The organism is Pseudomonas sp. MG-9 (genome assembly GCF_018729515.1).
Taxonomy (GTDB): domain Bacteria; phylum Pseudomonadota; class Gammaproteobacteria; order Pseudomonadales; family Pseudomonadaceae; genus Aquipseudomonas; species Aquipseudomonas serboccidentalis.
The window spans coordinates 247,563-303,842 of sequence record NZ_JAHHZH010000009.1; the positions used below are offsets into that span (position 1 = coordinate 247,563).

At 60.4% G+C, this 56,280-nt stretch carries 56 protein-coding genes, 1 tRNA gene, 1 pseudogene and 1 riboswitch (1 of these 59 cut by a window edge); of the genes and pseudogenes, 34 read left to right on the plus strand and 24 right to left on the minus strand.

Features of this window, described 5'->3' with window-relative positions:
* Positions 1–726 (plus strand): type I secretion C-terminal target domain-containing protein (locus KKQ10_RS23160; RefSeq protein WP_215502359.1); only part of this gene is annotated, 726 nt, incomplete at its 5' end.
* 96 nt (positions 727–822) lie between these two features.
* On the opposite strand, the gene KKQ10_RS23165 is transcribed toward KKQ10_RS23160, so the two are convergent.
* From KKQ10_RS23165 to KKQ10_RS23185, 5 genes are all read right to left on the minus strand, one after another.
* Entirely contained in the window at positions 823–3,558 is a 2,736-nt protein-coding gene (locus tag KKQ10_RS23165) for a winged helix-turn-helix domain-containing protein (RefSeq protein ID WP_215502360.1), read from the minus strand.
* Between the two features lie 268 nt (positions 3,559–3,826).
* The gene (locus KKQ10_RS23170) at positions 3,827–5,191 is read right to left on the minus strand and encodes a DUF1329 domain-containing protein (RefSeq protein ID WP_127652361.1); all 1,365 of its coding nucleotides are present in this window, start codon (positions 5,189–5,191) and stop codon (positions 3,827–3,829) included.
* 28 nt (positions 5,192–5,219) lie between these two features.
* Complete coding sequence (locus tag KKQ10_RS23175) at positions 5,220–7,109, minus strand: DUF1302 domain-containing protein (RefSeq protein ID WP_127652362.1); 1,890 nt, start codon at positions 7,107–7,109, stop codon at positions 5,220–5,222.
* 337 nt (positions 7,110–7,446) lie between these two features.
* The gene (locus KKQ10_RS23180; protein WP_127652363.1) at positions 7,447–9,129 is read right to left on the minus strand and encodes a fatty acid--CoA ligase; all 1,683 of its coding nucleotides are present in this window, start codon (positions 9,127–9,129) and stop codon (positions 7,447–7,449) included.
* Positions 9,130–9,275: 146 nt separating this feature from the next.
* Positions 9,276–10,460, minus strand: a complete 1,185-nt coding sequence (locus KKQ10_RS23185; protein ID WP_127652364.1) for an MFS transporter — start codon at positions 10,458–10,460, stop codon at positions 9,276–9,278.
* A gap of 100 nt (positions 10,461–10,560) precedes the next feature.
* Between KKQ10_RS23185 and KKQ10_RS23190 the strand changes: the two genes are divergently transcribed.
* Positions 10,561–11,325 (plus strand): AraC family transcriptional regulator, encoded by a 765-nt coding sequence (locus KKQ10_RS23190; protein ID WP_215502361.1) that lies wholly within the window; start codon positions 10,561–10,563, stop codon positions 11,323–11,325.
* Between the two features lie 94 nt (positions 11,326–11,419).
* Here KKQ10_RS23190 and KKQ10_RS23195 read toward each other — a convergent pair whose 3' ends face one another.
* Positions 11,420–12,049 (minus strand): LysE family translocator, encoded by a 630-nt coding sequence (locus KKQ10_RS23195; RefSeq protein ID WP_127652366.1) that lies wholly within the window; start codon positions 12,047–12,049, stop codon positions 11,420–11,422.
* 266 nt (positions 12,050–12,315) lie between these two features.
* On the opposite strand from KKQ10_RS23195, the gene KKQ10_RS23200 reads away from it, so the two are divergent.
* The 3 genes from KKQ10_RS23200 to KKQ10_RS23210 all read left to right on the plus strand — a co-directional run bounded on the left by KKQ10_RS23200 (position 12,316) and on the right by KKQ10_RS23210 (position 15,149).
* Positions 12,316–13,281: a 2-hydroxyacid dehydrogenase gene (locus KKQ10_RS23200; RefSeq protein WP_215502362.1), complete on the plus strand. Its 966-nt coding sequence runs from the start codon at positions 12,316–12,318 to the stop codon at positions 13,279–13,281.
* Between the two features lie 32 nt (positions 13,282–13,313).
* A complete protein-coding gene (locus KKQ10_RS23205; protein WP_003228088.1) occupies positions 13,314–14,312 on the plus strand; it encodes a methyltransferase in 999 nt (332 codons plus the stop codon).
* A 39-nt stretch (positions 14,313–14,351) separates the two neighbouring features.
* A riboswitch (yybP-ykoY riboswitch) is annotated at positions 14,352–14,476 on the plus strand.
* An 88-nt stretch (positions 14,477–14,564) separates the two neighbouring features.
* Entirely contained in the window at positions 14,565–15,149 is a 585-nt protein-coding gene (locus KKQ10_RS23210) for a TMEM165/GDT1 family protein (protein WP_134787312.1), read from the plus strand.
* 74 nt (positions 15,150–15,223) lie between these two features.
* Here KKQ10_RS23210 and KKQ10_RS23215 read toward each other — a convergent pair whose 3' ends face one another.
* Positions 15,224–16,039, minus strand: coding sequence for a M48 family metallopeptidase (locus tag KKQ10_RS23215; protein ID WP_215502363.1), 816 nt, complete (start codon positions 16,037–16,039; stop codon positions 15,224–15,226).
* Positions 16,040–17,391: 1,352 nt separating this feature from the next.
* Between KKQ10_RS23215 and KKQ10_RS28845 the strand changes: the two are divergent.
* Together KKQ10_RS28845 and KKQ10_RS28850 are read left to right on the plus strand one after the other, a co-directional pair.
* Positions 17,392–17,589, plus strand: a pseudogene (locus KKQ10_RS28845) (HAMP domain-containing protein); the annotation flags it as partial.
* 111 nt (positions 17,590–17,700) lie between these two features.
* Positions 17,701–18,444 (plus strand): methyl-accepting chemotaxis protein, encoded by a 744-nt coding sequence (locus tag KKQ10_RS28850; protein ID WP_425518817.1) that lies wholly within the window; start codon positions 17,701–17,703, stop codon positions 18,442–18,444.
* Between the two features lie 99 nt (positions 18,445–18,543).
* Here KKQ10_RS28850 and KKQ10_RS23225 read toward each other — a convergent pair whose 3' ends face one another.
* From KKQ10_RS23225 to KKQ10_RS23235, 3 genes are read right to left on the minus strand one after another with little or no spacing between them, the layout of a single operon-like run.
* Positions 18,544–19,167: an SOS response-associated peptidase gene (locus KKQ10_RS23225; RefSeq protein ID WP_215502365.1), complete on the minus strand. Its 624-nt coding sequence runs from the start codon at positions 19,165–19,167 to the stop codon at positions 18,544–18,546.
* A 36-nt stretch (positions 19,168–19,203) separates the two neighbouring features.
* Positions 19,204–19,464 (minus strand): putative signal transducing protein, encoded by a 261-nt coding sequence (locus tag KKQ10_RS23230; RefSeq protein WP_215502366.1) that lies wholly within the window; start codon positions 19,462–19,464, stop codon positions 19,204–19,206.
* Between the two features lie 9 nt (positions 19,465–19,473).
* Positions 19,474–19,656, minus strand: a complete 183-nt coding sequence (locus KKQ10_RS23235) for a CPXCG motif-containing cysteine-rich protein (protein ID WP_215502367.1) — start codon at positions 19,654–19,656, stop codon at positions 19,474–19,476.
* A gap of 143 nt (positions 19,657–19,799) precedes the next feature.
* On the opposite strand from KKQ10_RS23235, the gene KKQ10_RS23240 reads away from it, so the two are divergent.
* The gene (locus KKQ10_RS23240; RefSeq protein WP_174823809.1) at positions 19,800–20,963 is read left to right on the plus strand and encodes a 1-acyl-sn-glycerol-3-phosphate acyltransferase; all 1,164 of its coding nucleotides are present in this window, start codon (positions 19,800–19,802) and stop codon (positions 20,961–20,963) included.
* An 88-nt stretch (positions 20,964–21,051) separates the two neighbouring features.
* Here KKQ10_RS23240 and KKQ10_RS23245 read toward each other — a convergent pair whose 3' ends face one another.
* On the minus strand, positions 21,052–21,330 hold the full coding sequence (locus tag KKQ10_RS23245; protein ID WP_007967709.1) for a hypothetical protein: 279 nt from the start codon (positions 21,328–21,330) through the stop codon (positions 21,052–21,054).
* A gap of 194 nt (positions 21,331–21,524) precedes the next feature.
* Here KKQ10_RS23245 and KKQ10_RS23250 point away from each other — a divergent pair, with 194 nt between their 5' ends.
* A complete protein-coding gene (locus KKQ10_RS23250) occupies positions 21,525–21,731 on the plus strand; it encodes a hypothetical protein (RefSeq protein WP_215502368.1) in 207 nt (68 codons plus the stop codon).
* A gap of 179 nt (positions 21,732–21,910) precedes the next feature.
* Here the strand turns inward: KKQ10_RS23250 and KKQ10_RS23255 are convergent, their stop codons facing one another.
* The gene (locus KKQ10_RS23255) at positions 21,911–22,495 is read right to left on the minus strand and encodes a YajG family lipoprotein (RefSeq protein ID WP_025109324.1); all 585 of its coding nucleotides are present in this window, start codon (positions 22,493–22,495) and stop codon (positions 21,911–21,913) included.
* Positions 22,496–22,700: 205 nt separating this feature from the next.
* Here KKQ10_RS23255 and KKQ10_RS23260 point away from each other — a divergent pair, with 205 nt between their 5' ends.
* Positions 22,701–22,934, plus strand: coding sequence for a hypothetical protein (locus KKQ10_RS23260; protein ID WP_215502369.1), 234 nt, complete (start codon positions 22,701–22,703; stop codon positions 22,932–22,934).
* Between the two features lie 707 nt (positions 22,935–23,641).
* Positions 23,642–25,150 (plus strand): malate dehydrogenase (quinone), encoded by a 1,509-nt coding sequence (gene mqo, locus KKQ10_RS23265; protein ID WP_215502370.1) that lies wholly within the window; start codon positions 23,642–23,644, stop codon positions 25,148–25,150.
* 148 nt (positions 25,151–25,298) lie between these two features.
* Here the strand turns inward: mqo and KKQ10_RS23270 are convergent, their stop codons facing one another.
* From KKQ10_RS23270 to KKQ10_RS23280, 3 genes are all read right to left on the minus strand, one after another.
* Positions 25,299–25,586 carry a PA4642 family protein gene (locus KKQ10_RS23270; RefSeq protein WP_215502371.1) on the minus strand — a complete coding sequence of 96 codons (288 nt, stop codon included), beginning with the start codon at positions 25,584–25,586 and terminating at the stop codon, positions 25,299–25,301.
* A 63-nt stretch (positions 25,587–25,649) separates the two neighbouring features.
* The gene (locus KKQ10_RS23275) at positions 25,650–26,135 is read right to left on the minus strand and encodes a hypothetical protein (protein ID WP_215502372.1); all 486 of its coding nucleotides are present in this window, start codon (positions 26,133–26,135) and stop codon (positions 25,650–25,652) included.
* A gap of 133 nt (positions 26,136–26,268) precedes the next feature.
* Positions 26,269–26,826 (minus strand): hypoxanthine-guanine phosphoribosyltransferase, encoded by a 558-nt coding sequence (locus KKQ10_RS23280; RefSeq protein ID WP_127652380.1) that lies wholly within the window; start codon positions 26,824–26,826, stop codon positions 26,269–26,271.
* 175 nt (positions 26,827–27,001) lie between these two features.
* On the opposite strand from KKQ10_RS23280, the gene upp reads away from it, so the two are divergent.
* Positions 27,002–27,640 carry a uracil phosphoribosyltransferase gene (gene upp / locus KKQ10_RS23285; protein WP_064589149.1) on the plus strand — a complete coding sequence of 213 codons (639 nt, stop codon included), beginning with the start codon at positions 27,002–27,004 and terminating at the stop codon, positions 27,638–27,640.
* 2 nt (positions 27,641–27,642) lie between these two features.
* Positions 27,643–28,917: a uracil-xanthine permease family protein gene (locus KKQ10_RS23290; RefSeq protein ID WP_215502373.1), complete on the plus strand. Its 1,275-nt coding sequence runs from the start codon at positions 27,643–27,645 to the stop codon at positions 28,915–28,917.
* A 103-nt stretch (positions 28,918–29,020) separates the two neighbouring features.
* Here KKQ10_RS23290 and hemH read toward each other — a convergent pair whose 3' ends face one another.
* On the minus strand, positions 29,021–30,046 hold the full coding sequence (gene hemH / locus KKQ10_RS23295) for a ferrochelatase (protein WP_215502374.1): 1,026 nt from the start codon (positions 30,044–30,046) through the stop codon (positions 29,021–29,023).
* Between the two features lie 13 nt (positions 30,047–30,059).
* Positions 30,060–30,962 (minus strand): TIGR01777 family oxidoreductase, encoded by a 903-nt coding sequence (locus KKQ10_RS23300; RefSeq protein ID WP_127652383.1) that lies wholly within the window; start codon positions 30,960–30,962, stop codon positions 30,060–30,062.
* A 197-nt stretch (positions 30,963–31,159) separates the two neighbouring features.
* On the opposite strand from KKQ10_RS23300, the gene KKQ10_RS23305 reads away from it, so the two are divergent.
* The 12 genes from KKQ10_RS23305 (at position 31,160) to KKQ10_RS23360 (ending at position 41,278) form a co-directional block, all read left to right on the plus strand.
* Positions 31,160–32,146: an NAD(P)/FAD-dependent oxidoreductase gene (locus KKQ10_RS23305; RefSeq protein ID WP_215502375.1), complete on the plus strand. Its 987-nt coding sequence runs from the start codon at positions 31,160–31,162 to the stop codon at positions 32,144–32,146.
* Positions 32,143–32,358, plus strand: a complete 216-nt coding sequence (locus KKQ10_RS23310) for a TIGR02450 family Trp-rich protein (RefSeq protein ID WP_215502376.1) — start codon at positions 32,143–32,145, stop codon at positions 32,356–32,358. Before KKQ10_RS23305 ends, KKQ10_RS23310 begins: the two co-directional genes overlap by 4 nt.
* Positions 32,359–32,573: 215 nt before the next feature.
* The gene (locus tag KKQ10_RS23315; protein WP_215502377.1) at positions 32,574–33,536 is read left to right on the plus strand and encodes a YbgA family protein; all 963 of its coding nucleotides are present in this window, start codon (positions 32,574–32,576) and stop codon (positions 33,534–33,536) included.
* Positions 33,536–34,477, plus strand: a complete 942-nt coding sequence (locus KKQ10_RS23320; RefSeq protein WP_215502378.1) for a MerR family transcriptional regulator — start codon at positions 33,536–33,538, stop codon at positions 34,475–34,477. Before KKQ10_RS23315 ends, KKQ10_RS23320 begins: the two co-directional genes overlap by 1 nt.
* Before the next feature lie 11 nt (positions 34,478–34,488).
* Positions 34,489–35,934, plus strand: a complete 1,446-nt coding sequence (gene phrB, locus KKQ10_RS23325; RefSeq protein ID WP_215502379.1) for a deoxyribodipyrimidine photo-lyase — start codon at positions 34,489–34,491, stop codon at positions 35,932–35,934.
* Entirely contained in the window at positions 35,927–36,349 is a 423-nt protein-coding gene (locus KKQ10_RS23330; RefSeq protein ID WP_003228136.1) for a nuclear transport factor 2 family protein, read from the plus strand. Before phrB ends, KKQ10_RS23330 begins: the two co-directional genes overlap by 8 nt.
* On the plus strand, positions 36,346–37,128 hold the full coding sequence (locus tag KKQ10_RS23335; RefSeq protein ID WP_215502380.1) for an SDR family NAD(P)-dependent oxidoreductase: 783 nt from the start codon (positions 36,346–36,348) through the stop codon (positions 37,126–37,128). Before KKQ10_RS23330 ends, KKQ10_RS23335 begins: the two co-directional genes overlap by 4 nt.
* A complete protein-coding gene (locus KKQ10_RS23340; RefSeq protein ID WP_127652390.1) occupies positions 37,125–38,372 on the plus strand; it encodes an NAD(P)/FAD-dependent oxidoreductase in 1,248 nt (415 codons plus the stop codon). The genes KKQ10_RS23335 and KKQ10_RS23340 overlap by 4 nt, the downstream gene beginning before the upstream one ends.
* The gene (locus tag KKQ10_RS23345) at positions 38,369–39,184 is read left to right on the plus strand and encodes a DUF1365 domain-containing protein (RefSeq protein ID WP_215502381.1); all 816 of its coding nucleotides are present in this window, start codon (positions 38,369–38,371) and stop codon (positions 39,182–39,184) included. The genes KKQ10_RS23340 and KKQ10_RS23345 overlap by 4 nt, the downstream gene beginning before the upstream one ends.
* A complete protein-coding gene (locus KKQ10_RS23350) occupies positions 39,171–40,436 on the plus strand; it encodes an SAM-dependent methyltransferase (protein ID WP_127652392.1) in 1,266 nt (421 codons plus the stop codon). Before KKQ10_RS23345 ends, KKQ10_RS23350 begins: the two co-directional genes overlap by 14 nt.
* Positions 40,429–40,920, plus strand: a complete 492-nt coding sequence (locus tag KKQ10_RS23355; RefSeq protein WP_215502382.1) for a DUF2878 domain-containing protein — start codon at positions 40,429–40,431, stop codon at positions 40,918–40,920. Before KKQ10_RS23350 ends, KKQ10_RS23355 begins: the two co-directional genes overlap by 8 nt.
* Before the next feature lie 52 nt (positions 40,921–40,972).
* Positions 40,973–41,278, plus strand: coding sequence for a YkgJ family cysteine cluster protein (locus KKQ10_RS23360; protein WP_127652394.1), 306 nt, complete (start codon positions 40,973–40,975; stop codon positions 41,276–41,278).
* 92 nt (positions 41,279–41,370) lie between these two features.
* Here the strand turns inward: KKQ10_RS23360 and KKQ10_RS23365 are convergent, their stop codons facing one another.
* The 6 genes from KKQ10_RS23365 to hemA form a co-directional block, all read right to left on the minus strand.
* Positions 41,371–41,889: an acyloxyacyl hydrolase gene (locus KKQ10_RS23365; protein ID WP_127652395.1), complete on the minus strand. Its 519-nt coding sequence runs from the start codon at positions 41,887–41,889 to the stop codon at positions 41,371–41,373.
* A 112-nt stretch (positions 41,890–42,001) separates the two neighbouring features.
* The gene (murI, locus tag KKQ10_RS23370; protein ID WP_215502383.1) at positions 42,002–42,793 is read right to left on the minus strand and encodes a glutamate racemase; all 792 of its coding nucleotides are present in this window, start codon (positions 42,791–42,793) and stop codon (positions 42,002–42,004) included.
* On the minus strand, positions 42,786–43,541 hold the full coding sequence (locus tag KKQ10_RS23375; protein WP_215502384.1) for a molybdopterin-synthase adenylyltransferase MoeB: 756 nt from the start codon (positions 43,539–43,541) through the stop codon (positions 42,786–42,788). The genes murI and KKQ10_RS23375 overlap by 8 nt, the downstream gene beginning before the upstream one ends.
* Positions 43,535–44,365: a peptide chain release factor N(5)-glutamine methyltransferase gene (prmC, locus tag KKQ10_RS23380; protein ID WP_215502385.1), complete on the minus strand. Its 831-nt coding sequence runs from the start codon at positions 44,363–44,365 to the stop codon at positions 43,535–43,537. The genes KKQ10_RS23375 and prmC overlap by 7 nt, the downstream gene beginning before the upstream one ends.
* Positions 44,366–45,448 (minus strand): peptide chain release factor 1, encoded by a 1,083-nt coding sequence (gene prfA / locus KKQ10_RS23385; RefSeq protein ID WP_127652399.1) that lies wholly within the window; start codon positions 45,446–45,448, stop codon positions 44,366–44,368. It lies immediately after the preceding gene.
* Complete coding sequence (hemA, locus tag KKQ10_RS23390) at positions 45,445–46,731, minus strand: glutamyl-tRNA reductase (protein WP_127652400.1); 1,287 nt, start codon at positions 46,729–46,731, stop codon at positions 45,445–45,447. Before hemA ends, prfA begins: the two co-directional genes overlap by 4 nt.
* A gap of 317 nt (positions 46,732–47,048) precedes the next feature.
* On the opposite strand from hemA, the gene KKQ10_RS23395 reads away from it, so the two are divergent.
* The 8 genes from KKQ10_RS23395 to ychF all read left to right on the plus strand — a co-directional run bounded on the left by KKQ10_RS23395 (position 47,049) and on the right by ychF (position 53,970).
* Positions 47,049–48,773: a tetratricopeptide repeat protein gene (locus KKQ10_RS23395; protein ID WP_127652401.1), complete on the plus strand. Its 1,725-nt coding sequence runs from the start codon at positions 47,049–47,051 to the stop codon at positions 48,771–48,773.
* 3 nt (positions 48,774–48,776) lie between these two features.
* On the plus strand, positions 48,777–49,394 hold the full coding sequence (gene lolB / locus KKQ10_RS23400; RefSeq protein WP_215502386.1) for a lipoprotein insertase outer membrane protein LolB: 618 nt from the start codon (positions 48,777–48,779) through the stop codon (positions 49,392–49,394).
* Positions 49,395–49,396: 2 nt separating this feature from the next.
* Positions 49,397–50,248, plus strand: a complete 852-nt coding sequence (gene ispE / locus KKQ10_RS23405) for a 4-(cytidine 5'-diphospho)-2-C-methyl-D-erythritol kinase (RefSeq protein ID WP_127652403.1) — start codon at positions 49,397–49,399, stop codon at positions 50,246–50,248.
* 37 nt (positions 50,249–50,285) lie between these two features.
* Positions 50,286–50,360: transfer RNA gene (locus KKQ10_RS23410), tRNA-Gln, on the plus strand.
* 45 nt (positions 50,361–50,405) lie between these two features.
* Positions 50,406–51,347, plus strand: coding sequence for a ribose-phosphate pyrophosphokinase (locus KKQ10_RS23415; protein ID WP_003171603.1), 942 nt, complete (start codon positions 50,406–50,408; stop codon positions 51,345–51,347).
* Positions 51,348–51,488: 141 nt separating this feature from the next.
* Positions 51,489–52,091: a 50S ribosomal protein L25/general stress protein Ctc gene (locus KKQ10_RS23420; RefSeq protein WP_215502387.1), complete on the plus strand. Its 603-nt coding sequence runs from the start codon at positions 51,489–51,491 to the stop codon at positions 52,089–52,091.
* Between the two features lie 171 nt (positions 52,092–52,262).
* Positions 52,263–52,847, plus strand: coding sequence for an aminoacyl-tRNA hydrolase (gene pth, locus KKQ10_RS23425; RefSeq protein ID WP_003228164.1), 585 nt, complete (start codon positions 52,263–52,265; stop codon positions 52,845–52,847).
* Between the two features lie 22 nt (positions 52,848–52,869).
* Positions 52,870–53,970, plus strand: coding sequence for a redox-regulated ATPase YchF (ychF, locus tag KKQ10_RS23430; RefSeq protein ID WP_127652405.1), 1,101 nt, complete (start codon positions 52,870–52,872; stop codon positions 53,968–53,970).
* Between the two features lie 183 nt (positions 53,971–54,153).
* Here ychF and KKQ10_RS23435 read toward each other — a convergent pair whose 3' ends face one another.
* The gene (locus KKQ10_RS23435; RefSeq protein WP_215502388.1) at positions 54,154–55,371 is read right to left on the minus strand and encodes an MFS transporter; all 1,218 of its coding nucleotides are present in this window, start codon (positions 55,369–55,371) and stop codon (positions 54,154–54,156) included.
* Between the two features lie 443 nt (positions 55,372–55,814).
* Between KKQ10_RS23435 and KKQ10_RS23440 the strand changes: the two genes are divergently transcribed.
* Positions 55,815–56,280: the 5' portion of a methyl-accepting chemotaxis protein gene (locus KKQ10_RS23440; RefSeq protein WP_215502389.1), read on the plus strand. The gene runs 1,592 nt beyond the window's last position; only the first 466 of its 2,058 coding nucleotides appear in the window; it begins with the start codon at positions 55,815–55,817; its stop codon lies beyond the right edge, outside the window.

The following is a 56,280-nucleotide window of genomic DNA, read 5'->3' on the forward strand; positions in this document are numbered from 1 at the left end:
CTGACCGGCAACGACGTGATCAACGGCACCGGCAACAACCTCAACAACACCCTGACCGGTAATGACCAGGCCAACACCCTGGACGGCGGCCTGGGTGCCGATACCATGATCGGCGGCGGTGGTTTCGATACTTACTACGTCGATAACGTCGGTGATGTGGTGATCGAAACCGACGCGACCCCAAGTGCGACCGACCGGGTGTTCGCATCCATCGACTACACCCTGACTGCCAATGTCGAAAATCTGCTCCTGACTGGCAGCGCCAACCTCACAGGCACAGGCAACGATAGCAACAACCGCCTGGTGGGCAACGATGGCGCGAACATCCTCGACGGCGGCCTGGGGAACGATACCCTTGAAGGCGGCCTGGGGAACGACACATTGATCGGCGGCCTGGGCACCGACTCTCTGACGGGCGGAAGTGGCGCGGACCGGTTCGTGTTCAATGACTGGAACGAGTCCGGAATCGGTAACCTGCGCGACGTCATCACCGACTTCAACAGCGCGCAAGGCGACAAGATCGATCTGACGAAGTTTGATGCCAATCTGTTGAGCGAAGGCATCAACGGTTTCAACTTCATCGGTGCAAATGACTTCACCGGTGCAGGTCAAATTCGCTTCGTTGACCACGTACTCTCGGGTAACGTCAGCGGGAATTCCGGTGCCGACTTTGAAATCCAGTTGGTGGGTGTGAACAGCTTCAGCGCCAACGACTTGGTGGCCTGATACAGCACGACACCCGATCTGCTTGCGGATCGGGTGCAAACCAAAACGCCCTGATTGATTCAGGGCGTTTTGGTTTGTGTGAGTGTCACATCAAAACTACGTCAGAACCCCCAGGGCTTTCGCCCTCGCCACTGCTTGCGTCCGCCGCTCAACGCCCAGTTTGCTGTTGATATGACTGGCGTGGGTTTTCACGGTATGCAACGAAATGAACAACTGCTCGCTGATTTCCTGATTCGAGCACCCCTGAGCGATCAGATGCAGAACCGCCAGCTCTCGAGTACTGAGTTGTTCCGTTGACCCGGGTTCCATAATGGTCCGGGTGACCGGTTGCGGAAAATGCGCGAGCAGTTGCTGGCTGACAGCTGTCGAAGCGATCGATACCAATTGCCCGCGTAACCAGTCGCCATGCTCTTTCACCAGTAAATCGAACGGCTGCACCACGCCACCGCCAGCCGCCTCCAGCGCATGGCTCAGTGCTTTTCTGGCCTCCGGCTCACGTCCGCCCGCCAGCATCAGCGCCACTGTCTGCGTCAACGCCATCACACTGAGCAACTGCCGGCCGGTTTGCTGGCCGTTTTCATGCAATGCGTTCAAACGCCCTTCGGCGAGCATGGCGTTCCCTTGAATCGTGTCAAGCAACGCCTGTTGCAGTTCAACATGCAAAGGCAGTTGTGGATGAAACTCTGGCGGCGCGGCAGCACGCTCGCCCGTGTAAGTCTGTCCAAGACGCGCCAGCCACGCCTCGGCCAGATCGGTACGGCCCTGCGCCAGCCACAGTTCGCATTTGACCAGGGTGATCATCGCCAGATAGTAGATCGGTGGCACATCCCAGATGTGCATCAGGCGCTCGGCTTCGGCGAGCTCGGCAAAGGCCTTGGCAAACTCGCCGGCGCTGCCGTCCAGACGGGCGATCACGCAGTGGCCGATCAACACACTGATATCGCGGCAGGCCCGCGCCTCGCTCAGGCCACTCAGCAATCGAGCCCGGGCCTTCTGTGGCTGCAAGCGCATCGACAGCAGAAAACCTTCATACAACGTCAGCCGCGCACGCACCGCGTACAGACGTTGCGCCGACAGCCCGCGCAGACGCTCAAGGCCTTGGTGGACCTCATCCAGTGCGCGCAGAATCTCGCCACGGGCCTGTAATACCCGCGCCCGATCATAATGCGCCAGGGCCTCGAACAACGGGTTGCCGACCCGCTGCGCCAGCTCGAGGGATTCGCGATTCAAGCCCCTGGCCCGCCACAGGTCACCGTCGGCAATCGCCAGATTGGATAACGTAGACAGGCACATCAGGCGTTGCCCGTAACGCTTGACCGGCAGGCTGTCCAGCGCCTCGCTGCAATAGCGTTGGGTCAGCTCACGATGCCCGCGCCCACGGGCAATGATGCCGCTGAGCGCCAGCCACTGCGCGAGCATCGACTTCTGCGCAGAGGCCGAGGGCGCCGGCAGAAACCGGCTCAGATGACTCGACAACTCTTCGGCAGCATCGAGCTGACAGGCCAGCCCCAGCGCCCAGCTGTACAGCACGATCAAGCGTGGCGTGCTGATCAGAAGGCTGTCGGGCAAGTCCATTTTCCAGCGCAGCAGCATGCCGACGTTCTGCTCGGCGAGTAGTTGTTCCTCGGACAGGTTCTGCACCAGATTGGCCGCGACATCCAGATGACCGGCGCGCAAGGCCTGCTCCACCGCTTCATCCAGCAAGCCTTGGGCATTGAACCAGCGGCAGGCGCGCAGATGTAACGTCGCCGCCGGCACCAGGGTCTGAGTGATCGGTCGGCTGCGCAGCAGATCGGAAAACAGATGGTGGTAGCGATACCAGTGACCGTGTTCGTCCAGCGGCACCAGGAACACTTGATGCGCCAACAGAAACCGCAGGATTTCAGCGCTGTCGTGGGCTTCGCGCACCGCATCGCACAGCTCGCTGCAAAAGCGCTCTTGAGGGGCGGTGTCGTAGAGAAACGCCTGCACCTCGGCCGGCAGACAATCGATGACTTCTTCCAGCAGGTAATCGCGGATCAGCCCCTCCCCGCCGTTCAGCGCAGGTGGCAACGCCGCCTCGCTGCCGGCTTCGGAGACCGCCAGCAACCAGAAACGCAACCCGGCCACCCAGCCTTCACTGCGCTGGATCAGGTTTTCCAGAGCCTCGCCACGCAAGGAACTGCTGTGCCGGTCGAGCAGCGTCAGGGCTTCATCGTGGGTCAGGCGCAGATCCTGTTCATGCAGTTCGAGCAACTGGCGCGACAGGCGCAAACGCGCCAGATGCCAATCCGGACGCTGACGGCTGGTGACCATGACCAGCAAGCCGTCGGGCAGGTGATTGAGGAAAAATTGCAGGCAGCGGTCGAGCACCGGCCCTTGGGCGAGATGGTAATCGTCGAGCACCAGCAACAGCGGCGCGGTCGGTTGCAGTTGCAGCGCCAGTTCATCGAGCAAGCCGTCGAGCCACTCTTCAAAGGCGAACGGCTGGTGGCGCTGGCGCATCTTCAACAGGCCGAGCGCGCGGCTGCCCAGGTCCGGAAAGTAATCCTGCAAGCCTTCCAGCAATCGCTCGAGAAACCGCCCCGGATCGTTGTCCCGCGGGCTGAGGCCCAGCCAGAGGCTTTGCCAGTGCGCCGGCAGGCTTTGGCAGAACTCCACCGCCAGCGAGCTCTTGCCGAAACCTGCCGGGGCGCAGACCAGCAACAGACGTCCACCGAGCCCGGCGCTCAGGCGTTCACACAGACGCGGTCGCAATACGTAACCATCGGGCAACGGCGGGCGAAAAAAACGCCCGTCCAGTGTCGCAATGGTGACGCTTGCAGGACCCGGTAGCGGGGACAGATCAGTCATGGCCGGCTCTTGTTTGAATGGCGGTTGGCGGCGTAGCGGATGTCCGCAGACTAGCGGTAAACGTAGAGGGTTTGAAGGTTATTGCTACAAATGGCTACAAAAAGACTACAGGCCAGCAGGCGCACCCCTGCAGAAGCTGCCGAAGGCTGCGATCTTTCAGGATCAAAAGATCGCAGCCTGCGACAGCGCCTACACAAAATCGAAACGAAAAAAAAACGCCCCGAACCAGTCGGGGCGTTTTTTCGAGGATGCGGCCTCGGGTCAAAGCTTAGCGGATACCGTCCTGGCCCAGGTTGCCCGGCTGGAATTCGCTCTTGGTGGCAGAGAAGCCGAAGTCATACGCCGATTTCTCTTCGTTCTTCATGCCCAGCGCCAGGTAGCGGCCCGATTGCAGGTCGTACAGGGCCTCCAGCGCGTACCATGGCACTTGCTTGTCGTAGTAGTCCTCGGCATGCGCCTCGGCAACGCGCCACAGCTGACCGCGACCGTCGTAATGATCGATGACCGCTGCCTGCCAGGTGTCTTCGTCGATGTAGAAGTCACGTTTGGCGTAGATGTGGCGCTGACCTTCCTTCAGTGTTGCCACCACATGCCAGACGCGGCGCAGCTCGTAACGGGTCAGGTCCTGGTTGATGTGACCGGCCTTGATGATGTCGGCGTACTTGAGGGTCGGCGAATCGATCTTGTAGCTGTTGGAGGCGATGTACATCTCTTTCTTGCCTTCAAGCTTCCAGTCGTAACGATCCGGCGCACCGTTGTACATGTCCAGGTTGTCGGAGGTCCGCAGACCGTCCGCGGCAGTGCCCGGACCGTCATAGGACACTTGCGGTGCCTGACGTACGCGGCGCTGCCCGGTGGCGTAGACCCACGCCTTGCGCGGTTCCTTCACCTGGTCGAGGGTTTCGTGCACCAGCAGCACGGTACCGGCCAGACGTGCCGGCGCGGTCACTTTTTGCTTGAAGTAGAACAGGATGTTGCCCGGATTGGCCGGATCGTAGTCCTTCATCTTGTCGCGGAACACGAACTGGTCCTGGAAATACACCAGGCTGAACGAGCCGTTGGTTTGTGGCGTCGCCTGGGTCACCAGACGGGTCACGCTGCCACCGCGATAACGGGTGATGTGGTTCCAGATCACTTCCAGGCCGCTTTTCGGAATCGGGAACGGCACGGCGGTGTCGAAGTTTTCCAGACCGTTGCCACCGGCCACCAGATTGGTGGTGGTGGCGTTTTTCTTGATGGCGGCGAACACGGCATCCGGCACGGTCGAGCCGCGATGGGACGGGTAGACCGGCATCTTGAAGGTCTCCGGGTAGCGCTTGAACATCGCGTACTGACCCGGCGCAAGCTTGTCCTTGTACTGGTCGACGTTCTGCGCGGTGATGGTGAACAGCGGCTTTTCACTGCCGAACGGATCGGACAGGAAGCCCTTGCTGTCGACCGTGCCGGCATTTTTCGGCAGCGGTTTCCAGGCCGGGATCGAACCGTCGGCGTTGCCGGCCATTTCAGCGCCCATCGGGGTCAGGCTCTTGCCCAGCTTGTCGGCTTCGGCAGCTGGAACGGCCGCCATGACGCTGGTCGCCAGCAACGACAATCCCAGAACACCGGCGTGGAACAGACTCTTTGTTATTTTCATATGTATGTTCGTCCTGAAAAAACTCTGCTTAGAAGTTCACGCCAACACTGAGGGCAACGAAGTCACGATCATCCACGGTCGTGTAATCGCCACCAAAGAAGTTGGTGTAGGCCACACTCGCCGTGTAGGTGTTCTGGTATTCGGCATCCAGCCCGAGGCTGATGGCCTTGCGACCTTCCTCGAAGTTGCCGCCTGGGCCTGGCGAGTAACCTTTCACGTCATGCGACCAGGCCACGTTCGGCTTGAGGTTCACACCGGCAAACACATCGCTGTAATCCCAGATCGCGCGAGCGCGATAGCCCCACGAGGTAGAGGTGGTGAAACCGTCGTTGTTGCAGTTGCTGGAAACGTTATCGCGCGAAGCACCCGGACCGGCACCGTTGATGGTCGAGGTGTTGAGGATCTGCGAGCAGGTGTTGAGGCCACCGGTCGCCGGCAATTCACCCGGCCCGAACACCGGGTCGCGGCCGTAGCGCGCTTCGGACTTGCTCTCCAGACCACCGACGTGAGTCACGCCGACCTCACCCACCAGGGTCAGACGGTTGGCGCCCATCACCTGATCGAAGAAGTGCGTCAGGGTGGTTTGCAGTTGAGTGATCTCTTTACGGTTGTAACCGTGCAGGTCCTGGCCCGGTACACCGTTGAGGACCGACGCATTGGTCAACGCGCCACCGATCGGACGCACGCCGGCGAACAGGATGTCGGTGGAGTTCAACTGCACCGGCGCATTCGGCCGGTAGCTGACCTCACCGCTCCACGCCGTACCGGTAGGCAGGGTGGTGGAGAAACTCAGACCGTAGAGGCGAATGTCTTCAGGGTATTCGATGAAGTATTGCGAGTTGCCCGCGACCACCAGTGGCCCCAGCGCCCGGAACGGGCCAGGCAATGCTGCCACGCCGTTATAGATCGACTGTGGCGCACCGGTGGCGCTGAAGATCGGCGCACGGCTGTGGTAGTTCATGAAGTAGGCACCGAACTCGGTGGCCAGCGGGTCGAACATGTACTTGGCGGAAACGCCCCACTGCCCGCTGTCTCGCGCGTTGCGGTTAGGCGCACGACGTACCAGCACACCCTCGTCGTTGACGTCGACGCCGGCGTTGGCCAAAGGACCGAGCGCAATGCCCGGAATGGTCGAACGCTTGTTCAGTACCCGCAGGTTGTCGTCGCAACCGGTGGTCACGATGTCCGGCTGCGAGAAGAACGTGCCGCAGTTGTCGGTCACGGTCTTCTGCCAGTCGATCTGATAGAAACCTTCGGCCGAGAGGTTTTCGGTGATGCTCTGCGACACGTAGAACATATTGACCGGGATCAGACCTTCCTTGATCTCGGCACCCGGACGGCGGAACGCGGAAACGTCGATCGGGTTGATCGAGTTGATGCCGCCACCGATGAAAGTACTTTCACCCCAGTTCACCACCTGCTTGCCCAGACGCACCGAACCCGGCTCATCGGCAATCGAGTAGTTGTGGTAAACGAAGGCGTCGAGGATCTGCCCACCCGAAGAACGCGCCGCGACATCGCGGTTGTGGTTGCTGACGTCCTTGTATTCCAGATCCTGGTTCTGCAGCGCGAAGTCGTACCAGTATTTGCCCCGGACGAAGACCCCGGTGTCGCCGTATTTCAGTTCGAGATCATGGATGCCCTTGAAGATCTTCGAGAAGGCTTGCCCGCTCTTGAAGTTCAGGTGGCCGTTATCGGAGGTCTGGGACAGGCCCTTGCCGCCGTTGTTGACACCAATAAGATCCTTGTTCGGCTGCTGAGTCGAAATACTCATGCCCAGGGAGAGCGAGGAATCGAACTGACCTTCGATCTCACCGACGTTGAAACTGACGCCGAATGCGGGCCCGGCGAGCGTAGAGGCAAGACTGACGGCCAGAGGCAGTTTAGCCCGGCGCCAGAACTGGTTTACTGAGGTCATCGACGCTACTCCATGTGCATTATTGTTATGGCAGTGAGTACTTTTAAAAACGTCTGGAAGACCGGGAGCCAATAGCCGCCCGACGTCACTCCAAAGTTGCATCGCCCCTGTTCGTGCGTGTGCCCCGTTCTTAAAAATCCTTGAGTGGACTATAGCCAGCAGGTGGTACTGCTTGATCCCTCTAAAGTGTGATTTGCAGCTGCCGGCCACTCTGGAACAGTCCTTTCGCCAGTCCGACGCATGTCGGCACCGCAAGGATGGCTGAAAATTCGGATTTAACAAGCCAAGCGCTTGCTTGGAAGGTCTGGCGCGCCGGTTTCGGCGCGCCAGCAGGCACTCAAAGTGTCGAGAGAAAGGTGCTGTTGTTGGCCTGCCATTCGGTGATGTCGAGGCGGATGCGCTTCTTGTCGAGTTTGCCGACACTGGTCTTGGGAATTTCCGTAACAAGGGCGATCTGGCTCGGAATCGCCCACTTGCTCAGGTGCCCCAACTCCACGAATGGCTTGAGGTGTTCCTTGAGCTCGCGCGCACCGATCTCGTGCCCTTCGCGGATCACCAGCAGCGCAAACGGCCGCTCGCCCCACTGCGGATCGGCGATGCCGACCACTGCTACTTCACGTACCGCCGCGTGACGACTGATCAGGTCTTCAAGGTCCAGAGAGGAGATCCATTCGCCACCGGTCTTGATCACGTCCTTGATCCGGTCGCGGATGTCGATCACGCCCATGCTGTCGAGCGTTGCCACATCGCCGGTGTGCAGCCAGCCGCCGGCCCACAGCTCGGCGCCCTTCTGCGGTTCATTGAAATAGCCTTCGGTGAGCCATGGCGCACGCAACACCAGTTCGCCCTGGGTTTCGCCGTCGGCGGGCAGAAAGTTGCCTTCGGCGTCGACGATCGCGGCCTCCACCAGCGGCCCCGGCACACCGGCCTTGATCCGGTAAGTGGTGCGCTCGTCTTCGGTGCCGGCCATCAGTTCGTCGTTCAGATGCGCACACGAGACCAGTGGCCCGGTCTCCGACATGCCGTACGCCGCCGTCAGCTGAATGCCCCGGGCCTTGGCGGTTTCATACAGCGTGCGGTTGAGCGCACTGCCGCCGATGACAATTTTCCAGCCGCCGAAATCGGTGCCCTGCGCGCCTTTGGCGTTGAGCAGCATTTGCAGGATGGTCGGCACGCAGTGGGAGAACGTGACCTTCTCCTTGCGCCACAGCTCGACGAGGAATTCCGGGTCGTAACGTCCCGGATAAACCTGCTTGAGCCCGAGCATGGTCGCCACGTACGGCAAACCCCAGGCGTGCACGTGGAACATCGGGGTGATCGGCATGTACACGTCGTTGGTGCCGAGCAGGCGCACGCTGTCGATCGCGCCCATGATGGTCGACACGCCCATGGTGTGCAGCACCAACTGCCTATGAGTGAAGTACACGCCCTTCGGGTTGCCGGTGGTGCCGGTGGTGTAGAACGTGGTGGCGACCGAGTTTTCGTCGAAGTCCTGGAAGTCGTACTGCGCACTCGCGGCGGCCAGCAATTGCTCGTACTCGCCGACCAGGTTCGGCAGCTCGGCAGTCTTCTCCGGCAGATCGGTCAGCAGCAGGGTTTTCTCCACCGTGGTCAGGTGCGGCGCGATGGCCTGGTACAGCCCGACAAACTCGCTGTTGACCAGCACGAAGCGATCCTCGGCGTGGTTCATGGTGTAGAGGATCTGCTCCGGCGACAGGCGTACGTTGATGGTGTGGATCACCGCGCCGATCATCGGAATGGCGAACATGCATTCCAGGTAGCGATGGCTGTCCCAGTCCATCACTGCCACGGTGTCCCCCGCCTTCACCCCGGCCGCCGTCAACACGTTGGCCAGCCGTGCCACCCGCTCGATCAGGGTCGGATAGCTGTAGCGCAACTGGTCTCGGTAGATGATCTCGCGGGTTTTCTCGTAACGGGCGCCGGACATCAGCAGCCGTTTGATCAGCAATGGATACTGGTAGGCCCCATCGGCCGGGGGAATGACGCGAGTCTGCAACATATGAATCCCTTTTCTGGCTGCACGGTGTTGGCGTAGAGAGCATTACTCTAGAGCCGTTATACCCCAGCCAAATCAGCCAAAGGAATGATTTGCAGAGCCGTACAAATGCTAGCTTTGCGCCAGCATTTGCCGGTATTCAGCGCCGATCAGGCCGTTTGCCCTACAGCCGCTTCGGAAGGTGTGCGTGGGAAAACCACGGCAGCGAGGAAGGTCAACGCGCCAAATCCCGCCAGAATCAAGTAAAGCCCGACAAAACCATGGCGCGGTTCGACATAGGCAATCAGCGGAATCGCTGTCGCACTGGCGCCGAACGACAGGCAATAACGCAGGGCGAATACCCGTGACTGCCACTGCGGCGCAACGAAATTGGCGACCATCGAGTCGTTCACTGTCACCTGACCGAACACCACGAACATGAACGCCGCACCGAGCACGATCACCGCCCAGCCATCGACATACGCCATGGCGTACAACAGCGGCGCCTGAAACAGCGTCAACACGATAAACGGCCATTTCAGGCTGACTCGGTGCAACACCTGGCCGATGCTCAACTGCGCCACCGCACCGAAGGCGTACGCCAGGCTGACCACCACGCCAAGGGTTTGCGGCGAGGCGAACACATCATGCAGACGTTCCTGAAACAGCTTCGGGTAAGTCATGGTCGTGGCGTTGAACACCACGCCACCCGTGGCCGTCGCCAGCGCCAGCACCGTGAACACCATGACCATCGAAATGCGCCGCCCGGCAGCGCCCTTCAGTGCGGTGTGTGGACGCTGCGGGATCGGTTCTTCACGTACCTGCAAGGCAAAGCCGATCCCCAGCACGATCGCCACCACCCCCGGTAACACAAAGGCCGAACGCCAGCCGAATTGCGCCACCAGCAACCCGGTGATCAGCGCCGAAAACGCCACGCCGAGGTTGCCCCACATGCCATTGATACCAATCTCCCGCCCGCGATTCTGCGCGTAGGCCACCAGCATCGCGGTGCCCACCGGGTGATAGATCGCGGCGAAAATGCCGATCAGGGTCAGCCCGATCACCAGCATCGTCGGACTGGTGCTCAGCCCGGTGAAGATCGCCGAAGCGCCAATACCGAAGAAAAATACCAGCATCATCTGCCGCCGGCTCCAGTGATCACCCAGCCAGCCGGCCGGTAGCGAACACGCGCCAAAGGCAATGAAGCCGCCCAGCGACAGGCCGATCAGCGCGGCATAGTCGAGGCCGAAGGCTTGGGTCATGCCGAGCACGGCGGCGGGAAAAATCAGCATGAACATGTGATCGATCACATGGGCAGCGTTGACGTAGCGTATGACGTTTCGAGATTGATTCATGGCGGCACGCTTGTGTTTGTTATGGGCGGAAGGTTGTCAGCGGCTTTATGCTAAGTTGGCGAAAAAGCGCATACCTGCCAACCAAGTCATCGAATCCGACATGTTGATCAGCCATTTCGAACACGGCCCGGTGAGTGCCTACCCCCGGGATTATCTGGACGGCGCGCACCAGCCGCTGCACCTGCACCGCGAGGCGCAGTTGCTGTATGCCGTCAGAGGGATCATGCGGGTGGTCACCGACCTCGGTGCCTGGGTGATTCCGCCGAGTCGTGCGGTGTGGATTCCGCCGCAAGTCGCACACGAGATTTTCATGTCCGGCGACGTGCAGATGCGCTCGCTGTTCATCGCTCCCGAACTGTCCCCGGCGAGCCTGCAACAGTGCTGCGTGCTGGCGGTGACGCCGCTGCTGCGCGAGTTGATCCTGCGCGCCGTGCAGGGCCCGCCGCATGCGGACAATCCGCTGATCCAGCAATTGATGCTGGAAGAACTCGCCAGCCTGGAAAACCTGCCGCTGCACATTCCGATGCCCACTGACCGACGCCTGCAGAACATCTGTCTGGCGTTGCTGCACACACCGGATCACCCCAACACCCTGGAAGACTGGGCGCAGCAGGTCGGCGCCAGCTCACGTACCCTGGCGCGGCTGTTCCAGCGACAACTGAAGATGAGTTTCAACGCCTGGCGCCAACAACTGCGCCTGATGGAAGCCCTGCCGCGCCTGCTCGCCGGGGACAGCGTGCAGAGCGTGGCGCGGGACTTGGGTTACGGCAGCGCGCGGGCGTTCAGCGCGATGTTTCGCCGTTTGCTCGGGGACAATCCCCGGGATTATCTGCATACCCTGAGCAAGCTGAGCGAACTCGTGTAGGAGCTGTCGAGTGAAACGAGGCTGCGATCTTTTAATCCTCAAAGACAAGATCAAAAGATCGCAGCCTGCGGCAGCTCCTACAAGTGAGTGTTGGTCAATGCATCTCGGTGAACGCGAGTTTCACACCGATGGCGACCAGCACCGCGCCCATGGTGCGGTCGAACCAGTGGCCCATGCGGGCGAAACCGGCGCGCACGCGTTGCTGGCTGAACAGCATCGCCACCAGGCAAAACCAGATCGCTGTTGCAACGGCGAGGTACACCCCGTACCCGGCCTGCACCGCCAGCGGGGTGTGCGGGTTGATCACCACGGTGAACAGCGAGAGGAAGAACAGCGTGGCTTTCGGGTTCAGACCATTGGTGACGAAGCCCGAAGTGAAGGCACCGCGCGCGGTACGCACACCGGTTTCCTTGTGCAGATCGTCAGTGACGGTTTTCGCCGGTTGCGCGCGCAAGGCCTTGAAGCCGATGTACAGCAGGTAAGCCGCGGCGGCCCATTTCAAGGCGTTGAACAGCACGATCGATTGCGACACGATCAGGCCGATACCCAGCAGCGAATAACCCACGTGCAGAAAAATCGCCGAGCCCACGCCCAGTGCCGTCCAGGTGCCGGCGCGGCGACCATGGGTCACGCTCTCGCGCACCACCACGGCAAAGTCCGGGCCGGGGCTGGCCACGGCCAACAGATGGATCAGTGCAACGGTCAAGAACTCGGTCCAGTACATGGGGGCTCCTTTGGGGCGGCTTGGTCAGGAAATCTGTAGGAAACACAGTCCTGTGGTGAGGGGGCTTGCCCCCGTTCGGCTGCGCAGCAGTCGTAAGTTCAGCCGGTTTCAGGACCGCTTCGCGACCCGACGGGGGCAAGCCCCCTCTCCACAGGCGATGCCAGCAAGCATTAGGCATGAGACTTCAGCGCTCTGCGTAACCAATTGTTTCATCTGGTAGGCTCGGCAGATTACGCCTTCCGTTCACCGCACAAAAGGTACAGTTGATGACGAACCCGCGCCGCGCCGTATTCCTCGATCACCCGTCTCTGGATCTTGGCGATCTCGACCTCAGCCCGTTGCGTGCCTGCTTCAGTGATCTGCAACTGTTCGCCCAGACCTTGCCCGAACAAGTCAGCGAACGCCTGCACGGTGCCACCGTGGCGATCACCAACAAGATCCGCATTGACGCCGCCGCAATGGCCGCCACCCCTGATCTGAAGCTGATCCTGATCACCGCCACCGGCACCAACAACGTCGACCTGGAAGCGGCCCGCTCCCACGGCATCACCGTGTGCAACTGTCAGGGTTACGGCACACCGTCGGTGGCGCAGCACACGATCATGTTGCTGCTCAACCTCGCCACCCGCCTCGCTGACTACCAGAAAGCCGTCGGCGAAGGTCGCTGGCAGCAAGCGCAACAGTTCTGCCTGCTGGACTACCCGATCGTCGAGCTGGAAGGCAAAACCCTCGGCCTGCTCGGTCACGGCGAACTCGGCGGCGCGGTCGCGCGGCTGGCCGAAGCGTTTGGCATGCGCGTGCTGCTCGGGCAGATTCCCGGCCGCCCCGCCCGCCCGGATCGTCTGCCGCTGAACGAATTACTGCCGCAGATCGACGCCCTGACCCTGCACTGCCCGCTGAACGAACACACCCGCCATTTCATCGGCGCCCGCGAACTGGCGGCGATGAAGCCCGGCGCATTTGTAGTCAACACGGCCCGTGGCGGTTTGATCGACGAACAAGCCCTGGCTGACGCATTGCGCAATGGCCATCTCGGCGGCGCGGCCACCGATGTGCTCAGCGTCGAACCACCGGTCAATGGCAATCCATTGCTGGCCGCCGACATTCCGCGACTGATCGTCACCCCGCACAACGCCTGGGGCAGTCGCGAGGCGCGGCAGCGCATCGTCGGCCAATTGACCGAAAACGCGCAGGCGTTCTTCAGCGGTAAAGCGCTGCGGGTCGTCAGTTGATAAACTGCGGCACTTTTTTCCAAGGAGCAGTTATGGATCCGCGCAGTGAAGTACTGCTTCGTCAGGCCGAGTTATTCCAGGGTTCGCTGTTGTTGGCCGGGTTGCCCGCCGACGATTTGCTCGGGCGCCTGCCCAATGCCTTCGGCTGGTGCTGGCACGCCGGCGATCAGGCCGCACTCGATGCGCGCTTCGAAGGTCGCAGCCATTTCGGCGTGAACGTGCCGGAGCGTGAGTTCGACAGCGCCGTGGTGTTTTTGCCCAAGTCCAAGGACTTGACCGACTACATCCTCAACGCCGTGGCTGCGCGTTTACCGGGGCGTGAGGTGTTTCTGGTCGGGGAAAAGCGCAGCGGCATCGAGGGCGCATCGAAACAGCTCAACCCGTTCGGCAAGCCACGCAAACTCGACAGCGCACGCCATTGCCAGCTGTGGCAGGTCACCGTGGCCAATGCGCCTGAAGCCAAATCGCTGGAAAGCCTGGCGCAGACTTATGAGCTGCCACTGGCCGAAGGCCCGTTGAAAGTCATCAGCCTGCCGGGCGTGTTCAGCCACGGTCGGCTGGATCGCGGCAGCGCCCTGCTGCTGGAGCATCTGGACAAACTGCCAAGCGGTCATCTGCTCGATTTCGGTTGTGGCGCCGGGGTCCTGGGCGCGGCGGTCAAGCGTCGTTATCCGCACAATCAGGTAACCCTGCTCGACGTCGATGCCTTCGCCGCCGCCAGCAGTCGCCTGACATTGGCGGCCAACGGTCTGGAAGCCGAGGTGCTGACCGGTGACGGCATCGATGCCGCGCCGATGGGTTTGAACGCGATTCTGAGCAACCCGCCGTTCCATGTCGGGGTCCACACCGATTATTTCGCCACCGAGAACTTGCTGCGAAAAGCGGCCAAACATCTGAAAAACGGCGGCGAACTGCGGCTGGTGGCGAACAGTTTCCTGAAGTACCAGCCGCTGATCGAGGAGCATCTGGGCGTGTGTGCGATCAAGGCCGAAGGCAATGGCTTCCGGATCTATCGGGCCAAGCGCGGCTGAAAATTAGCACTTGCCGAATGGATTCTGCCTAGGCAGAATCCGCTCCGTCCTAGGGGAGTAGTCTCCCACGAGCGCCAAGCTCGTCCGGCATACGTCAACATACTTGATCCTCAGATCATGGCGTATGCGACCCAAGCGTCCGCACCAGACGGATCGCAGGGTTTGACAAGACCTATGACACGCACACCTTACCCGGGGCGGGAAGGCTGTACGTGTCATAGCCGTGTCGACCCGCCCCTTAGGAAAATCCTGATGCTGGACTCGTTACTCGTTCCCACCGCAATCGTTGCCTTGGCCGAAATCGGCGACAAGACGCAACTGCTCGCGCTGATTCTCGCCGCTCGCTTTCGCAAACCCTGGCCGATCATCGCCGGTATCGTCGCCGCGACCCTGGCCAACCACGCGGCAGCCGGTGCGGTAGGCGCCTGGTTCGGCAGCTTCTTCTCCGATTCGGTGCTGCACTGGATTCTCGCCGCGAGCTTCACCGCCACCGCACTGTGGACGTTGGTCCCGGACAAAATGGACGACGATGAAGCCAGTACCGCACGCAAATTCGGCCCCTTCCTGACCACGCTGATCGCGTTCTTCCTCGCGGAAATCGGTGACAAGACGCAGATCGCCACCGTGATGCTGGCGGCGCAATACCCTGAGCTGTGGCTGGTAATTATCGGCACCACCCTGGGCATGTTGATTGCCAACGTGCCGGTGGTACTGGCGGGTAACTTTGCCGCGGAGAAATTGCCACTGACCTTGATCCGTCGCCTGGCGGCTTCGGCGTTCTTCATTCTGGCGATCGTTGCGGTGTACAAGGCGATGCAGAGCAGTGGCTGGATTTAAAGCAGCTTCAAGCTTCAAGCAACGAGCTGCAAGCCAAGCGCGTCTGCTTTGACTTGCAGCTTGCAGCTTGCAGCTTACTGCTTGCTACTGTTGTAAAGCGGCATGACCTTCGGAATCGCCGCCTGCAACGAGGCGATCCGGCTGGACGAGGCCGGGTGGGTGCTCATGAATTCCGGCGGTGCGCCTTCCGAAGCCTTGCTCATCTTGTTCCACAAGGTGATCGCCGCATTCGGGTTGTACCCGGCGCGGGCGGCCAGTTCGAGGCCAATCAGGTCGGCTTCGTTTTCGTTGGCGCGGCTGTTGGGCAAGGTCATGCCGTAGTTGGCGACGGTGTCGGCCAGCGCCAGGCTGTCCTGACCCAGACCCAACAACGCGCCAGCACCCTGCTTGGCCATCTCGATCCCGTAGGCCTTGGACATCGCTTCACGACCGTGCTCGCGCAGGGCGTGGGCGATTTCATGGCCCATGACCGCGGCGATTTCATCGTCGGTCAGCTTCAGGCTGTCGATCAGCCCGGTGTAGAAAATGATCTTGCCGCCAGGGCCGCAGTTGGCGTTGAGCTCATCGCTCTTGATCAGGTTGACCTCCCACTGCCATTGCGCCGCATCGGGACGGAAGTTCGGTGCCTGGGCGATCAGCCGGTTGGCAATCGCCTGAACCCGCCTGGCCTCCGGGCTGGTCTTGTCCAGCACACCTTTGCTCGACGCTTCGCCAACGGTCTTCTGATAGGACTGGGCATACATCTGGTCGACCTCTTGCGAGGACAGCATGCTGAACATGTACTGCTTGCGCTCCACCCCCACGGCTCCGCCGCTGGTGGTGTTGACCGACTGACAACCGGCCAGCAACAGCGCTGCGCTCAGTGCACTTACAACCAATGTCTTGTTCATTCAAAAGCTCCCTGAAAACATGCCGCGTATCCTAGGCGGGTAATTGTATCGACGCCAGATACAACAGACGTGTTGCACCGTCTTTCGGACGTTTCCCACCCCTGCTGTCGTAAAAAATTCACTGAGCCCGGCAAGCCTGCTGTCACTGCGTCGCGCACCGATCCATTTGCGACATCCCCCGCCCTTTGTTCCGCTCAACGCTCATGGCGCAATGCCTGCTGCCGATACAACAGCGCAGACGTCCTCTTGCGTGCGGAGCTCCCATGAAGTTCAAGTCGATCCAGTTTTCCGTCGCCGCCCTGGCCGGCGCCATCGTCCTCAGCGTGGTCGCTGCGCTGGTGCTGTACGCGCTGTTTTCCGGCGCTCGTACGCAAGAGATGGTGCAACAGCGCACCCAGGCGCAATTCGAGCAAGTCATCGAACAACGCCTGACTTCGCTGGCGCAGACCCAGGTCAGCCAGATTCAGCGCGAACTCGAAGCGCCGCTGCTGATTGCCGGCGGCCTGGTGCGGGTCAACGCCTTGCTCGGCACACCGGACGCCGATGGTCAGCCGAAACTGACCGTCAGCCGCGAGCAACTGATCAATCTGATCAAGGAAAACGTCGAGAAGAACCCGAAGATTCTCGGCACTTACATCGGTTGGGAAAAAAACGCCCTTGATCACAACGACGCCGCCTACGTCGGCACCCGCGTGGTCGGCATCGACGCGACCAACGGGCGCTTCCTGCCATGGTGGTTCCGCAATGACGACGGCACCTTGGGCCTGGACAAACTGGTGGACGTCGACGACCAGAAAGTCCTGTCCACCGGCGTGCGCGCCAGCGAGTACTACCTGTGCTCGAAAGAGAGCAAAAAAGCCTGCGTGATCGATCCGGCACCGTACAAGGTCGGCGACAAAGTCGTCATGCTCGCCTCCTTTATTGAACCGATCATGCTCAACGGCGCGTTCCAAGGCATCGTCGGCGCTGACCTGTCGGTGAACTTCATCCAGGAAATGCTCCTCGCTGCCAACCAGAAGCTTTACAGCGGCGCCGGGCAAATGGCCCTGATCGGCGGCAATGGCCGGATCGTTGCCTACACCAAGGACCCGAGCAAATTCGGTGAGAAGGTCAGCGACATACTCGACGCCGAGCAGATCGCCAACCTGACCAATCTCAAGCGCGGCGAAGTCACTTATTCCGTCAACAAGGACAAGGGCCGCATCGAGTTGTACCTGCCGTTCGGCATCGGCCAGACCGATGCGCGCTGGACCTTGATGCTGCAACTGCCACTGAACGCGGTGATGGCGGATCTGCAGAAGCTGCAGGGTGACCTCGATGCCCAGCGCAAATCCGATACCTTCGGCATGGCCATGGTCGGCCTGATCATCGCCGGCGTCGGTCTGCTGGTGATCTGGCTGGTGGGCCACGGCATCGCACGTCCGCTCAAGCAAATGGTCGCCATGCTGGATGACATTGCCAAAGGTGAAGGCGATCTGACCCGCCGTTTAAGCAGTGATCGCAGCGATGAACTGGGCTCGATTGCCAAGGGCTTCAACACCTTCCTTGCCAAGTTGCAGGCAATGATCACGCAAGTGGTGACGTCGGTGCAGAGCGTCAGCGATTCCTCGGAACACACCGCCGACATCGCAATTCGTACCAACATCGGCATTCAGAAACAAATGGCCGAGATCGACCAGGTCGCCACCGCGGTGCAGGAAATGACCGCGACTGCGCAGGACGTGGCACGCAACGCCACCCAGGCCGCGCAAGCCGCCAGCCATGCGGATCAGGCCGCCGGCCAAGGTATGCAGATTGTTCGCGACACGTCGGATTCGATTGGCGTGCTGGCGGTGGAAATCGGCAAGGCCGTGGAAGTGGTGCAGACCCTGGCCAAGGACAGCGAGAACATCAACGCGATCCTCACCGCGATACGCGGGATCGCCGAGCAGACCAACCTGCTGGCGCTGAACGCGGCGATCGAAGCGGCGCGAGCCGGCGAGCAGGGGCGCGGCTTTGCGGTGGTGGCGGACGAGGTGCGCAATCTGGCACAGAAAACCCAGAAGGCCACCGAAGAAATCCAGAGCATGATCCAGCAACTGCAACAGGGCACCCGCGACGTGGTGCGGGTCATGGAAGACAGCCAGCACCGCACCGACGAAAGCGTGCAGCATGCAGCGAAAGCTGCTGAAGCGCTGGAGACGATTACCCAGGCGGTGTCGGTGATCAACGACATGAACACGCAGATCGCCAGTGCGGCGGAAGAGCAAAGCGCGGTGGCTGATGACATCAACCGCAACGTGATCAATATCGGTCAGGTGGCCAATGAAGTGGCGGGCGGTGCGGATGAGTCGAGTTCGGCGAGTGCCGGCCTGACCAAACTGGCGGAACAGCAGCGACGGTTGATCAATCAGTTCAAGGTTTAAGGGCAAGATCAAAAGATCGCAGCCTGCGGCAGCTCCTACATGGGGATGTGCGTTTCCCTGTAGGAGCTGCCGCAGGCTGCGATCTTTTGGCTTTTTGCATCAACCCGGAGTCAGGCACTCCGGCCCATTGAGCTTCGGATCATTGATCAAGTTCGCCAGCACCCGCTCGCGCAACGCTGCGGGTTCACTGGCGAGCAAGCCCTGCAGCACATGCAGCGGCGTCTCGGGATCAAGCCAGGCCGCCTGCCCCGTCTCATCGAGAATCAGCGGCCGGCGCTGACTGGCTGCCGGCTGGGTGATCACCGCCGTGCTCAGCCACACCTGCTCCTGCACCGGATACGCTTCCCAGATCGCCGCGAAAAACAGCGAGGAGCCCTCCCCCGGCGTCAGCCAGTACGGGCGCTTGCGCACGGTGCCGCGCCATTCGTAGAAACCGTTGGCCGGCAACAGGCAGCGACGCAGACGTAGCGCTTCGCGAAACATCGGTTGCTCGGCCACGGTTTCGGCCCGGGCGTGGGCCGGGGTGCGCGACAGGTCGGTCAGCCACGGCGGCGTCAGGCCCCAACGGGCGCGGGCCAGCGAGCGCTGGCCGTCGGCCTCGGCGCGCAGCATCAACACCGAATCATTGGGGGAAATGTTCCACTGCGCCTGTTGATCGGCGGGAAAACCAGGCAGGGCCGCGAAATCGCGGTTCCAGCGAAACAGGGCATAACGTCCACACATGGGGCAACACGACTCAGAAGTAAAACGAACGCCAGCCTAACAGACCAGCGTCCCGGGGAAGCTCTCCGGTTCATCGCCGGGCAGCGGCAGCGCGGCATTGTACGCGGTGATCAGTTCGCGGGCGTATTCGGCCTGATCGTTATCGACCGACAGGCCGAGCAGGCCAAAAATCGGCAACTCCCCCGTGCCGCCGAGCAGATCCCGGCCCACCAGATGCGCTTCGATGCCCTCGCTGGCGAGCATGCCCTTGAGCATCTCGCCTTCCATCAGGCTTTCCGGCTCGTAGATTCGCTGCATGGGTGGCCCTCACTCGTTTTCGCTAAACACTTCCAGGTGCCACTCACCTTCGTGAACCTGCAAAACAAACTTGATCGGTCGACAACACACCTGGCAGTCCTCGATATAGGTCTGATCGCCACCGGACAGGTCCAGCGTCGTCTCGACCTCTTCACCACAATACGGACATTCATACAGTGCGCTTTCCAGCATCGCGGTCTCCCAGGTGACTTGTGCGTATAATCGCCGGTCTATTTGCAGGGCTATTTTTGTCTGGCTACTTTTTCAGACCGTGCCCCGTGGGTTTTCGATCAAAACCTTTACTTACCCTAGCCGTTTCCCAACAAGAGAGCATGATGGGCGAATTCGATGCCATCCGACCTTACGACGACAGCGAAGTACCTGTGGTACTGGCAAGACTGCTCGGCGACAAGGCGTTTCTAGATATCCTCACCCACTTCCGCTTCCCGCGTTTTGCCGGTGCCTTCGGCTGGATGCTCAAACCACTTATAGCCCATCGGCTGCGTCGTGAGTTCGCCGACGTGACATCGGTGGCGACTTTGCAGGACAAGGTCGAGTCCTACGTCGACCACACCATCGAGCGCGCCACCGACGGCGTGACCTACACCGGTGTCGAGCAATTCAAGTCCGGCAGCGCTTATCTGTTCATCGCCAACCACCGCGACATCGTGATGGACCCGGCCTTCGTCAACTACGCCGTGTACCACGCCGGCCTGCCGACCCCGCGTATCGCGATCGGCGACAACCTGCTGCAAAAGCCCTTCGTCAGCGACCTGATGCGCCTGAACAAGAGCTTTATCGTGCACCGCTCGATCACCGGGCGCCGCGAGAAGATGGCCGCGTATCAGTTGCTGTCGGCGTACATCAACCACTCGATCCGCAACGATTGCGCCTCGATCTGGATCGCGCAGGCCGAAGGCCGGGCCAAGGACGGCGACGACCGTACCGAGTCGGCGATCCTCAAGATGTTCCACATGAGCCGCAAGGACGAGCCCTTCGGCGAGGTTATCCAGTCGCTGAACCTGACCCCGGTGTCGATCAGCTACGAATACGACCCGTGCGATCAGGCCAAGGCCCGCGAGCTGTACATCCGCGCCACCACCGGCACCTACGCCAAGGCGCCGGGCGAGGATGACGTGAGCATTGCCAAGGGCATCACCGGCTACAAGGGCCGGGTGCACGTGAACTTCGCCGCGCCGATCACCGAACTGTTCGAAGACACCAAGCAATTGGCGGTCGAAATGGACAAGCAGATTCTCGGTGGTTATCGCCTGTTCCCGGTACATTACCTGGCGTACGCACAGTGGGCCGATGCCGATCCGCAACTGAACGTGCCGAAAGCGGCCGAGTTGTTCCCGGCCGATGAACTGGCCAAGGCGCAGGAAGAATGGCAGAGCCGACTGGACGCCTGCCCTGAGGAGCACCGTCCGTATCTGGTGCTGCAATATGCGACGCCGGTGCGCAATCAGTACCGGGTCAAGGCTGGGCTGCCGTTGTAAAGCAACAGCAAGATCAAAAGATCGCAGCCTGCGGCAGCTCCTACATGAATCCCCTGTAGGAGCTGCCGCAGGCTGCGATCTTTTGCTTTTAGAAGCGGGTGCTGATCCAGGAGACGATCAGGGCCAGGCCAAGGCAGGCAAAACCAAAACGGTAGAAAAACCGGTTCATGCGCAACGTCGCCCAATCCAGAATCGGTTCGGCGTTCGGTTGGGCCTGGCGCTGAGCGGCGATGCTGGCCATGGCACGTTGTTCACGACGGCGGGTCGCGTGCAGCAGCCAACTGCCCGGGAAGGCCAGTGCCAGCGCCAGCAGGTTGATCAATTTGGCGGGATGGGCGGTAAACAGCGTCATCAAATGCAACGACATCACAGACCTCGAAACTGAATCGGTGTGGCAGACGCCCGATCGACGGCTGCGGCGCGGATTCTACCGAAACGCTCCTGCACTGCCCTAGCCTTTGCGACAAATAACATGACAATCGACCGATGGCTGTCCTGTGTCACGGCTTCGTCATTTGGATCGGCCACCATGCGCGCCTCGAAACACACATGGAACGCGACATGCTTCACGCAGAAAATCAGGATCGTCTGTACCTCATCATCCCGACCGACGAACAACAGAGCCTCGTCGGCAGCCTCGCCTTCAATGTCCAGGACCGCCACTGGCTGGTGTATTGCGCCCTTGGCGGGCATCAGCACGCGGATTTGCCGGAGACTGATCTGCTGACGGGCGTGAGTGTTCTCGACTTCTATTCACAGGCAGCCTGAACAACACTGCCACAGTAGGAGCTGCCGAAGGCTGCGATCTTTTGACTTTGATTGTTAAAAACAAGATCAAAAGATCGCAGCCTTCGGCAGCTCCTACAGGGGATTAGCGGGGAATCAGTGGCCATGAAAAAGCCCGAGGCCATCGCTGGCCCCGGGCTTTTTTACAGCCGCCGAAAAGCTTACTCGGCGAGGATCTGACCCACGGTCGGGTCCTTGAACAAACGGGTCAAGGCGTCGCTCAACACGTCGCTGACCAGTTTGGTGTTGGTTTCCTGGTTCGGCGCCATGCCGAAACGCTGGTCCAGCGAAGCGCCGTAGCGGCCGCTGTAGCGACGGTTGCCGCTCTGCACGTCGGAACGGAAGGTCGCGCCGATGGTGGCCTCGGTCACGTACATGCCTTCTTTCGGCGACTGGTACTTCAGCTCGGTCAGGGTCACGGTCAACTGCGGCGCGTTCATCGCGTTGCTGGTCGGGGTGAAGCCGAGCAGACGCACGGCAGCTTCGGCCTGAGCCTGCAACTTCGGCAGGATCTGCTCGCGCTGTACGGTGATGGCGCTGGTTTCCGGGTACAGGCCACCACGGGTGCCGAGGGTTGGCGACGGACGACCGTCAACCACGCGCACCACCACTTGCTGGCCATGGCCGACCGGCGCCAGCTGCGTGGTCAGCTTCGGTTCCGGGCTCAGTTGTTGCGGGCTGTGGGCGCAGCCAACCAGGGTCAAACTGGTCACAGTGATCAAACCGAACAACAGGCGTTGCAACATGCTCTTTTCTCCAGAATCAGGCACAAACAGGCCGGCAGTATAGCGGTGGGCCACTGTGGGTAACCAGCACTCGACAGTGAATACTGAAATGTCTGACAAACCCTTGGCAAAGCGGTTCCTGTCACAGATTGTTCACCGCCCATACACCTCGGCGTCACGGCCGCTTGGCAAGCTTCAAACCAGTCCTCCCACAAGGTACTCGGCCATGCGCTATCTGATCTCGTTGTTTGCCCCACGCCCGCTGCACCGCAGCTTTGCCCTGCTCGATCGCAACGGTCACTGCCAGGCCTTCAAACAGTGCAGCCTCAAGCCAATGGGCGACGGTTGGGTGGAAATCGAAGAAATCCGCCTCAACTGGCTGCACCAGCCGCTGCCGGCCAGCGCCCGGGTCATCGAGCCACAGCCTCGCGCACGTGCCCAGGCGATGTTGAGCATCTGACCGGATGCTTAATAAAAGTCATTAAACTCGACCAACTGCCCGCATTTCTTCGATACAATCTCCCCCCGATTATAAGGACGTCTCCTGATCGGGCCCCGCAACATCGTCAATGCCCCGGCATTGGCACTCAAAATCGCCCACAGAGAGCCGCCCACACAGATCGAGTGAAGTTGGCGCGCTTGCCTGTTCTTCCGGCAAAACCCCGCTTTTCGCGAATCTGCAGAGCTGTCATACGCTCGGCCACCGCGTTGTTTTGCCCTTGCGGGCACGGTGCCAGGCTGGGACAGCCCTTTTTTGAGGTTCACGTCTTCAAAAGAGCGTGAAAAAAACGGGTTTTCACAACTTCACAAGAGTGTGGCGAGCAAATGAATAGTTTTGCGTCTGAACATGCACCATTAGCGTCTGAAACAGCCCAACGACACAGGACCGGGGATACCTCGAACATCGGAGCCTGAAGCCTGTCCGCTACGGATTTGGTTGCACAAAACGGATGTCTCGACCATAAGTCGAATTGCCAGCCGCGTGCTGAAATGAGTTCATGTGACTCTTGAAGCCAGGCCGCATGCATCCGTCGAAGTTGCGAAAAATTGCGAAGATTCGGACATGGCGAACCTGGCCATGGGTATCTGGGGCGCAACTGACCTGCCCCGTCACTCCCTGGCAGCCATGCCGACAATTTGGTGCTGCAGATTTTGGAGACGCGTTAAATGGCGCATAACGAAGCAGTCGACGTAGTTCTGGTTGGGGCCGGCATCATGAGTGCCACCCTGGCAGTACTGCTCAAAGAGCTCGACCCGGCGATCAAGCTGGAAGTCGTCGAGCTGATGGATTCCGGTGCGGCGGAGAGTTCCAACCCGTGGAACAACGCCGGTACCGGCCACGCCGGCCTGTGCGAGCTGAACTACACGCCGCAGGCGGCCGACGGCAGCGTCGACATCAAGAAAGCCGTGCACATCAACACCCAGTTCGAAGTGTCCAAGCAGTTCTGGTCGTACCTGACCAAAAAAGGCACCTTCGGCTCGTGCAAATCCTTCATCAGCCCGGTGCCCCACCTGAGCTTCGTCCAGGGCGACAGCGGCGTATCCTTCCTCAAGTCACGCTTCAACGTACTGAGCAAGCACCACGCCTTCGCCGACATGGAATACACCGAAGACAAGGCCAAGATGGCCGAGTGGATGCCGCTGATGATGCCGGGCCGCTCGCCGGATGAAGTGTTGGCCGCCACCCGCGTGATGAACGGCACCGACGTCAACTTCGGCGCCCTGACCAATCAGTTGCTCAAGCACCTGACCAGCGCTCCCGACACCCAGGTCAAATACTGCAAGCGCGTGACCGGCCTCAAGCGTAACGGCAGCGGCTGGACCGTCAGTATCAAGGACGTCAACAGCGGCAACAGCCGTGAAGTCGACGCCAAGTTCGTCTTCCTCGGCGCCGGTGGCGCGGCCCTGCCGCTCCTGCAGGCTTCGGGCATCGAAGAAAGCAAAGGCTTCGGCGGCTTCCCGATCAGCGGCCAGTGGCTGCGTTGCGACAACCCGGAAGTGGTCAAACAGCACCAGGCCAAGGTCTACAGCCAGGCTGCCGTGGGTTCGCCGCCAATGTCCGTGCCGCACCTGGACACCCGCGTGGTCGACGGCAAGAAATCCCTGCTGTTCGGGCCATACGCCGGTTTCACCACCAAGTTCCTCAAGCACGGCTCCTTCATGGACCTGCCGCTGTCGGTTCGCGCCGGTAACATCGGGCCGATGCTGGCGGTGGCAAAGAACAACATGGACCTGACCAAGTATCTGGTCAGCGAAGTGATGCAATCGATGGAGCAGCGCCTGGATTCCCTGCGCCGCTTCTACCCGGAGGCGAAAGCCGAAGACTGGCGCCTGGAAGTGGCCGGCCAGCGGGTACAGATCATCAAGAAAGACCCGAAAAAGGGCGGCGTCCTGCAATTCGGTACCGAACTGGTCGCGGCGAAAGACGGCTCCCTCGCCGCCCTGCTCGGCGCTTCGCCGGGTGCTTCGGTGACCGTTTCGATCATGCTGGAACTGATCGAGAAATGCTTCCCGGCCAAGGCCAAGGGTGAGTGGGCGGCCAAACTGGCAGAGATCTTCCCGGCCCGCGAGAAAGTCCTGGAAACCGATGCTGCGCTGTATCGCAAGATCAACACGCAGAACAACATCGCTCTGGAACTGGTTGAAGAGAGCAGCGAGACCCCAAGCTTCGCTTGATCTCGCGGCATGAAAAACGCCCCGTACTCAGTGAGTGCGGGGCGTTTTTTTATGGCCTTGAAAAGCAAAAGATCGCAGCCTTCGGCAGCTCCTACACAAGGTTTGTGTTCAACCTGTAGGAGCTGCCGAAGGCTGCGATCTTTTGATCTTAGCCGCGAGCTTTTTCTATCAGCTCAATGTACTCGGCCGCATTTCGCTGATCCTTGATCTGGTCAACAAACGTCTGGCCCTGCTCGTCCTTGCCATCGACGTCATAGCCAGCTTCAACGAAGAAGCCCAGGAAGCGCTCGAAGTCATCAATGCGCAGGCCACGGTAAGCCTTGACCAGTTTGTGCAGCGACGGCGAAGTGGCGTCGATCGGCTCGAAATCGAGGAACAGCTTGATCTGCTCATCGCCGATCTCGTCACCAATCACCTGTTTCTTATCTTTACGCATTGCCGACTCCAGCTCGCAGACATTACACGGGGCGGGCAGTTTACCCCTGCCCGGGCGCCGGGCTCAACGCGATCGAACGGCCCCGGTGTGCAAATCCGCCCAGATATGGCCGTTGGCGTAACTGAGGAACTGCACATACACGGTGTCGTTGCGCAGCAGATCGATCACCACCCGGTACTGCGCCAGCGGGTAATACAGCGTCAGGGTTTTGCTCTTGGCGTCGTAGAGCGGCTTTTTCAGGCTTTTGCTTTCGCCATCGAAGTTGAGCAATACCTGGGTGATGGTCGCGCCCTTGTTCAGCGACTTGCCCTTGAGGCGAATCATCAGCGGTGAAGTGACCGGAATCGGCTGCTGGCTGGACTGGCGTTGCGCGCCGATCACCACGGAATAGTCAGTGACCTGCAGCAATTGTTGCTGTTCGGGTTCGGCATCGCGCAGGGTCAGGTCGTCCGGCGGCAGAAATTGACTGTGCATCGGCGCCGGGGCGGCGGCCAGAGGCAGGCTGAGGGTCAGCAACAGGGCGGCAAGGCTGCGGATCAGAAGGCTCATGACAGGCTCCGGAGGCGGGGCCGAGCACTCTAGCATGGGATTAAAAGCAAAAGATCGCAGCGTTCCGCAGCTCTTACAGGTTTACATCAATCCCCTGTAGGAGCTGCCGAAGGCTGCGATCTTTTGATCTTGCTTACATACCTTTAACGGCAAAGATCCCGTTGGCGTTGCGCCAGTAGCCTTTGTAGTCCATGCCGTAACCGAAGATGTAGCGGTCAATGCATGGCAGGCCGACGAAGTCTGCTTTCAGGTCAGGACGCGCCTTGCGGTCGTGATCCTTGTCGATCAGCACGGCGGTGTGCACTTTGCGCGCGCCGGCGTGTTTGCAGAAGTCGATGATCGCGCCCAGGGTGTGACCTTCGTCGAGGATGTCGTCGATGATCAGCACGTCGCGGTCGATGAACGAGACTTCTGGTTTGGCCTTCCAGAACAGGTCGCCACCGCTGGTTTCGTTGCGATAACGGGTGGCGTGCAGGTAGGACGCTTCCAGCGGGAACTGCAGATGAGTCAGCAGCTTGCCGGAGAAAATCAGCCCGCCGTTCATCACGCAGAACACCACCGGATTGGTCTCGGCCAGTTGTTCGTTGATTTGTGCACCGACGCGGGCGATGGCGGCCTCGACTTCAGCTTCGGTGTACAGGCAGTCAGCCTCTCGCATGATTTGACGGATATGCTCGAGATCAGCGGACATGGCGCTCTCCAGGGGGGGAATGTGGGGGGACATGGTTGCGAAAAGCGGGCAAAGGTACGCATCTCGCAGGACCGAATCAAGCTCTTATGGACTAACGTACTGTATGTCCTATAGGACATCACCCTCGGATAGATTAATCTAGGCCGGTTTTTTTGCCCGCCGCCGGAGTTTTTCCATGCCCATCCTCGAGATCCGCCATCCGCTGATCCGCCATAAACTCGGCCTGATGCGCCGCGCTGACATCAGCACCAAGAACTTCCGTGAGCTTGCTCAGGAAGTCGGCGCCCTGTTGACCTATGAAGCTACAAAAGACCTGCCCCTGGAAACCTACGATATTCCAGGTTGGTGCGGCACCGTGTCGGTGGAGAAAATCGCCGGCAAGAAGATCACCGTCGTGCCGATCCTGCGCGCCGGTATCGGCATGCTGGAAGGCGTGCTGAGCCTGATCCCGGGCGCCAAGGTTTCCGCTGTGGGTGTCGCCCGCAACGAAGAAACCCTGCAAGCGCACACCTATCTGGAAAAACTGGTTCCGGAAATCAACGAACGCCTGGCGATGATCATCGACCCGATGCTCGCCACCGGCAGTTCCATGGTTGCGACCATCGACCTGCTGAAAAAGGCCGGTTGCAAGGACATCCGCGCCATGGTGCTGGTCGCCGCACCGGAAGGCATTGCTGCCGTAGAAAAGGCTCACCCGGACGTGACCATCTATACCGCCTCCATTGATGAACGTCTGAACGAACACGGTTACATCATCCCAGGGCTTGGCGATGCCGGTGACAAGATCTTCGGTACCAAGCAGAAGGACGCGTGAGCATGCAGCAAGAGTTCAACGATCCGCTCTGGCGCACGGTGCTGTCCGGTGCCCAGATGCTGTTCGTGGCTTTCGGCGCCCTGGTGCTGATGCCGCTGATCACGGGCCTGGACCCGAACGTGGCACTGTTTACTGCAGGTCTGGGGACGATCCTGTTCCAGATCGTCACCGGGCGTCAGGTGCCGGTGTTCCTGGCGTCGAGCTTTGCGTTCATCACCCCGATCATTCTCGCCAAGGGCCAGTTCGGCCTCGCCGCGACCATGGGCGGCGTGATGGCGGCCGGTTTCGTCTACACCTTCCTGGGCCTTGCCGTGAAGATCAAAGGCACCGGTTTCATTGACCGTCTGCTGCCGCCAGTGGTGATTGGTCCGGTGATCATTTCGATCGGTCTGGCCATGGCGCCGATTGCCGCGAACATGGCGATGGGCAAGGCTGGCGACGGTTCCGAGCTGATCCACTACCAGACCGCAATGTTGATCTCGATGCCGGCGCTGCTGACCACGTTGATCGTGGCGGTGTTCGGCAAAGGCATCTTCCGTCTGGTACCGATCATTTCCGGTGTGCTGGTCGGTTTTGCCATGTCGTTCTATTTCGGCGTGGTCGATACCGCGAAGATTGTCGCAGCGCCATGGTTTGCGCTGCCGCACTTCACCGCCCCCGAGTTCAACTGGCAGGCGATCCTGTTCATCGTCCCCGTGGCCCTTGCGCCGGCGATCGAGCACATCGGCGGCGTGATTGCCGTGGGTAGCGTGACCGGTCGTGACTATCTGAAGAAGCCTGGTCTGCATCGCACTCTGCTGGGTGACGGCATCGCCACCACGGCCGCCGGCCTGTTTGGCGGCCCGCCGAACACCACCTACGCCGAAGTGACCGGCGCGGTGATGCTGACCAAGAACTACAACCCGAAAATCATGACCTGGGCGGCGATCTTCGCCATCACCCTGGCGTTCATCGGCAAGTTCGGTGCGCTGCTGCAAAGTATTCCGGTGCCGGTGATGGGCGGGATTCTGTGCCTGTTGTTCGGTTCGATCGCCGCAGTGGGGATGAACACCCTGATCCGTCACAAGATCGATCTGGGCGAAGCGCGCAATCTGGTGATCGTGTCGGTGACCCTGGTATTCGGTATCGGCGGTGTGCTGGTCGGCACCGGCACCGGTCCGGACGACTTCGGCCTCAAAGGCATCGCGCTGTGCGCGGTGGTGGCGATTGCGTTGAACCTGATTCTGCCGGGCAATGATGGCTGGAAGAACAAGAAGGCGGATGAGCCGCTGATTTAAGGCCTGAAGATTTTTATTGCCTGACAGATAGCTATCGCGAGCAGGCTCACTCCTACAAGGTCAACGCAATACCTGTAGGAGTGAGCCTGCTCGCGATTTGCTTTTAGAGGGCCAGTGGCGCTCGCTCGCACAGGGTCGCCAACGCCTTCGCCCATTGCGGGTCGTCATTCAGGCACGGCACCAGTACCAACTCCTCGCCCCCCGCTTCGCGGAACTGCTCCTTGCCGCGATCACCGATCTCTTCCAGAGTCTCGATGCAATCGGCGACAAACGCCGGACACATCACCAGAATCTTTTTCACCCCGCTTTTCGCCAGCTCATCGAGCCGCGCCTCGGTGTAGGGTTCGATCCACTTGGCCCGCCCCAGCCGCGACTGAAACGACACCGACCATTTGCCATCGGCGATGCCCGCGCGCTTGGCGAACTCCGCCGCCGTGCGCAAGCACTGGGCGCGGTAACAGGTCGCGAGGACTGCCGGCGAAGCATTCTTGCAGCAATCCTCGTTTTTGAAGCAGTGATAACCGGTCGGATCGAGCTTGGTCAGGTGCCGCTCCGGCAAGCCGTGGAAGCTCAGCAGCAAGTGATCGTAGTCCTGCTGCAAATGCGGTTTGGCACTGGCGACCAAGGCGTCGAGGTATTCCGGCTGATCGTAAAACGGTTGCAGCACCGAGAGCTGTACATCGAGTTTCTTCTCGCGGATCACCCGTTTGGCTTCTTCGATCACCGTGGTGGTGGTGCTGTCGGCGAACTGTGGATAAAGCGGTGCCAGGGTGATGCGCTTGTGCCCCGTAGCGACCAAGTGCAGCAACTTCGTCTCAATCGACGGCTCGCCATAACGCATGGCCAGTTCCACCGGGCCGTGGCTCCACTGCGAGACCATCTGCTGTTGCAGACGACGACTGAGCACCACCAGCGGCGAGCCCTCCTCCCACCAGATCGAGGCGTAGGCATGGGCCGATTGCTCGGGACGCTTGATCAGGATCAGCGACACCAACAGACGCCGCACCGGCCATGGCAGGTCGATCACGTACGGGTCCATCAGAAATTGATTGAGGTAGCTGCGAACATCGGCCACCGAGGTGGAGGCCGGGGAACCCAGGTTGACCAGAAGCAAGGCGTGATCGGTCATGCATCGTCCTATTTCAAAGGCGGCCGGAGAGATCATCCAGGGCCGCGCGCAAATCCGTGAACTGGAAAGTGAAACCCGCTTCCAGCAAGCGTGCCGGCATGGCCCGTTGGCCGCCCAGCAACAGCAATGACATTTCGCCAAGCCCGACTTTCAGCGCCAGCGCCGGCATCGGCATGAACGCCGGACGGTGCAATACGCTGCCCAGCGTCTTGGCAAACTCGCGATTGCGCACCGGTTTCGGCGCGCAGGCATTATAAGGACCGCTCGCCTGATTGCGGTGCAGAAGAAAATCAATCAGGGCGATTTGATCTTCGATATGAATCCATGGCATCCACTGCCGGCCATTGCCCAGAGGCCCGCCCAGGCCGAGTTTGAACGGCAGCAACAACCGCGACAAAAAGCCGCCTTCGGCCGACAGCACCAGCCCGGTACGCACCAGCACCACGCGGATGCCCAACGCTTCGGCACGCTGGGCGGTTTCCTCCCAGGCAATGCACAACTGGCTGGCGAAATCGTCGATCACCGGCGGTGAATCTTCCGTCAGCTCACGCTCACCACCATCGCCGTACCAGCCGATGGCCGAACCGGAAATCAGCAACGCCGGTTTCTGTTCGCGTGTTTCCAGCCAGGCCAGCAAGGTTTCGGTCAGGGTGATGCGGCTGCTCCACAACAACGCCTTGCGCCGATGGGTCCATGGCCGATCAGCAATCGGCGCTCCGGCCAGGTTGATGATCGCGTCCAGCGACTCATCACCGAGGTCCTCTAGACGCGCAATACCGCGCACCTGAGCACCACAGATTTGCGCGACTTTTTCCGGACGCCGACTCCACACCGTCAGTTGATGACCCTGCCCCGACCAGTGCCGGCAGAGCTGACGTCCTATCAAACCAGTACCGCCGGTCAGCAATATGTGCATGACATCTTCCTCGCGTGGCGTTTTACCCGGATCACTAGTCTATTTTTATAAGCAGGGATCTTTTCTATCGGGCAGGCTCTATTGTTTAACCATAGGCCAAGCTGTCAGAACGAGAACGCTAGAAGTTATACCAAAAAACAAAATTGTACAGGTTTCATTCACGGCGTAGTCTGTACAGAAAGGTAAACGAGGCCCCTATGACTGTACCTATCGCAATCATCGGCACCGGCATCGCCGGACTCTCCGCCGCCCAGGCGCTGACAGAGACCGGACATACCGTCCAGCTCTTCGACAAAAGCCGCGGCAGCGGCGGACGCATGTCGAGCAAACGCAGCGACGCCGGTTCGCTGGACATGGGCGCGCAATATTTCACCGCCCGCGACCGGCGCTTCGTCACCGAGGTGCAACGTTGGCAAAGTCTGGGCTGGGTCGCCGAATGGCAACCGCAGCTCTACACCTTTCAGGGCGGCCAGTTGAATCTGTCGCCGGACGAGCAGACCCGCTGGGTCGGCACGCCGCGCATGAGCGCGATCACCCGGGGTTTGCTCAACGGTCTGGAAGTGCACTTCGCCTGCCGCATCACCGAAGTCTTTCGCGGTGAAGAACACTGGCACCTGCAAGACGCCGAAGGTTTCACCCACGGCCCCTTCAGCCATGTCGTGATCGCCACCCCGGCACCGCAGGCCACTGCCTTGCTGGCCGCCGCACCGAAACTCGCCGGTGCGGCCGCCGGGGTGAAGATGGACCCGACCTGGGCCGTCGCCCTCGCCTTCGACACGCCACTGGATACACCGATCGAAGGTTGCTTCGTGCAGGACAGCCCGCTCGACTGGCTGGCGCGCAACCGCAGCAAACCGGGGCGCGACACTACATGCGATACCTGGGTGCTGCACGCCAGCAGCGCCTGGAGCCGGCAACACATCGACCTGCCCAAGGAAGCGGTGATCGAACAACTGCACGGCGCGTTCGCCGAACTGCTGCACAGCGCCATGCCCGCCCCGACCTTCAGCCTCGCCCACCGCTGGCTCTACGCACGCCCGGCGAGCGGCCACGAATGGGGCACGCTGGCCGATGCCGATCTGGGCCTGTACGCCTGCGGCGACTGGTGCCTGTCCGGGCGCGTCGAAGGGGCCTGGCTCAGCGGCCAGGAAGCCGCGCGCCGCTTGCACGAACACCTGCAGTGAACCGCCTCAACCCGCAAAAACTGCTGCTGTCGAAGTGGACAGCAGCCCACCCGCAAAACCGCGAAAAACATTTTCTGGTAACCGAACTGTTCCGCGACGAGGACGGTACGGTGCTGGAGATCGAGTTGCAGGCGGTGTTGACCAAACGCGCCGAACGCATCGATTGGCAGACGCTGAAGAATAACGATCACTGGCTACTGGGCTGGCAATAGCAACCCTGCAGGAGTGAGCCTGCTCGCGATAACTGAGTGCCAGTCGGCGCAAAGGCTGAATGTCACACCGCTATCGCGAGCAGCCTCACTCCTACAGAAGGTTAGTGGACACCGCAAAAACTTATACAAATCATTTGACTTGTACACGCATGAATCTATGCTGTTAAAAGTTGTACAGAAATAATCTCCTGTACAGGAATAGATTCGAGGTGTGCATGTCCGACCTTTCTGTCTCCCGGCCCAAAATCGCCATCAGCGCCTGCCTGATGGGCGCCGAAGTGCGCTACAACGGTGGGCACAAGGAATCGCGGCTGTGCAGCCGCACCCTTGCCGAGTATTTCGAATTCGTCCCGGTATGCCCCGAAGTCGCCATTGGCCTGGGCATCCCTCGCGAGCCGATCCGGCTGGTCGGGGATCCGGACACTCCCAAAGCCGTCGGCACCGTCAACCCGCAAGTCAATGTCACGGAACCGCTGGCCGCCTATGGGCAGAAAATGGCCGGCGAGCTCAATGACATCTGCGGCTACATCTTCATGCAGCAATCGCCGTCGTGCGGTCTGGAACGGGTCAAGGTCTATCACGCCAACGGCGCCCCGGTGAACGGCGGCGGTCGGGGCATCTATGCCCAGGCGTTCTGTGCCCGACACCCGGACCTGCCGGTGGAAGAAGCCGGACGCCTCAACGACCCGGTGCTGCGGGAAAATTTCATCACCCGCGTACTCGCCTACAGCGCCTGGCAACAGGTGCTCGCACAAGGCTTGAGCCGCCGCGCACTGACCGAATTCCACTCGCGTTACAAATACCTGCTGATGGCCCACAACCCGGAGCAGTACAAGGCGCTGGGCAAACTGCTGGGCAACATGGGCCAGACCGATCCGGTCGAACTCGGCCCGCGCTACTTCAGCGAGCTGATGGTGGCGTTGAAGAAATGCGCCACCCGCCGCACCCACAGCAATGTGCTGCAACATATAAGCGGTTATCTGAAGCAAGCAATCAGCAGCGAAGACAAACAGGAAGTGCTGCATGTCATCGGCCAGTACCGACACGGCATCGTGCCGCTGGTGGTGCCGTTGACGTTGCTCAAGCATCATTTTCGGCAACACCCGGATCCGTACATTGCGCAACAGGTGTACCTGCAGCCGCATCCGGAAAACCTCAGCCTGCGAAACGCCATTTGATGAACGAGACCCTCGACACCAGCGCCCGGGAAGACCTCGGCGCCGACTTCAAGAAAGCCCTCGACGAGGGCTGGCTGCCGATCCGTGAAGTCGCGCGCCAGACAGGCGTCAACGCCATCACCCTGCGCGCCTGGGAGCGCCGTTACGGGCTGATCGTGCCGCAACGCACACCCAAGGGCCATCGCCTGTACTCCAGCGAACATGTGCAACGGATCCTGACCATCCTCACCTGGCTCAACCGGGGCGTGGCGGTCAGTCAGGTCAAACCGCTGCTCGACACCCCGCAAGCCTTTACCGAAACGGTGGAAAACGACTGGCAGCGCCTGCGTCAGACCCTGCTCAACGCCGTCACCCAGCTCAACGAGCGCAACCTCGACGACAGCATCAACCAGGCCATGGCCCTGTATCCGCCACGCACCTTGTGCGAGCAATTGCTGCTGCCGCTGCTGGCCGAACTCGAGCAGCGCTGGCAGGGCCAGTTCGGTGCACAGATGGAGCGGGTATTCTTTTATTCGTGGTTACGCAGCAAATTCGGCGCACGCATCTACCATAACAATCGACAGTTACACGCTGCGCCCCTGCTGTTGATCAATCACTCGGACCTGCCACTGGAACCACACCTGTGGCTATGCGCGTGGCTGATCAGCAGTGCCGACTGCCCGGTACAAGTATTCGACTGGCCGCTACCGGCCGGAGAACTGGCACTGGCGGTCGACCATCTGCAAGCGCGTGGCGTACTGCTGTATTCCAGCAAGGCGATGAACCTGGCGCAGCTGCCAAAACTGCTGCATGGCGTCAGTGCTCCGACAATGCTGGTCGGACCAACGGTATGCATCCACCAGACCGAGTTGTCCGTAAGAACAAGTGAGATCGCTGATTTGATCCTGGCCGAAGATCCGCTCTCGGCACATCAGGTACTCGTTCAGCGTGGGCTGATTTAATGGAAACCGCGATGCAATTGATCTGGCTGCGCAGCGACCTGCGCCAACATGACAACACCGCCCTCGCGGCCGCCGCAGCGCGCGGGCCGACGGTTGCCGTGTATCTGTTGAGCCCACGGCAGTGGCTGGAGCATGACGATGCCGCGTGCAAGGTCGATTTCTGGCTGCGCAATCTGCGTGAACTGAGCAGCGCCCTCGGCGAGCTGAACATCCCGTTGCTGATCCGCACCGCTGACCATTGGGATCAGGCCCCGGCGGTGCTAGCCGAGCTTTGCCGGCAACTGAACGTCGAAGCGGTGCACGTCAACGAAGAATACGGCGTCCACGAAAGCCATCGCGATGCGGCGGTTGCCCAGGCCCTGAAAACCACAGGCATCGCCTTTCACAGTTACCTTGACCAACTGCTGTTCAAGCCCGGCACGGTACTGACCAAGACAGAGACCTACTTTCAGGTGTTCAGCCAGTTCCGCAAGGTCTGCTACGAACGCCTGCACCGCTCGGTGCCCGGGCTGATCAAAGCACCCGGCAAACAGGCGAAGCTGAACATCGACAGCGATCCGGTGCCTGCATCCGTCGAAGGTTTTGCAGCGCCGAGCGAATCATTACGCGCCCTGTGGCCTGCTGGCGAACAGCAAGCCCGGCGCCGACTCGACACCTTCGCCGACGCGCAGATCGACTACTACCAGAGCGAACGCGACTTCCCGGCCAAGCCCGGCACCAGTCAACTCTCGGCCTATCTGGCCGCCGGGGTGATCTCGCCGCGCCAATGCCTGCACGCCGCGCTGCAAAGCAATCAGGGCGAGTTCGACAGCGGCAAGGTCGGCGCGGTGACCTGGATCAACGAGCTGCTGTGGCGCGAGTTCTACAAGCACATTCTGGTCGGCTATCCACGGGTCTCGCGCCATCGCGCGTTTCGCCCGGAAACCGAGGCTGTGGCCTGGCGCAACGCGCCGGACGAACTGGCCGCGTGGCAAGAGGCACGCACCGGTTTGCCGATCATCGATGCGGCCATGCGCCAACTGCTGGAGACCGGCTGGATGCACAATCGCCTACGGATGGTGGTGGCGATGTTCCTGACCAAAAACCTGCTGATCGACTGGCGAGAAGGCGAGCGTTTTTTCATGCGTCACCTGATCGACGGCGATCTGGCGGCGAACAACGGCGGCTGGCAGTGGAGCGCTTCGACCGGCACCGATTCGGCACCGTATTTCCGCATTTTCAACCCGCTGAGCCAATCGGAAAAATTCGACAGCGAAGGCCTGTTCATCAAGCACTGGTTGCCTGAGCTGGCCGGCCTGAACAAAAAGGAAGTACACAACCCGGCCAGCGTCGGCGGACTGTTCGGCGTTGCGGATTATCCGGCGCCGATCGTCAATCTCGGGGCTTCGCGCGAACGCGCGCTGGCGGCCTTCAAGAATCTGCCGTCGCGCTCGTCCATGGGAGAGGTCCATGAGTGAATTCCTGCGCCGCTTCGCCCGCCAGTTTGCCGAGTTGGACAAAGACAACCTGCAGCGTCTGGGCGAGCTTTACAGCGATGACATTCACTTCACCGACCCACTGCATGAAGTGCAAGGGCTGGCGCAACTGCGCCATTACTTCAGCGAGCTGTACGCCAACGTCAGCGAGCTGCGCTTCGACTTCCACGGCTTCGACCAGATCGGCGACTGTGAAGGTTACCTGCGCTGGGTCATGAGTTACCGTCACCCGCGCCTGGCGGGTGGCCGATTGATTCGCGTCGCCGGGTGTTCGCACCTGCTGTGGCGCGATAAGGTTTATCGCCACCGGGACTACTTCGATGCCGGGGCCATGCTGTATGAACATTTACCCGTATTGGGCCGCGTGATCGCTTGGCTGAAAAGGAGAATGGGATGAGTCGTACACCTCCACGGCGTTATTGGCTGACCGGTGCCAGCAGTGGCATCGGTGCAGCACTGGCCGAAGAGATTCTGAAAAGCGGCGCGCATCTGGCCGTCAGTTCGCGGCAAGTGGCACCGCTCAAAGTGCTGTCGCAACGCTATCCGGGGCAAGTGCTGGTGGTGGCGGGCGATTTGACCAACAGTCAGACCGTGCGCGAAATCGGTCAGCAGATCGAACGGGCCTGGGGCTCGCTCGACAGCGTGATCCTCAATGCCGGCACCTGCGAATACGTTGACGCCCGACAGTTCGACGCGTCGATCATCGAACACGTGGTGCGCACCAACCTGCTCGCCAGCAGTTACTGCATCGAAGCCGCCCTGCCGCTGCTGCGCAACGGCACCACGCCGCATCTGGTCGGGATGGCCAGCTCCGTGACCTACCTGCCGCTGCCTCGGGCCGAAGCCTATGGCGCGTCGAAGGCCGGGCTGCGCTACCTGTTTGAATCGCTGCGTATCGATCTCGCCATCGAGGGCATGGATGTCACGATCATCAGTCCAGGCTTCGTCGAAACCCCACTGACCGCCAGAAACGACTTCCCGATGCCGCTGAGCTGGCCTGCGGATAAAGCCGCACGGCACATCTTCGCCAAGCTCAAGGATCGCCCTCTGGAAATCGCTTTTCCGGCGCTGTTCATGGCGGCGTTGTGGCCACTGTCGATACTGCCCGACCGCCTGCAACTGGCGATTGGCAAGCGCATGGTGCGCAGCAGTCCGCCGCTGCGGGATCCAACGTGAAAATCGCCATTGTCGGCAGCGGAATCGCGGGCCTGACCTGCGCCTACCTGCTCAATCGCCGACACGACGTCACGGTGTTCGAGGCCAGCGACTGGGTCGGCGGCCACACGCACACCGTGCAGGTGACCGTCGATGGCCGCCCCTATAGCGTGGACACCGGCTTCATCGTGTTCAACGACTGGACTTATCCGAACTTCATCCGTTTGCTCGGCCAGCTCGGCGTGTCGTTCAAACCGACCGAAATGAGCTTTTCGGTGACCGACCCGGACACGGGCCTGGAATACAACGGCAACAACCTCAACAGCCTGTTCGCCCAGCGTCGCAACCTGCTGTCGCCGGGGTTCTGGGGCATGTTGCGCGACATCCTGCGTTTCAATAAAGAGGCCCAGCGCGACCTCGCCGAACAACGGATCGGCGCCGACACCACGCTCGACGATTACCTCAAGGCCGGCGGTTATGGCGAACGCTTCATTCTGCATTACATCGTGCCGATGGGGTCGGCGATCTGGTCGATGCCGATGGCCGAGATGCTCAATTTCCCGCTGCAGTTCTTCGTGCGGTTCTTCAAGAACCATGGCCTGTTGTCGGTCAGTGATCGTCCGCAATGGCAAGTGATCGAGGGCGGCTCCAGCGCTTATGTTGCGCCGTTGACTGCTGCGTTCAACGATAAAATCCGCCTCAGTTGCCCGGTGACCCGCATCGATCGCGACGAGCACGGCGTGGTTATCCACAGCCCGGCCGGCATCGAGCGTTTCGACAAAGTGGTGCTCGCCTGCCACAGCGATCAAGCCCTGCAATTGCTGGCCATCCCCAGCCAGGCAGAACGGACGATTCTCGGTGCCCTGCCCTACGCCGACAACGAAGTGGTGCTGCACACCGACACCCGCCTGCTGCCCTCGCGCAAACTGGCCTGGGCCAGTTGGAACTATCGCTTGAGCGGCGCCGGCCATACGCATGCGGCCGTCACCTACGACATGAACATCCTGCAGGGGATTGCGAGCGACACCACGTTCTGTGTCAGCCTCAACCAGAGCGCCGGCATCAGCCCGTTCAAGGTGCTCGCCAAATACACCTACGCCCACCCGCAATTCAGCCTCGCGGCGCTAGCGGCACAGAACCGTTGGGCCGAACTGGACGGCCAGCAACACACCCACTTCTGCGGCGCCTACTGGGCCAACGGTTTTCATGAGGACGGCGTGGTCAGCGCGTTACGCGTGGCGGCCGCGTTCGGGGAAAGCTTATGAACAGCGCGCTGTACAGTGGCTGGATCGGCCATCGGCGCTTTGCGCCCAGACGCCATGAATTCCGTTACCGGATCGGTCTGCTGTACCTCGACCTGGCCGAGCAGGACGCCGTGTTCGAGCTGTCGGCGCTCGCCAGTCGCAGCCGCTTTGCGCCGTTTTCGTTTCGCGAAACCGACTACCTGAAAACCTTCACTGGCAGCGGCATGCGCCTGATCGATGCGGTGCGCCAACAGGTCGGCGCCGCCCTCGGCCATCAGCCGCAAGGTTCAGTCTGCCTGCTGACCCAACCGCGCAGTTGGGGCCTGGCCTTCAATCCGGTGAGCTTCTTTTATTGCCACGAGGCCGACGGGCAACTGGCGGCGATCCTCTGTGAAGTGACCAACACGCCGTGGCGTGAGCGTTATCACTACGTGCTGCCGGCCCGCGCACCGGTCAATCTGCAGGACTTTCACCAGCACTTCGCGGTGGCCAAGGCTTTTCACGTCTCGCCGTTCCTGCCGCGCGATCTTGAGTACCGCATGAGTTTCAGTCCGGCCGCGCAGAACCTCGGCGTGCACATGGCCGACTGGCAGGGCGAGCAAAAACTGTTCGACGCCACGCTGAACCTGCAGCGCGAGCCCCTCGACCGCCGCAGCCTGCACCGCTACTTGTGGCGTTTTCCGTGGATGACCGCGAAAACCGCTCTGGCGATTTATTGGCAAGCCCTGCGCCTGTTGCTCAAGCGCGCACCGATTTTTGCTCATCAGGCTGCCGAGGGCAGCTTTCAAACTGCCACTGTGCCGCCCAAGGAGCAGCGCCATGAAATCCTCTAGCCTGTCAGTCAATCGCTTTAACACCAACGGTTTGACCGGCTCGCTGCTGCGGCGCGGCGTGCTGCGCCAATTGGGCCAACTCAAGCACGGCCAATTGCTGCTGATCGAGGACGGCGAACAAATGCTGTTCGGTACTCCGGGCAGTGCGTTGCTGGGCGAAATCCACATACAGGACCCGGCCGCCTGGGGCATGGTCGCCAGCAACGGCTCGATCGGCGCGGGCGAGGCGTTCATTCATGGCTACTGGAGCTCACCGGACCTGACCGCCGTGGTGCGGGTGTTCGTCAGCAATCTTGAAGTACTGGATGCGATGGAGGGCGGTCTGGCCCGCCTCAGCCGGCCGCTGGTGCAAGGTTTGCATTGGCTCAACCGCAATACGCGCAAGGGTTCGCAGAAAAACATTGCCGCGCACTATGATCTGGGCAACGACCTGTTCGAACAGTTTCTCGACCCGACCATGATGTATTCGGCAGCGCAATTCCTCACCCCCGAGGACAGCCTGGAACAGGCACAACTGAACAAACTGGAACGGATCTGCCAGAAACTCGCGCTCAAACCCAGTGATCACCTGCTGGAAATCGGTACCGGCTGGGGCAGCATGGCGCTTTACGCCGCACAGCATTACGGTTGCCATGTCACCACCACGACGCTGTCGAAAGAGCAGTACGCGTTTACCGCCCGGCGCATCGAGGCGCTGGGGTTGCAGGAGCGGGTGACGCTGCTGCTCAAGGACTACCGCGACCTCACCGGTGAGTACGACAAACTGGTATCGATCGAGATGATCGAAGCGGTCGGTCATCGCTTCCTGCCGACTTACTTCAAGCAGTGCGCGCACCTGCTCAAGAGCAACGGCCTGATGCTGTTGCAGGCGATCACCATCCGCGAGCAGCGTTATGAACAGGCACGGCGCGGCGTCGATTTCATCCAGCGTTACATCTTCCCCGGCGGCGCCCTGCCCTGCGTGCAGAAAATGCTGGAGATCGTCAGCCGTGACACCGACATGAACCTGCTGCACATGGAAGATTTCGGCCTGCATTACGCCCGTACCCTGCGCCTGTGGCACGAGAACTTCCGGCGCGCCCATGGCCGGTTGAGCGAGTTGGGTTACGACGATTACTTCCTGCGGCTGTGGGAGTTTTACCTGTGCTACTGCGAAGGCGGGTTCCTGGAACGCACCATCGGCACCGCACAATTGCTCCTGGCCAAACCGGCAGCGATGCCCGCGCCGCTGCTCGGGCGCTTCGATGCTTGAGCGACTGGCCAATGCCGTGCTGTTTCAGGTCGGCTGGCTGGCCTGTGTCATCGGCGGCAACAGTCTGTGGTTGTTGTTGGCGCTGGCGGTGCTGGTGATCCATCTGGGCTGGATCAGCAGTTGGGCGGTGGAAGGTCGTTTGATCCTCAGCGTAGTGATTGTCGGCACGGCGGTGGACAGCCTATTGCGCGCTGCCGGCGTGTTCGCATTTCAAGACCTGTCACCCCTGATTCCGCTGTGGCTGATGCTGCTCTGGGCCTTGCTCGCCACCACCCTGCGCCACTGCCTGCAATGGAGCGCCCGGCCATGGTGGCTGGCCAGCGCACTCGGTGCGGTGGGCGGTGCGTTGTCTTACTACGGGGGCGGACGCCTGGCCGGGGTGCAATTTCCTTACGGCGAATGGCCGACGCTGATCGGCATCGGTCTGCTGTGGGCGCTGCTGTTTCCGTTATTGCATGCCATGGCGCGGCGTCTGAGCCACTGAGCGTCTGTCAGGCCTTTCACACAGCCAACGGCCACTGCCTTACACTGCCGCCATGAAAACCATTCCCCACCATCAAATCGCCGAACCTGCGGTCACCTGCTCAACCTGCGCAGCGTGCTGCTGTCAGCTCGAAGTGATGCTGATCACCGACACCGGCGTGCCTGAGCGCTTTATCGATACCGATGAGTGGGGCGGAGAAGTCATGCTGCGTCTGGACGACGGCTGGTGCGCGGCGCTGGATCGCGACAGCATGATGTGCACGATCTACGAGAAACGTCCGCTGATCTGTCGCGAATTCGAAATGGGCGCGCCGGAATGCATTGAAGAACGCAAAGGCATTGCCACGGCCTACCGCTGATTTAAAGCAAAAGATCGCAGCCTTCGGCAGCTCCTGCATGGGAATGATTTCTCCTGTAGGAGCTGCCGAAGGCTGCGATCTTTTGATCTTTTTTACAGCGGCATCGTGTAATGCAGCGAGTAGCTTTCTACACCATCGTTACTGCTGGCCAGGCCGGCGTTGGAATAGTGCGTTGCACGAATCCCGACTTCATGCCCGCCATTAAAGCGCAGACCAAAACCGAAACGGTCTTCGAACTGGAAAGAGCCGCCGAGGTTGTTGTTCTCATAGTGGGTGTTGGAGAACGCTGCCACACCAATCCCCGCTTCAACATACGGTTTGACCGACTGGCCGGCGAACTCGTAAACGAATACCGGCGAGAACGACAGGCTGTTGTTGCTGGAGGTCTTGTCGCCTTCCCAATAGGTGTAAGCACCGCTCCAGTATCCGGTCAGGCGACCGACGTCACTTTGCAGCCAGCTCTTGTCCCAATCGAAATTCATGCCCAGGCGATACGTCATCGTCGAATCGCTGGTCGCACCCACCGCAAACTCGACGCCTGCCGCTTGTGCGGTAAAACTTTGCCCCATCAGTGCAGCCGCAATCGCGGCCAAGCAGAATAGTCGCTTCACGTTGAAACTTCCTTTTCCGGAACGATCGTTTGGTTTTCTAAGTAACTCAGCCGTATAGAAATCAGCGCTTGATCAGAAGTTCAGCTGACTTTTTAGATATTTCACACTTTTTTTACAAGGTGAATTTTTCGACGTCACCGGCAACTTGGCCCAGCAGGGGCAGGGTCTTGCGAAAGGACTCGGGGTTGGCGCTGGTCCAGAATCTGACCGGGCGGTTCGGCCCCTCGGCGAGCAGGTCTCGTTCGGCCAGCAGCCGCTGCAATTGGCGGGCAACGGCGGCACCGGTGTCGATCAGACTGATGCTCTCGGGGATCATCGTCTTGAGCATCGGCTTGAGAAACGGATAGTGGGTGCAGCCCAGGATGATCGTGTCGCAACCGTTGGCCAGCAGCGGATCGACATAGTGTTTGAGCAATGCGCGCAACTCGGCGCTGTGCAGATCACCGCTTTCAATCAGCTCAACCAGACCGGGACACGGCTGGGTGATGACTCGCACATCCGTGGCGAACCGGTCGAGCAACGCGGCGAACTTGGCGCTCTGCAACGTGCCGGTGGTGGCGAGCACGCCGACCACGCCACTACGAGTGGCGGCGGCAGCGGGTTTGACCGCCGGCTCCATGCCAACGATCGGCCAGTCGGGAAAATCCCGGCGCAGATCGGCAACAGCCGCCACCGTGGCGGTGTTGCAGGCAATGACCAGGGCCTTGGCACCCTGCTCGCGGAAAAATCCGGCCATCACGTTACAACGCTGGCGGATGAACTCGGGGGATTTCTCGCCGTAGGGAATGTGCCCGCAATCGGCGAAATACAGCAGTGACTCATGGGGCAGCAAACGCTGGATCTCGGCCAATACCGACAAGCCGCCGACACCGGAATCGAACACCGCGATCGGTGCTTCACGCATGGTTCGAACCACAGACACTGCAACCCGGGTCGCGCTTGACCCGCAATTCACGGAAGCGCGAGCCCAAGGCATCGATCAGCAGCAAGCGACCCACCAGCGGTTCGCCGAAGCCGACCAGCACCTTCAACGCTTCCAGCGCCTGCAGACTGCCGACCAGCCCTACCAGTGGCCCGACCACACCGGCTTCGCTGCAGGTCAGCTCGGCCTCGCTGCCATGCCCGTACAGGCAGTGGTAGCACGGACTTTCCGGGCGGCGCGGGTCAAACACCGACAACTGCCCTTCCAGGCGAATCGCCGCACCACTGACCAAGGGTTTGCACGCCGCCACGCAGGCGGCGTTGACCGCTTCGCGGGTGGAGAAATTGTCGGAGCAGTCGAGCACCAGATCCACCGCTGTCACCGCGGCGGCCAGCGAGTCCGCGTCCAGCGCCTGGCGATGGGCAACCAGTTGAATCTCGGGATTGATCGCGCTCAGACGCTTGAGCGCCGAGTCGACCTTGCTCATGCCGACGCTGTCGGTGTCATGGATGATCTGGCGTTGCAGGTTGGTCAGATCGACCGTGTCGAAATCCGCCAGGTGCAGCTCACCGACACCGGCCGCTGCCAGATACAGCGCAACCGGCGCGCCGAGACCGCCAAGGCCGACGATCAGCACGCGGCTGTCCTTGAGCTTCAGTTGCCCGTCGATATCGATGTGTTGCAGCAGAATCTGCCGGCTATAGCGCAGCAATTCCTGATCATTCAGCACGGCAGACGCCCCAGGCTGATCCGTTGATGGCCGCCCAGATCGGTACGGCTGTGGACTTCTTCGAAACCGTGGGTCAGCAACAGATCGCGCACGGCCTCGGCTTGATCATAGCCGTGTTCGAGCATCAGCCAGCCACCGGCTTCAAGATGGCCCGGGGCCTGGGCGACGATCAGGCGCAGATCGTCGAGCCCGTCGACACCGGCGACCAGTGCGCTGGCCGGTTCGAAGCGCACATCGCCTTCGACCAGATGCGGGTCGGCGGCAGCGATGTACGGCGGGTTGCTGATAATCAGATTGAAGCGCTGGCCTTCGAGAGCGCTGAACCAGTGGCTGTTCAGCACCGTGGCGTTGCTCAGATTCAAGCGCTGGCGATTGCGTTCGGCGAGGGCCACGGCCTCCAGCACGCGATCCACCGCCGTGACCTTCCACGCCGGGCGTTCACTGGCCAGGGCCAGGGCAATCGCGCCGCTGCCGGTGCCCAGATCAAGAACTGTCGCCGGCGTTGCCGCCAGCAGTTCCAGCGCGGCTTCGACCAGCAATTCAGTGTCGGGACGTGGAATCAGGGTGTGCGGCGCGACTTCCAGGTCGAGTTTCCAGAAACCCTGCTGACCGAGGATGTAGGCCACCGGCTCACCGCTGCGACGTCGCTGCAGGTACTCGGTAAAAACCAGCACCGCTTCGCTGGGCACAATGCGCTCAGGCCAGGTGTGCAGGAAACTGCGCGGTTTGCCCAGTGCCGCCGCCAGCAGCAACTCGGCATCCAGACGCGCCGTGGGCGAGTCCGGCAGTTCGGCGGCGCGCAACAGGCTGGCAATGATGGTCATTTATTCACCTATCGCTGCAAGTTGGTCGGCCTGGTACTCGGCCAGCAAAGGCTCGATCACCGCTTCAACGCCACCGGCGAGAATTTCGTCAAGGGAGTACAGGGTCAGGTTGACGCGATGGTCTGTGACCCGGCCCTGGGCAAAGTTGTAAGTACGGATGCGCTCGGAACGATCACCGGAACCGACGAGCAATTTACGCTCGCTGGCAATCGCATTGGCCGCCGCAGCGGTCTGCTGATCGTTGAGCTTGGCCGCCAGCCACGCCATCGCCCGCGCACGGTTCTTGTGCTGGGAACGTTCTTCCTGACACTCGACGACGGTGCCGGTCGGTATGTGGGTGATGCGGATCGCCGAGTCGGTGGTGTTGACGTGCTGACCACCGGCCCCGGAGGAGCGGTAGGTGTCGACGCGCAAATCCGCCGGGTTGATCTCGATGGCTTCGCGCTCGTCCGGCTCGGGCAACACCGCCACGGTGCAGGCCGAGGTGTGGATACGGCCCTGGGATTCGGTAGCGGGTACACGTTGTACGCGGTGCGCGCCGGATTCGAATTTCAGCTTGCCGTAAACGTTGTCGCCTTCAATGCGGGCGATGACTTCTTTATAGCCACCGTGTTCGCCTTCGTTTTCCGACAGGATTTCCACGCGCCAGCCACGACGCTCGGCGTAACGCGAGTACATGCGGAACAGGTCGCCAGAGAAGATCGCCGCCTCGTCGCCACCAGTGCCGGCGCGGATTTCGAGGAACACGTTGCGCCCGTCGTTCGGATCTTTGGGCAACAACATGCGTTGCAGGTCGGATTCCAGCGTGATCAACAACTCTTTGGCTTCGCGCACTTCTTCCACGGCCATTTCACGCATGTCCGGGTCGCTGTCCTTGAGCAGCGCCTGCGCGCCTTCAAGATCGCTTTGTACGCCGAGCAGCTTTTTATACGCTTGTACGACCGGCTCGAGTTCGGCGTATTCCTTGGAATAGGCACGGAATTTGGTTTGATCGGAAATGACTTCGCCGTCGCCGAGCAACGCGGTCAGTTCCTCGAAACGGTCCTGGAGGATGTCCAGCTTATTGAGCAGTGACGCTTTCATTGCGGTTTTTTATCCGAAAAGCTATCCGGTGAGCCCTCGAGGGCAAAGAGTTCCTGGGCCATGGCCAGCGCATCGAGGCGGCCTTCGGCAGAAAGCTTTTTCAGTTGCACGCTGGGCGCATGCAACAGTTTATTGGTCAGGCCGCGGGCCAGTTGCCCGAGCACCTCTTCGGCGTTGCCGCCGTTGGCCAGCAGACGCAGGGCTTTTTGCAGCTCTTCGTCACGCAGGCGTTCGCTCTGTTGCCGATAGGCCTTGAGCACATCGACCGCCGCCAGCTCACGCAGGCGCACCATGAAATCGTCGGCGCCGACCGAAACCATCTCTTCGGCCGCCTGGGCTGCGCCCTGGCGACTCTTGAGGTTTTCGGCGACCACTTCGTGCAGATCGTCGACGCTGTAGAGGTAAACGTCGTCGAGTTCGCCGACTTCCGGCTCGATGTCTCGCGGTACGGCAATGTCGACCATGAAGATCGGCTTGTGCTTGCGCTGCTTCAGCGCACTTTCCACCGCGCCCTTGCCGAGGATCGGCAACTGGCTGGCGGTCGAACTGATCACGATATCGCTGCGCACCAGCTCCGCCGGAATGTCCGAGAGCAGCACCGCGTGGGCGCCAAACTGCTCGGCCAGCAGGCTGGCGCGCTCCAGCGTACGGTTGGCGACCACGATGCGCTTGACCCCCAGCTCATGCAAATGGCGGGCGACCAGGGTGATGGTCTCGCCGGCGCCGATCAGCAGGGCCTGGCTGCGTTGCAGGTCGCTGAAAATCTGTTTGGCCAGGCTGACCGCGGCAAACGCCACGGACACCGGGTTTTCGCCAATGGCGGTATCGGTGCGCACCTGTTTGGCGGCATTGAACGTCGCTTGAAACAGCCGTCCCAGCAGCGGGCCGATGGTGCCGGCCTCGCGGGCCACGGCGTAGGCCGATTTCATCTGACCGAGAATCTGCGGTTCGCCCAACACCAGCGAGTCGAGCCCGGAGGCGACACGCATCATGTGACGAACTGCCGCATCATCTTCGTGCACATAGGCACTCGCGCGCAGCTCATCGAGGCTTAAATGGTGATAGTCAGCCAGCCAGCGCAGCACGAGATCAGCTGAAAGCTGGTCCTGTTCTATATAAAGCTCACTGCGATTGCAGGTGGAGAGGATCGCAGCTTCGCGGCTGTCGGTGAGTCGGCAGAGCTGCTGCAAGGCCTCAACCAGCTGCTCAGGGGTAAAGGCCACGCGCTCGCGGACGTCTACTGAAGCAGTCTTGTGGTTAATACCGAGTGCAAGGAAGGCCATTCAAGGTCGCTGATGGTGACGTGAAGCCGGCAATTGTCCTACTTCGTCAGATCCAGAACAACTATTGGATATCTATCGCCCTTATTGTATCCACTGCCTGCTGCGATCCATTCTCGTTCATGTACACATCGTCCCCCGTAGGAGCTGCCGCAGGCTGCGATCTTTTGATTCTGGTTTTTGCGAATCAGAAGCAAGATCAAAAGATCCCAGCCTGAGGCAGCTCCTACAGGGGATAGCGTAAATTGCCTGAGCGGTTATGTTTGGCCGAAGGCTTGTGTCATGATGATCCGACCGCAGGTTAGTCGTCCTTCTCCTATATGAATAGATCTTCCGCGTTGCTCCTTGCTTTTGTCTTCCTCAGCGGCTGCCAGGCCTTGGCCCCCGTTTCGCCGGACGGTACTCCGCCGGTCGAAGACACCACGCCCACGCCTGAAAAGCCCAAGGTTTACAGCTCGTTCAGCGAGGAAACCGTTTTCAGTCTGTTGAGCGCCGAACTCGCCGGCCAGCGCAATCGCTTCGACATTGCCCTGGACAACTACGTGACCCAGGCCATCAATACCCAGGATCCAGGTGTTTCCGAGCGCGCGTTCCGCATCGCCGAATACCTGGGCGCCGACCAGCCTGCGCTGGATACCGCGCTGATCTGGGCAAAAAACGCCCCCGACGACCTCGAAGCGCAACGCGCCGCCGCCGTGCAACTGGCCCGCGCCGGGCGTTATGATGACTCCATGGTCTATATGGAGAAAGTCCTGCAGGGCAAGGGCGACACCCATTTCGACTTCCTCGCGCTGTCGGCAGCCGACACCGATCAGGAAACCCGCAACGGTCTGATGAAAAGTTTCGACCGTCTGCTGCAGCGCCACCCGAAGAACAGTCAGCTGATTTTCGGCAAGGCTCTGCTGCTGCAACAGGACGGCGACAATAAAGCCGCATTGACCCTGCTCGAAGACAACCCGCCGGAAGAAGGCGAGATCGCACCGATTCTGCTGCGCGCGCGCCTGCTACAAACCATGAATCGTGGCGACGAAGCCCTGCCGCTGCTGCGCAAAAGCATCAAGAAATACCCGGACGACAAGCGCCTGCGCCTGACCTATGCGCGCACGCTGGTCGAACAGGACCGGATGGACGACGCCAAGGTCGAGTTCTCCACCCTCGTTCAGCAATACCCCGAAGACGACGAACTGCGTTACTCGCTGGCGCTGGTGTGCCTGGAAGCCAAGGCCTGGGACGAGGCCAAGGGTTATCTGGAAGACCTGATCGCCCGGGAAAGCCACGTCGATTCAGCGCACCTGAACCTCGGTCGCATCGCTGAAGAGCGCAACGACCCGCAGGGCGCGCTGATCGAATACGCCCAGGTCGGCCCGGGCAATGACTATCTGCCGGCGCAACTGCGTCAGGCCGATATCCTGATGAACAACGGCAAGACCGCCGAAGCGCAAAGCAAACTGGCAACCGAGCGCGACGCGCAACCGGATTACGCGATCCAGCTGTACCTGATCGAATCCGAAACCCTGTCGGCCAACAAACACGACGACAAGGCCTGGAAAGTCTTGCAGCAAGCCCTGCTGCAATACCCGGATGACCTGAATCTGCTCTACACCCGGGCCATGCTCGCGGAAAAACGCAATGACCTGGCGCAGATGGAAAAAGACCTGCGTCTGATCATCAAGCGTGACCCGGACAACGCCATGGCGCTCAACGCCCTGGGTTACACCCTGTCCGATCGCACCACCCGCTATGCGGAAGCCAAGGCGCTGATCGAACAGGCGCACCAGATCAATCCGGAAGATCCGGCGGTACTCGACAGCCTCGGCTGGGTGAACTTCCGCATGGGCAATCTGGACGACGCCGAGAAATATCTGCGTCAGGCGCTGGAGCGTTTCCCTGACCACGAAGTCGCCGCGCACCTGGGCGAAGTGCTGTGGACCAAGGGTAATCAGCGTGAAGCCAAGCAAATCTGGGGCAAGTTCCTCAAGGATCAGCCCGACAGCACCATCCTGCGCAGCACCATCAAGCGCCTGACCGGATCCGAGACTCTTTAACTCATGTTTTTGCGCCACGTCATTGTTTTCAGCTTCATCGCCCTGCTCGCCGGTTGCGCGGGCTTCGGCGCTCGCGAATCGGTCGAGGGCCACGGCAGTCCGGCTCAATGGGCCGCGAACAAACAACAGCTGACCGGCCTCGACGGCTGGCAGATCGACGGCAAGATCGGCATCCGCGCACCGAAAGATTCCGGTAGCGGCACGCTGTTCTGGCTGCAGCGCCAGGACTATTACGACATTCGTCTGTCCGGCCCGCTGGGTCGTGGCGCGGCACGCCTGACCGGGCGTCCGGGCAAGGTCTCGCTGGAAGTCGCCAATCAGGGTCGCTATGACTCCGAGTCGCCGGAAGCGCTACTCGAAGAGCAACTCGGCTGGAAACTGCCGGTGTCGAATCTGGCCTGGTGGGTCCGCGGCCTGCCGGCGCCAAGCAGCAAAAGCCGTCTGACCCTCGATAACGACAGCCGTCTGGCCAATCTGGAACAGGATGGCTGGCAGGTCGAGTACCTCAGCTACGCCGAGCAGAACGGTTACTGGCTGCCCGAGCGGATCAAACTGCACGGCACCGACCTGGACGTGACGCTGGTGATCAAGACCTGGCAACCGCGTAAATTGGGGCAGTAAGCATGAGCGCTCCACGCCTGACGCTGCCGTCGCCGGCCAAGCTCAATCTGATGTTGCACATTCTCGGTCGCCGCGAAGACGGCTATCACGAACTGCAGACGCTGTTTCAGTTCGTCGATTACGGCGACGAAATCACTTTCGCCGTGCGTGATGACGGCGTGATTCGTCTGCACACCGAATTCGCCGGTGTGCCCCACGACAGTAACCTCATCGTGCGCGCGGCAAAAATGCTCCAGGCACAATCCGGCTGCACCCTCGGTATCGACATCTGGATTGATAAAGTGCTGCCCATGGGCGGAGGCATCGGCGGCGGCAGTTCGAATGCGGCCACTACCCTGCTCGGTCTCAATCACTTGTGGCAACTGGGCTGGGATGAGGATCGCCTCGCTGCACTGGGCCTGACACTGGGTGCCGACGTCCCGGTTTTCGTCCGTGGTCACGCGGCATTTGCCGAAGGCGTGGGTGAGAAACTGACCCCGGTCGACCCCGAAGAACCGTGGTATCTGGTGCTCGTGCCGCAAGTCTCTGTAAGTACGGCAGAAATTTTTTCCGATCCTTTGTTGACACGTAACACGCCGCCCATTAAAGTGCGCCCCGTTCCCGAGGGAAACAGTCGAAATGACTGCTTGCCGGTGGTTGCAAGGCGTTATCCAGAGGTACGTAACGCATTGGATTTGTTAGGTAAATTTACCGAAGCAAAACTAACCGGAACTGGAAGTTGTGTGTTTGGGGGCTTCCCAAGCAAAGCTGAAGCTGATAAAGTCTCGGCCCTTCTGACAGAGACCCTTACAGGGTTTGTAGCAAAAGGAAGCAACGTTTCGATGTTGCATCGCAAGCTGCAAAGTCTGCTCTAAAAGGAATCAAGTGCCAGGCACTTGAAGCAACAGATACAGGGGCGTCGCCAAGCGGTAAGGCAGCAGGTTTTGATCCTGCCATGCGTTGGTTCGAATCCAGCCGCCCCTGCCATTTTCTTTACTCATCCAGGTTACCCTCAGCTTCTAGGTACTGCGCGTGTCCAAGATGATGGTCTTTACGGGGAACGCTAACCCCGATCTGGCTCGGCGTGTTGTACGTCAGCTGCATATCCCTCTCGGTGACATCTCTGTCGGTAAGTTCTCCGACGGCGAAATTACTGCCGAGATCAATGAAAACGTTCGCGGTAAAGACGTTTTCATTATTCAGCCGACTTGCGCTCCGACCAACGATAACCTGATGGAACTGGTAGTGATGGCTGACGCCTTCCGCCGCTCCTCGGCTACTCGTATCACTGCTGTTATTCCTTATTTTGGTTATGCCCGTCAGGATCGCCGTCCGCGTTCCGCACGTGTGGCTATCAGCGCGAAAGTCGTTGCTGACATGCTTACCGTAGTCGGCATCGACCGTGTTCTCACGGTTGATCTGCATGCTGACCAGATTCAGGGTTTCTTCGATATTCCGGTAGATAACATCTACGGCTCCCCGGTTCTGGTGGATGACATCGAAGATCAGCGCTTCGAAAACCTGATGATCGTGTCCCCGGACATTGGTGGCGTCGTGCGTGCACGTGCCGTTGCCAAATCCCTGGGCGTGGATCTCGGGATCATCGACAAACGCCGTGAGAAAGCCAATCACTCTGAAGTGATGCATATCATCGGTGATGTCGAAGGGCGTACCTGCATTCTGGTCGATGACATGGTCGATACCGCCGGCACTCTGTGCCACGCGGCCAAGGCCTTGAAAGAGCATGGCGCAGCCAAGGTCTTTGCCTACTGCACACACCCAGTGCTGTCGGGTCGGGCCATCGAGAATATCGAAAATTCCGTGCTGGACGAGCTAGTGGTGACCAACACCATCCCGCTGTCCGCTGCCGCACAAGCCTGTGCACGTATCCGTCAACTGGATATCGCACCGGTTGTTGCCGAAGCGGTTCGCCGCATCAGCAATGAAGAATCGATCAGCGCGATGTTCCGTTAAGGGCCCTGCCCTTCTCGAAATGTCTCGTTGACGAAAAGCGCCCCGCCCCGGCATTCCTGTCGGGGCGGGGCTTTTTTGCCCATACCGTGTTTGGCGCTGGTCGCAAACGCCACTCGGTCATGGCTATTTTGGAGATACAAAATGAACGATTTTACTCTGAATGCTGAAGTGCGTTCCGACCTGGGGAAAGGTGCGAGCCGCCGCCTGCGTCGTCTCGCCGCCCTGGTTCCAGCTGTTGTTTACGGTGGCGACAAAGCCCCTGAATCCATCAGCATGCTGGCCAAAGAAGTTGCCAAACTGCTCGAAAACGAAGCGGCTTACAGCCACATCATCGAGCTGAACGTTGGTGGCAAGAAACAGAACGTCGTCATCAAAGCTCTGCAACGTCACCCGGCCAAAGGCCACGTGATGCACGCTGACTTCGTACGCGTTGTAGCTGGCCAGAAACTGACCGCTATCGTTCCTGTGCACTTCGTCAACGAAGCTGCTCCAGTGAAGAAAGGCGGCGAAATCTCGCACGTTGTTGCCGAGATCGAAGTTTCCTGCCTGCCAAAAGATCTGCCTGAGTTCATCGAAGTCGACCTGGCTAACGCTGAAATCGGTTCGATCATTCACCTGTCGGACCTCAAAGCTCCTAAAGGCGTTGAGTTCGTTGCTCTGGCACACGGCGATGACAAGGCTGTTGCCAACGTCCACGCTCCACGTGTTGCTCCAGAAGCTACCGAAGAAGGCGCAGCAGAGTAATTCACTCTGTTATGCCTGAGTGAGCAAGTAACATCGCGGACTGGAACGTAGCGAGAAAGCGGGCGAGAACGCGGAGTTTACATTCATGGTAAATGAGCAATTTTCGTCCACTTTCGCCGCTTTCCCTGATCGCGGCGATGTTATCCACCACTCCAAGGAAGGGCCCCTATCGTGACCGCCATCAAACTGATCGTTGGCCTGGGAAATCCAGGCGCTGAATACGAACAGACCCGGCATAACGCAGGGGCCCTTTTTGTTGAGCGCATCGCCGCCGCGCAAGGTGTGAACCTTGTGGCCGATCGCAAATATTTCGGCCTGACCGGGCGCTATTCGCATCAGGGTCAGGATGTTCGTCTGCTGATTCCCACCACCTACATGAACCGCAGCGGCCAGGCCGTGGCGGCACTCGCCGGTTTCTTCCGCATCAAGCCTGAAGAAATCCTCGTGGCGCACGACGAACTCGACTTGCCTCCGGGCGTTGCCAAGCTCAAGCAGGGCGGCGGCCATGGCGGTCACAACGGGTTGCGCGACATCATTGCGCAACTGGGCAATCAGAATACTTTCTACCGCCTGCGGCTTGGCATCGGCCACCCGGGTGTCGCCAGTATGGTTTCAAATTTCGTCCTGGGTCGTGCGCCACGCGCCGAACAGGAAAAACTCGATGCCAGCATCGACTTTGCCCTCGGCGTGCTGCCGGATATCCTCGCCGGTGAATGGAACCGCGCGATGAAAAACCTGCACAGCCAGAAGGCCTGACTCTAATCCGAGGGGAAACACCATGGGATTCAATTGCGGCATCGTCGGCCTGCCTAACGTCGGCAAGTCCACCCTGTTCAACGCCCTGACCAAATCCGGTATCGCGGCCGAGAACTTCCCCTTCTGCACCATCGAGCCGAACAGCGGCATCGTGCCGATGCCGGATCCGCGTCTGGACGCTCTGGCGGCCATCGTCAATCCGAAGCGCATCCTGCCGACCACCATGGAGTTCGTCGACATCGCAGGTCTGGTGGCCGGCGCCTCGAAAGGTGAAGGCCTGGGCAACAAGTTCCTGGCCAACATCCGTGAAACCGACGCCATCGCTCACGTGGTGCGCTGCTTCGAAGACGACAACGTGATCCACGTGTCCAACAGCGTCGACCCGAAACGCGATATCGAGATCATCGACCTGGAACTGATCTTCGCTGACCTCGACAGCTGCGAGAAGCAACTGCAGAAAGTCGCGCGCAACGCCAAGGGCGGTGACAAGGATGCCGTGGTTCAGAAAGGCCTGCTGGAGCAGTTGATCGCGCACTTCACCGAAGCCAAGCCTGCGCGCAGCCTGATGAAGAACATGAGCGCTGACGAAAAGGCCGTGATCAAAGGCTTCCACCTGCTGACCACCAAACCGGTCATGTACATCGCCAACGTGGCTGAAGACGGTTTCGAGAACAACCCGCATCTGGACGTGGTCAAGGCCATCGCCGAAGAAGAAGGCGCCATGGTCGTTCCAGTCTGCAACAAGATCGAAGCGGAAATCGCCGAGCTCGACGACGGTGAAGAGAAGGACATGTTCCTCGAGGCCCTGGGCCTGGAAGAGCCTGGCCTGAACCGCGTGATCCGCGCCGGCTACGAAATGCTGCACCTGCAGACCTACTTCACCGCCGGTGTCGAAGAAGTCCGCGCCTGGACCGTCCGCGTCGGGGCCACCGCACCACAAGCGGCCGGCGTGATCCACACCGACTTCGAGAAAGGCTTCATCCGCGCCGAAGTGATCGCCTACAACGACTTCATCCAGTACAAGGGCGAAGCCGGTACCAAAGAAGCCGGTAAATGGCGTCTGGAAGGCAAGGATTACATCGTTAAAGACGGCGACGTGATGCACTTCCGCTTCAACGTGTAAGCGTTACGCCCAAGAAAAAGCCGCGTTTGATACGCGGCTTTTTTGTGCCTGCGATTTATGGCCAACAGATTCCCCCCTGTAGGAGTGAGCCTGCTCGCGATAGCGGAGTGTCAGTTAAATCAACCGCAACTGACACACCGCTATCGCGAGCAGGCTCACTCCTACAATTGGAATTACGTGGAATCAGGCCTTCTTGGTACGCGGCAAGAAGATCGCCAACACGCCAAACAACGGCAGGAACGAACACAGGAAATACACGTACTCAATCCCGTGTACATCCGCCAGGTGCCCGAGCAGTGCCGCACCAATCCCGCCGAAACCAAACATCAAACCAAAGAACACCCCGGCGATCATGCCGACGTTGCCCGGCACCAGTTCCTGCGCGTACACCACAATCGCCGAGAACGCCGAGGCGAGGATGAAGCCGATCAACACGCTGAGGAGGGTGGTCCAGAACAGATCGACGTGAGGCATGAGCAGCGTGAACGGTGCCACACCGAGGATCGAAAACCAGATCACCGCCTTACGCCCGATCTTGTCGCCAATCGGCCCACCGAAAAACGTGCCCGCTGCTACGGCGCCGAGAAACAGAAACAGGTGCAACTGCGAGCTGGCGACCGACAGGTCGAACTTCTCGATCAGATAGAAGGTGAAATAGCTCGTGAGGCTGGCCATGTAGAAATACTTGGAAAACACCAACAGCCCCAGCACCACCAGCGCACTGGTCACCCTGCCCTTCGATAACCCGTGAGTCGCCGCCTGGCCGGCCTTGAGCTTGAACAGGTTGAGGTGATGGGCGTACCAGCGACTGATGCGGTACAGCACAAACAACGCGAACACCGCGAACAGGCCGAACCACGCCACATTGCCTTGGCCGAACGGAATGATGATCGCCGCCGCCAGCAACGGCCCGAACGCCGAACCGGCGTTACCGCCCACCTGGAAGGTCGATTGCGCCAGACCAAAGCGTCCGCCCGAAGCCAGCCGCGCAATCCGCGAAGCCTCGGGGTGAAAGGTCGAGGAGCCAATGCCGATGAGCGCCGCCGCCAGCAGAATCAACGGGAAACTGCCAACCACCGACATCATCACGATGCCGATCAGCGTGCAAATGGAGCCCGCCGGCAGCAGCCACGGTTTCGGATGACGGTCAGTGTGATAACCGACCCACGGCTGCAACAACGACGCGGTCAACTGGAAGGTCAGGGTAATCAGCCCGACCTGGGTGAAGCTCAGGCCATAGTTGGCCTTGAGCATCGGGTAGATCGACGGCAGCACCGACTGAATCAGGTCGTTGATCAAATGCGCCAGCGCCACGGCGCCGATGATGCGCATCACCAGTGGACTGCTTTGCGGAGCAGCGGGCGCCGAGGCAGCGGCGGTCTGAACGTTGCTGATAGCCATGGAGATTTCCGTACAGCAGATGGGTGCGCGCAGGCAGGTGCGCCAATGTGCCATTTTTCGGTGCGTCTGCGCCATCCTCTTAGCCAGCTAACTAACCAACTGAATCACAGATCAATCCCTGTAGGAGCTGCCGAAGGCTGCGATCTTTTGATCTTGATCTTAAAAACAAAGATCAAAAGATCGCAGCCTTCGGCAGCTCCTACAGAGGGAGCGCGTTGTTCTTAAAGGTGATAGCGCAACGCCATGGTCTGAATCTTGCCTTGCTTCTCCCCCGAACGCGGCGGCCTTACAAAGGTCGCCGAGAATGGGAAGTTTCGCTACAGAGCCGGCCTACAGAGCGGGCGAGAGTGAACTTTCGAGGCCTTTTAGCAGGGCACAACATCCCGGTTTGCACGACCGCGATGCACGCCATTAGTGCGTGGTGTCCAGAGGAGTCATGAGGCATGCAGGCTTTCTTGTCACCGGGGATCAAATTGCTGGGGCGGTTTGGCTTCGCGCGTAAATTCCAGCTGTTGTTTCTGTTGTTCATTCTGCCGTTGGCCGGCAGCCTGTTGATGATCGGCCAGGACTACCGCGCCAAGCTCAACCTGATTTCCGGCGAACGCGCCGGCGTGCGCCAGTTGCTCAGCCTCGACGCGCTGGACAACCTGCTCGCCGCCCAACGTGACCGCGCCGCCCGTTGGCGCGCCACCGAAACCAATCGCCAGCCGACCCCGGCCACTCTCGCCGCCATGGCTGCATTCGACGCCGTGCAACCGGCCCTCGTGCAAGCCACCAGTGATCTGGGCAATGCGCTGAGCAAGGAAGGTGCCGAAGGTGAAACCCTTGCCCGCTATCAAGCGTTGCAAACCGCACTCGGCGGTCTGGATTCGAAAAGCCTCAGCAGCGTCGGCTGGTGGCCGGACGGTT

Coding starts and splice junctions, on each gene's coding strand:
- KKQ10_RS23165 (WP_215502360.1), bottom strand. CDS start 3,558: ATGACTGATCTGTCCCCGCTACCGGGTCCTGCAAGCGTCACCATTGCG.
- KKQ10_RS23170 (WP_127652361.1), bottom strand. CDS start 5,191: ATGAAAATAACAAAGAGTCTGTTCCACGCCGGTGTTCTGGGATTGTCG.
- KKQ10_RS23175 (WP_127652362.1), bottom strand. CDS start 7,109: ATGACCTCAGTAAACCAGTTCTGGCGCCGGGCTAAACTGCCTCTGGCC.
- KKQ10_RS23180 (WP_127652363.1), bottom strand. CDS start 9,129: ATGTTGCAGACTCGCGTCATTCCCCCGGCCGATGGGGCCTACCAGTAT.
- KKQ10_RS23185 (WP_127652364.1), bottom strand. CDS start 10,460: ATGAATCAATCTCGAAACGTCATACGCTACGTCAACGCTGCCCATGTG.
- KKQ10_RS23190 (WP_215502361.1), top strand. CDS start 10,561: ATGTTGATCAGCCATTTCGAACACGGCCCGGTGAGTGCCTACCCCCGG.
- KKQ10_RS23195 (WP_127652366.1), bottom strand. CDS start 12,049: ATGTACTGGACCGAGTTCTTGACCGTTGCACTGATCCATCTGTTGGCC.
- KKQ10_RS23200 (WP_215502362.1), top strand. CDS start 12,316: ATGACGAACCCGCGCCGCGCCGTATTCCTCGATCACCCGTCTCTGGAT.
- KKQ10_RS23205 (WP_003228088.1), top strand. CDS start 13,314: ATGGATCCGCGCAGTGAAGTACTGCTTCGTCAGGCCGAGTTATTCCAG.
- KKQ10_RS23210 (WP_134787312.1), top strand. CDS start 14,565: ATGCTGGACTCGTTACTCGTTCCCACCGCAATCGTTGCCTTGGCCGAA.
- KKQ10_RS23215 (WP_215502363.1), bottom strand. CDS start 16,039: ATGAACAAGACATTGGTTGTAAGTGCACTGAGCGCAGCGCTGTTGCTG.
- KKQ10_RS28850 (WP_425518817.1), top strand. CDS start 17,701: ATGGCCGAGATCGACCAGGTCGCCACCGCGGTGCAGGAAATGACCGCG.
- KKQ10_RS23225 (WP_215502365.1), bottom strand. CDS start 19,167: ATGTGTGGACGTTATGCCCTGTTTCGCTGGAACCGCGATTTCGCGGCC.
- KKQ10_RS23230 (WP_215502366.1), bottom strand. CDS start 19,464: ATGCAGCGAATCTACGAGCCGGAAAGCCTGATGGAAGGCGAGATGCTC.
- KKQ10_RS23235 (WP_215502367.1), bottom strand. CDS start 19,656: ATGCTGGAAAGCGCACTGTATGAATGTCCGTATTGTGGTGAAGAGGTC.
- KKQ10_RS23240 (WP_174823809.1), top strand. CDS start 19,800: ATGGGCGAATTCGATGCCATCCGACCTTACGACGACAGCGAAGTACCT.
- KKQ10_RS23245 (WP_007967709.1), bottom strand. CDS start 21,330: ATGTCGTTGCATTTGATGACGCTGTTTACCGCCCATCCCGCCAAATTG.
- KKQ10_RS23250 (WP_215502368.1), top strand. CDS start 21,525: ATGCTTCACGCAGAAAATCAGGATCGTCTGTACCTCATCATCCCGACC.
- KKQ10_RS23255 (WP_025109324.1), bottom strand. CDS start 22,495: ATGTTGCAACGCCTGTTGTTCGGTTTGATCACTGTGACCAGTTTGACC.
- KKQ10_RS23260 (WP_215502369.1), top strand. CDS start 22,701: ATGCGCTATCTGATCTCGTTGTTTGCCCCACGCCCGCTGCACCGCAGC.
- mqo (WP_215502370.1), top strand. CDS start 23,642: ATGGCGCATAACGAAGCAGTCGACGTAGTTCTGGTTGGGGCCGGCATC.
- KKQ10_RS23270 (WP_215502371.1), bottom strand. CDS start 25,586: ATGCGTAAAGATAAGAAACAGGTGATTGGTGACGAGATCGGCGATGAG.
- KKQ10_RS23275 (WP_215502372.1), bottom strand. CDS start 26,135: ATGAGCCTTCTGATCCGCAGCCTTGCCGCCCTGTTGCTGACCCTCAGC.
- KKQ10_RS23280 (WP_127652380.1), bottom strand. CDS start 26,826: ATGTCCGCTGATCTCGAGCATATCCGTCAAATCATGCGAGAGGCTGAC.
- upp (WP_064589149.1), top strand. CDS start 27,002: ATGCCCATCCTCGAGATCCGCCATCCGCTGATCCGCCATAAACTCGGC.
- KKQ10_RS23290 (WP_215502373.1), top strand. CDS start 27,643: ATGCAGCAAGAGTTCAACGATCCGCTCTGGCGCACGGTGCTGTCCGGT.
- hemH (WP_215502374.1), bottom strand. CDS start 30,046: ATGACCGATCACGCCTTGCTTCTGGTCAACCTGGGTTCCCCGGCCTCC.
- KKQ10_RS23300 (WP_127652383.1), bottom strand. CDS start 30,962: ATGCACATATTGCTGACCGGCGGTACTGGTTTGATAGGACGTCAGCTC.
- KKQ10_RS23305 (WP_215502375.1), top strand. CDS start 31,160: ATGACTGTACCTATCGCAATCATCGGCACCGGCATCGCCGGACTCTCC.
- KKQ10_RS23315 (WP_215502377.1), top strand. CDS start 32,574: ATGTCCGACCTTTCTGTCTCCCGGCCCAAAATCGCCATCAGCGCCTGC.
- KKQ10_RS23320 (WP_215502378.1), top strand. CDS start 33,536: ATGAACGAGACCCTCGACACCAGCGCCCGGGAAGACCTCGGCGCCGAC.
- phrB (WP_215502379.1), top strand. CDS start 34,489: ATGCAATTGATCTGGCTGCGCAGCGACCTGCGCCAACATGACAACACC.
- KKQ10_RS23330 (WP_003228136.1), top strand. CDS start 35,927: ATGAGTGAATTCCTGCGCCGCTTCGCCCGCCAGTTTGCCGAGTTGGAC.
- KKQ10_RS23335 (WP_215502380.1), top strand. CDS start 36,346: ATGAGTCGTACACCTCCACGGCGTTATTGGCTGACCGGTGCCAGCAGT.
- KKQ10_RS23345 (WP_215502381.1), top strand. CDS start 38,369: ATGAACAGCGCGCTGTACAGTGGCTGGATCGGCCATCGGCGCTTTGCG.
- KKQ10_RS23350 (WP_127652392.1), top strand. CDS start 39,171: ATGAAATCCTCTAGCCTGTCAGTCAATCGCTTTAACACCAACGGTTTG.
- KKQ10_RS23355 (WP_215502382.1), top strand. CDS start 40,429: ATGCTTGAGCGACTGGCCAATGCCGTGCTGTTTCAGGTCGGCTGGCTG.
- KKQ10_RS23360 (WP_127652394.1), top strand. CDS start 40,973: ATGAAAACCATTCCCCACCATCAAATCGCCGAACCTGCGGTCACCTGC.
- murI (WP_215502383.1), bottom strand. CDS start 42,793: ATGCGTGAAGCACCGATCGCGGTGTTCGATTCCGGTGTCGGCGGCTTG.
- prmC (WP_215502385.1), bottom strand. CDS start 44,365: ATGACCATCATTGCCAGCCTGTTGCGCGCCGCCGAACTGCCGGACTCG.
- prfA (WP_127652399.1), bottom strand. CDS start 45,448: ATGAAAGCGTCACTGCTCAATAAGCTGGACATCCTCCAGGACCGTTTC.
- hemA (WP_127652400.1), bottom strand. CDS start 46,731: ATGGCCTTCCTTGCACTCGGTATTAACCACAAGACTGCTTCAGTAGAC.
- KKQ10_RS23395 (WP_127652401.1), top strand. CDS start 47,049: ATGAATAGATCTTCCGCGTTGCTCCTTGCTTTTGTCTTCCTCAGCGGC.
- lolB (WP_215502386.1), top strand. CDS start 48,777: ATGTTTTTGCGCCACGTCATTGTTTTCAGCTTCATCGCCCTGCTCGCC.
- ispE (WP_127652403.1), top strand. CDS start 49,397: ATGAGCGCTCCACGCCTGACGCTGCCGTCGCCGGCCAAGCTCAATCTG.
- KKQ10_RS23420 (WP_215502387.1), top strand. CDS start 51,489: ATGAACGATTTTACTCTGAATGCTGAAGTGCGTTCCGACCTGGGGAAA.
- ychF (WP_127652405.1), top strand. CDS start 52,870: ATGGGATTCAATTGCGGCATCGTCGGCCTGCCTAACGTCGGCAAGTCC.
- KKQ10_RS23435 (WP_215502388.1), bottom strand. CDS start 55,371: ATGGCTATCAGCAACGTTCAGACCGCCGCTGCCTCGGCGCCCGCTGCT.